Genomic DNA, 55617 nt, shown 5'->3' with positions numbered 1-55617 from the left:
ATACCGTGATCTCAATCGGCACGGAGACAAACGGATTTGCTTGTCCATTCGCGTTGGAACGGGTTTCGGAAGCGTTATCCATACAGAGACTCCTCGGTCAGGGTGTGATAGAATGCGTCGACCGACTGGGTCAGCGATGCCAGCAATTGGGCGGTGTCGATCTCACGTTCGCTGTCGCCGATCCTTATCTGGATCTGACCCGGCCCGATCTCCGCGCTTTCGCGGATCGCGAGTTGCATCGCCAGATCCTTTTGCAGGATGGGTTTGAGCGCATCACCGGCGCCCGTGGGCACCACCAGCATGACCGGCTGTTCCACTTGCTCGCGCGCCAGATCGAGACACTGCTCGACGATCCGCGCGCCGACGCTTTCCTGCATCGCTTCTGGCAGTACTTTCTGCAACAGCGTCCGGAATACCGGCTCGATCGCCCTCGTCATTTGCGACAACGCTTCCTGATAGGTGAATGCGAAATCCTCCAGATTCTGTGCGAGGGCGGCAAGCGCACGGTGCTTGTCTTCGGACTGAACGCGAATGGCGTCGTCCCACCCCGCCGTGTACCCCTGTTCGAAAGAGGCGAGGCGCATATCCTCGATGGCGTCATCGCTCATTTCGGTAATCGGATCTTCGGGGCGGTCGATCATGCTGAAATCTTCCAAGAGATGTGCGATCGCCATCATGCTTTCTCCTCGCTTTCCTCAAGCCAACTGCGCAGGATTTCGACGGTTTCTTCCTGCCGCTCGCCGATCATCGACCGCAATCGTTCAACCGGAGAGGGCTCGTTTCCGGACAATGCGGGCAGCTTGCCTTCGGAGCCGGGCTGAGTTGCGGTCAGCGCGGCGGGCTGAAACCGATCTGCCGGGCTATCTGCGATCTCCCCGGTCAAGAGAGGCCCCTGATCCTGCGTGGTGGGCGTGTCGGATGCGGCGGGCGGCAGCGCCGCAAAATCGGTATCTGTCAGGCGTCGGCTATTGCTCAGGATCGGGCGCACCACAAAGAGCCCGAGCACCAGCGCGACCAGCGCCAGCGCCGCCACCTGAATCAGTGACATGATATCCAGATCGAGTCCCTGGAGCAGTCCGCCCGTGGCTGCGGTTCCCAGCGGCGCGGCGGTCGGCAGTTCCATTGATCGCAGCGTGATCACATCCCCGCGCGATTCATCAAAGCCAACCGCCGAAGCGACCAGATCACGCAACGCGCCGAGTTCCTCTTCGGCGCGCGGTGCGAATGTCGTGTTCCCGGCGTCGTCGATCACATCGAGCCCGTTGACCAGAACCGCAACCGTCAGGCGCCTGATGTCGCCGGGGCCACGCAGGATCTCGTGTTCGGTTTCGGATACTTCATAGTTGATGCGTTCGCGGGTCTCGCTGCCCTGTGCCTTGGAGCCTTCGCCGGCGGCACCATCTCCGTCCGGCAGGTTCGATGCGACGGTGACGTCGCCACCGGCGGCGTTTGTCGAGGAATCGGTGCGCTCTTCTGTCTCGGTGCTGATGGCAACGCGGCCTTCGGGATCGAACCGGCGTTCCCGGATCGATTCGGTCTGGGTGACCGTATCCACGCTGACCTCGACCACCGCGTTGCCCGCCCCGACACGTGCCTCGACCAGCCGCAGCACCCGGTCCCGCAACAGCAAGGCACGATCATCGGCGCTGTTGGGCGATGCATTGGTGTCCGCAGTGCCGATCAGCGTTCCGTTTGCATCGATGATCGCAACGTTTTCCACGGTGAGACCGGCAACCGCAGACGCCACCAGGAACCTGAGAGCATTTGCCTGGGCGACGGTCACCGCCGCGCCCGCCGGGACAAGAGACACCGACGCAGTGGGGTCGACGCTTCGCTGAAACGGTCCGGAGCCGCTATGCGCGATGTGCACGCGGGCCTGGGCCACATGTGGGCTGGCCACGATGGTGCGGGCGAGTTCACCTTCCTTGGCGCGCCAGTAGGCGGCATCGAACATCTGGGAGGTCGTGCCGAACCCGTTCAGCGAATCAAGCAGTTCATAGCCACGGCCACCATTGGCCGGCAGGCCTTCGCTTGCGAGGGTCATCCGCAATTCGTCGCGGTTTTCGGCCGGAACATAGATGGAACCGCCCCGCACCTCGTAGAGCGTGCCGCGCTGTTCGAGCGCGCGCACCACATCCCCGGCGGAGCCGTTCTCCAGCCCGGCATACAGCAATTTCATCGAAGGCGTTGCCGCCATGCGCGACATCACCACCAGCGTCACAATCAGTGCGACAGTGGCGAGTATCACCACAATCTGCTTGCGTCTGTCGAGTTCGGTCCAAATCGTTTTGATCTGCTGCACGATGTCCTCCGTGTCGCCGACGTTCTGCCAACGTTCCCTCCTGTTTGATCCATTGGCCTTAACAATCGGTTAGTTCCTGCACGGTTATGAAGACACCGTACGAAACGATAGGAATTGCCATGTCGGATGCCGTAGCGGAGGCACCGGAAACGCCGGTCAAATCAAAGAAACTTCCATTGATACTGGGTCTTGTTCTCGCGATTGCGGGCGCGGGAGGCGGATTTTACGTCAGTTCGTCAGGCCTGTTGTTCGGCAAGGAGGAATCGCACGACACCCATCCGCCCGCCGGCGAACCGGCCGAACCCCTGCCGGAAATCGCGTTCGTCGAAATCGAGCCGATCATGATTTCCCTCTCTGGAAACACATATGTGCGCCATTTGCGTTTCCGAAGCCAGCTGGAGGTGAACAGCGCCTATCGCGAGGATGTCGAACTGGTGCTGCCCAGGATCGTCGATGTCCTGAACAGCTATCTGCGGGCGTTGGATGTCACGGAATTTGAAGCGCCGCAGGCGTTGACCAAGCTTCGCGGTCAGATGCTGCGGCGGGTGCAGGTCGTGGCCGGGCAGGGCCGCGTGCGTGACCTTCTGGTCATGGAATTTGTGCTGAATTAGGAGGCAAAGTTGGAACTGGTTGCAGATATCTTTCTGGTTGCGGGCGCATTGGGAGCAGGGCTGTACTGTTTTGTTCTCGCGCGCCGGCTGAAGCGATTCAATGATCTGGAAAAGGGGGTCGGTGGCGCCGTTGCGGTGCTGTCCGCACAGGTTGACGATCTGAGCCAGACGCTTGCGCGCGCGCGTGACGCATCCGATGGATCGAACGCGGCTCTGGACGACCTGACCGGGCGCGCGGAAGCGGTCGCGGCGCGCCTGGAACTCATGATGGCCTCGATGCACGATCTTCCAGAGACGCCGGCCCCCGAAGCCGCGGCCGGGCAGGAGCACACCGAAACCGAACGTCCTGTCGGCCCGATATTCGTGCGCCACGAACGGAGTCAGCAGGGGGTGTGACAATGAAATTCAAGGCAAATCTGCCCCGTTTGCGTGGCGGTACGCTGGCGGTGATCGCGGTTATGCTCATCGGCTCGGCGCTGTTGCGTATTGGCTTGCAGGCGGGACCCGCGGTTGCCCGTGAATCACGGCCCGAGCAGGATCAGGAAATGTCTGCGGAACCGGAGACTGCGCGTGGCGGCACGCCGACCTCGGCAGAGTTGCAAACCCTGATCGATGCTCTTCGCGATCGTGAATACGCACTCGACACCCGCGAGGCGCAGATACAGGATCGCATGAAGGCGCTTGAGATCGCCGAAAAAGCTATCGAGCGGCGGCTTGAGGCGCTGATCGGTGCAGAGGAACGTCTGTCGGCCACGCTTGCGCTCGCAGACGGGGCGACGGAAGAAGACCTCGTTCGCCTCACCGATGTATATGAAAAGATGAAGCCGAAACAGGCGGCGGCGTTGTTCGAGACGATGGCCCCCGAATTCGCCGCCGGGTTTCTCGCGCGCATGCGGCCTGATGCTGCGGCAGATGTGATGGCTGGGCTGAGCCCGATGGCGGCCTATTCGATCAGCGTGGTGCTCGCCGGTCGCAATGCCTCCGTTCCCACGGAATGAACTCATCCGGTGAACGTTTGTTAAGGCAGGCACGGCAGACTGTCCAAAGCCCACGAAACACGGAGTCGCACTATGATTGGCATAATCGGTATTGTCACGATCTTTGGGATGGTGTTCGGTGGCTATCTTCTTGCCGGCGGCAAGATGGCGATCATACTCAAGACCTTGCCGTTCGAGATGATCATGATCGGCGGCGCCGCCATAGGCGCGTTCCTGATCAGCAATGACATGTCGGCGATCAAGCATACGGCCAAGGATGTCGCAAAGGTCTTCAAGGGACCGAAATGGAAGCCGCAGGATTACCGGGACCTGCTCTGCCTGTTGTTCGAACTGATCCGCATCGCCCGTCAGAACCCGGTCGAAGTGGAACAGCATATCGAAGACCCCGCGAGTTCATCGGTCTTCTCGAAATATCCGAAGATTCAGGCCGATGGAGAAGCGGTGAACCTGATCTGCGATACCATGCGTTCCGCGTCGATGAACTATGACGATCCGCATCAGGTCGAAGAGGTGCTCGACAAGCGCATGGAGGCCAACCTGCATCACGCGTTGCATTCCAGTCATGCATTGCAGACGGTTGCCGATGGATTGCCTGCACTGGGCATCGTGGCGGCCGTTCTCGGGGTGATCAAGACGATGGGTTCGATCGACCAGCCGCCCGAAGTTCTGGGCAAGCTGATCGGCGGTGCGCTGGTCGGGACGTTCCTTGGCGTCTTTCTGGCCTATGGCCTGGTCGGCCCGTTTGCCGCACGGGTCAAGACGGTGATCGAAGAGGACAACCATTTCTATCTCCTGATACGGGAGGTGCTTATCGCGAACCTTCATAATCATGCGGCGGCCATCTGCATCGAGGTCGGCCGACAGAACACGCCGGCCCATTGCCGCCCTGATTTCACCGATCTGGAGCAGGCGCTGAAGGCAGTGAAACAGGATGCGGCATGATGCGATTTGCCCTGATTTGTTTTCTCCTGTTCTTTGGGTCGGCTTCCCTGTCGGCGCAAACGGTGGTTGTTCGCTCGGGAGAACACGCAACATTTTCTCGTCTCGTGATGAAGATCGGAGAGGGTGCCGATTGGTCGGTCAGCAATCAGGGTCGCGAGGTCAAAGTCAATGTCGATCAACCGGACATCCGGTTCGATCTTGGTGGCGTATTCCAAAAGATTCCGCGGACACGGTTGCGCGAGGTCGCGCAGCGCGAGAGGGGTGGCCCTCTGGAACTGAGCCTCAATTGCAATTGCGCGGTTGAGGGGTTTTTACAGGCTGAAACCTATCTGGTGATTGACATACGCGATTCAACCGGCACCGAGTTTTACCTGAAACCGCGTTTGCAGCCGGTCGATCTCGCGGCCTACAGGTTTCAGCTTGATACAGGCGGCGCAACAACGGATGGGGGGCCAACTGTCGAGCGCCGGAAAGCGTCGCGCGGAGATTCACCCGTCGAGGCGCGACCCGGTGCCGGAAAATCCGATAAGATCATCTCCAAGACCCTGTCCGAGCAGAGACTGCTGGCGCAGATCGAACGGGCGGCGTCACAAGGTCTGCTCACACCTGTCACCCAATTCGCTGAGGAGGAAACAGAGATCGGCCTGCCTCCTCCCGAGCCGGTCGTCGCACCGGCAAAGGCAGAGATCAATATTGCCAGCACGACCGTCATTGACCGTGACCTCTCCGCGATCGCGAGCACCCTGGATCAGCTTGCCGGCGAAGCGACCTGTTTGCCAGATTCGGTTGTGGCTGTGCCAGATTGGGCAGATGAACGACCGTTTGCAGATCAGATTGGCGCGTTGCGCGCCGGATTATTTGGTGAATTTGATCAATTGGACGCCGAGACCGCTCAAGACCTTGCAAGAACCTATATCCATTTCGGTTTCGGCGCCGAGGCAGAGACGGTGCTGAGGTTTGTGCCGGATCCGTCTCCTGAATCGAACGCCCTTCGGGCGTTGGCGCGGATTGTGGACGGAAGCGCGATCGAGGGTGCGAACCCCTTCCTCGGGCAGTCCGGATGTTCGCAGGATTTCGCCTTGTGGTCGGCGCTGGCAGACCCCGCGCAGATGGACATGGCACACTCCGACGCCTTGCTGCGCGCTTTCGCGAATCTGCCGCGTCATCTGCGTCATCAATTGGGGCCGCGACTAAGCCGAAGCCTCAGCAAACTGGAGCACAACGAGCTTGCAGCCGCCCTGTTGCGGGAGATCGATCGCAGCAGCGGATCGACCGGGCCTTCCCACGATCTGGCCGAAGCTGAGGTGGAAAGCGCCACGGGCAAGACCGAAGCCGTGGTCGAAAAAATCGAAAAGGTGGTCGCGTCGGATTCCGAGGTTTCCCCGGAAGCGCTGATCAAATTGATCGACATGCACTATTTGGAGAAAAAGGCCCTGCGACCCGACATGCCGGAACTTGCAGCAAGCTACGCCGCCGAGCACCGTCAGGGGAAATGGGGAAGCGAACTGCGCAGGGTTCACGCGATGTCTCTCGCCCTCGCCGGTCGGTTCGAAGCGGCTTTCGAGGCGCTGGATGTCAGCGCAGAATTGGACGGCCCGGCCCTTGCCGCAGCGGCCTCACACCCTGTTCTCGAACTCTTGGCGCAAAATGCGGATGATGTAACGTTCCTGACATTTGCTTTGCCGCTGGCCGAGCCTTTTGATAGCAAGCTTCCAGCGTCTTTGGCGGCAAATTTGTCGGGTCGCTTGCTGGTTCTCGGATTTCCGCAACAGGCCCAGGCCATCATCGAGAAGGCAACGCCGCGAGGCATGTCCCGGGAAGATCGTCTGTTGCGCGCCAATATCGCTTTGGCGAACGGGTTGCCGCATCGCGCCATGATTGAAGTCCTGAACCTGACTGATCCCGAAGCCTCAGCGATCCTAGCGCGTGCGATGCAGGCGAACGGTGACTATGAAATGGCTGGCCAGGTGTTGCTTGACGCCGAGCGTCCGGAGAACGCCGCGCGCAATCTCTGGCTTGGTGATGCGTGGGATGAGCTGCCGCTGGCCGATGACCCGCGCTATCTGCGTCTGGCGGAACTTTCGACAAGGCTTGCGAAAGAAACCGAAGAGAATGACGAGACAGCACCGCTGGCCGGTGCGCGGTCGCTTCTGGACGATAGCGTCAGCGCTCGTTCGGAGATTGCCGAGATATTGTCCGAACTGGACGTTTCCGAGCCGAACGAATGATGCGGCATCTGACTTCGCTGGTCGTGCGAGAAATTACTGGTGCTTTCATTCGATAACGGAATCTCAATAAGCGCTGCCTAGCGTTGAAAGCGTGAAGAAACCACGCAGGGAAGGGGCAGAATGCCTGGAAACCCAAAGACACGCCTGTTCAGCGCGACCCGATTTTTGCGATTGCATCGTTCCTGCCGGTTCGCTTTGGCTTTGCTTGTAGCCCTGAGCCCCTGCGCTGGTGCGACCAGTGAAACTTCCGGGAATATCGCGCTGTTGTGTGATCGGGCAGCACAGATTGCCGCCAGGTCGCGCGATGTGCCATTTGATGTCTTGCAGGCGATCTCACGTGCCGAGACCGGACGTACCTCTGATGGGCGATTGGAGCCCTGGCCCTGGACGGTCAACATGGAGGGGGCCGGCAAATGGTTTGCGACGGAAGATGAGGCCCGAGCCTATGTGTTTCGCCATTTCAAGCGAGGTGCCCGGAGCTTTGATGTCGGCTGCTTTCAGGTGAATTACAAATGGCACGGTGCCGCATTCCGGTCGATTGATGAAATGTTCGATCCGGTGATGAATGCGGACTACGCGGCGAGATTCCTGCGCGAGCTTTTCGTTGAATTCGGCACATGGTCTGCGGCCGCCGGTGCATATCACTCACGAACGCGCAAACATGCGAAAACCTATGCTGCGCGGTTTGACAGGATTCGCGCCGAGACCGCGGGCGATCAGTTCCCCGTTGTCGCCGAGCAGGCCCCCGTCAGGACTCCATCATCTGTCTTTGCGAGTGGAGCGCCGGCCCCGTTGATAGCGGGCGGGGCCGCCAGGCTGGGCTCTCTGGTTCCGATGTCGGGACCGGGCGGACGCTCGTTCGTGCGAATAAACTAGAGTGGCCGTCATGCCGAGACTATCTACAAAGGACATTTTCAATCCGACGGTGCTGTTGGCCCTGGCGTTGATGGCGGTGATCGTCATGATGATCCTGCCGATGCCGGCCTGGGTTCTGGATGTCGGGCTGGCGGCGTCGTTCGCTCTCGCCATCCTGATCTTTACGGTGACGCTGTTCATCGAGCGGCCGCTCGATTTTTCCGCCTTTCCGACGATATTGCTCGCTTCGCTGATGTTGCGACTGTCGCTGAACGTGTCCTCGACCAAGCTGATCATCGGTCAGGGCCATACCGGTCCGAATGCAGCGGGGGACGTGATCGAGGGCTTCGCGCAGTTCATAATGGGGGGCAGTGTGTTTCTCGGACTGGTGGTGTTCGGTGTCCTGCTGATCGTGAACTTCATGGTGATCACCAAGGGGGCCGCGCGCATGGCCGAGGTTGGTGCCAGGTTCGCGCTCGATGGCATGCCGGGCAAGCAGCTTGCGATCGACAGCGATATGTCGGCGGGGGCGATCAACCACACCGAGGCACGCGAGCGGCGCGAGCGGGAACAGCAGGAAACCACCTTCTTCGGTTCGCTGGACGGCGCTTCGAAATTCGTGAAAGGTGACGCGATTGCCGGTCTGTTGATCACCTTGCTCAATCTCGTGATGGGCCTGGTCATGGGCGTTGTCGTGCATCAAATGCCGATCGGTTCGGCATTTGAAACCTACGCGATCCTGACGGTCGGCGATGGTCTCGTGTCGCAAATCCCGGCCGTGATCATCTCGATCGCATCCGCATTGCTGCTGGCGCGCGGTGGCAACCGGGGGGCGACCGATCTTGCCATGTTCGATCAACTTGGCAAGCATCCGGCCGCCCTGGCGACGGTTGCGGTGCTGATGGCGCTGTTCGCGCTCGTGCCCGGCCTGCCTTTTCTGCCGTTCATGGTGGGGGGCAGCATCCTCGGCTTTGCGGCCTACGCGATGCACCGGCGTGCCAGGGCGCGCGACATGCAGGAAGAGCCGGATGACAGCCCGCAACCCGCGCGCAAGGCATTGGGGGATGTGCTCGATCTTGACGATGTGCATCTGGAGTTCGCACCCGACCTTGTCAGCATGGTTCTTGACCCGGGGACTGGGCTCGACACGCGGATTGCAAATATGCGCACGCATGTGGCCACGGTTTTTGGCCTGATTCTGCCTGACATTCGCCTGACCGACCAGGCGGAACTGCCCGTCGGAACCTACGTGATCCGGGTTCAGGGGGTCGAGCAGGCGCGCGGCGCGCTGCATCCGGACCTAGTTCTGGCGCTCATGCCCGAGGATCAGCAATCCCTGCCAAAGGGAACCGATGTCACCGAGCCGGTCTATGGCGCACCCGCGCGATGGATCGCGCCCAGGGATCAGGAGGCCGCGGCGCTGGTCGGCGCCACCATCGTCAGCCCTCCGGAGATCCTCGCAACTCATCTTCTGGAGGTGATCAAGCAGAATTTCGCGCGCTTGTTGACGCTCAAATCGCTGCGGCGTCTGCTGAACGAAATGACGATGCTGTCCGATCCGGGGCGGGCCGAGGCAAACCGCAAGCTGCTGGACGAGATCATTCCGGACAAGGTGCCGATCGACACGTTGCATGCTGTGCTTCGTCTGTTGCTGGAGGAACGGGTTTCGATACGCAACATGCCGCTGATCCTCGAGTCGATTGCCGAGGCGCGGCTGAGCACGGCCCAGCCCGAAGCGATCTGCGAGCATGTGCGGCAACGCATGGGGTTTCAGCTGGTATCGGAGCTGAAGCGGGAGGATGGCAGCATTCCGCTCGTGCAACTGGCCCCGGAATGGGAGGATATGTTCCTGACGTATCAGGTTGAAACCAAGCAAGGGAGCCTTGATATCGCGCTGCCGCCGGAGTTGTTCAACAAGCTGGCCGATGGCGTGTCCGAACGGTTGAACCAGACATCGAACCAGGGCTTGTTCCCGGCCGTCGTCACGTCGACCCGGCGACGGCGGTTCCTGCGCACGATCCTGAAAGCGCGCGGGATCGCCAATCCCGTGCTGTCCTTCGAAGAGATCGGCCTCGAGGCGCGTCCGGCGCTGGTCGGAATGGTCGCGGCGTGATCGCCACGCTGAACGACGTGCTGCCGTTCCTGTCGGCGACGCTCTGGCATGGGATCGTGGTATTTCTGAGACTGTCGGCGATGGTCACCGTCATGCCGGCGTTTGGAGAAACCGCGGTGCCGATGAGGGTCAAGCTCGGGATCGCTATCGCGTTTACGCTGATCGTGATGCCCGCGGTGCCAATGCAATCGGCCCCTCCCGACCCGCTGATCCTGGCGCGGTTCACCTTGACCGAGGTCGTCGCCGGATTGGCGCTTGGCGTGGGTATCCGGTTGTTCGTGCTCGCCTTGCAAACCGCCGGGTCGATCGCCGCCCAATCGACCTCATTGTCGCAAATCCTCGGCGGGGCGGCGGTCGAGCCGATCCCGGCGATGGGTTATGTTCTGGTGGTCGGGGGGCTGGCGCTCGCGGTGATGGCGGGCCTGCATGTGCGTGCGGCCGAGTTGATGATCCGGTCTTACGAGATATTCCCGGCCGGAGGTTTCCCCTCTGCGCAGGATCTCTCGGCATGGGGCGTGGGCCGCATCGCGCAGGCATTTTCGCTCGCCTTCACGCTGGCGGCGCCGTTCGTCATCACCTCGGTGATTTACAACCTCACTTTGGGAGTCATCAATCGCGCGATGCCGCAATTGATGGTCGCCTTTGTCGGCGCCCCTGTCATCACGCTCGGCGGCATTTTCGTGCTGTTTCTCTGTGCGCCCATCCTGTTGTCGGTCTGGGTCGAGGCGTTGGTGATGTTCATGGCCGATCCGCTGGATGTCACGCGATGAGCGGCGCGCAGCAGGACGAGTCGGAAAAGTCACACGAGGCAACGCCTCAAAAGCTTCAGAAAGCACGGGAAAAGGGTGAGGTCGCAAAATCCAACGACCTGCTGGTGGCCGCGTCATATGCGGGTCTGCTGCTGACGGCGATGGCGGTGGGGGCCGGATCGCTGCACACGCTTGGTACGACTCTGATGGTATTGCTGGACCAGCCGGACCGCCTCGGGACGCTGATGTTGGAGGGGCCTGCCAGCGCCCCGGCAGGTGGATTGTTGCTGACGCTGGGCAGGGCGTTGACGCCCTGGTTCCTGATCCCCGCGTTGCTTGTGCTTCTGGCGGTTCTGGCACAGCGCGCCTTCGTGGTGGCGCCGACCCGCATCAAGCCCAAGCTATCGCGCATTTCGGTCATCTCGAACGCAAAGAACAAGTTCGGCCGGTCCGGTCTCTTCGAGTTCTTCAAGAGCTTCTGCAAGCTCGTGCTGTATTCGATCTGTCTTGGCCTTTTCCTCGACTGGCGCCTGACCGATATCGTCGCGATCACCGGCACAGGTGCGATGATCGCGGTGGCGCAGCTTTTGCGGCTGTGTGTCGAATTCCTGTTCCTGGTTCTGGTCATCGCCACCGCGATCGGCGGGATCGACGCGGTGTGGCAGCACAAGGAACACCTGCGCAAGAACATGATGTCGCGCAAGGAAATCACCGATGAATCCAAAGAGGCCGAAGGCGATCCGCACATGAAGCAACAACGTCGTCAGCGCGGTCAGGAAATCGCCATGAATCGGATGATGTCGGATGTCCCGACGGCGGATGTGGTGATCGTCAACCCGACGCATTACGCGGTTGCTCTCAGGTGGAGCCGGAAGCCCGGAGCCGCGCCAGTATGTGTGGCCAAGGGCGTGGACGAGGTTGCAGCCCGAATTCGGGAAACCGCGCAGGCGTCGAGCGTTCCGATCCATTCGGATCCCCCGACAGCGCGTGCGCTGCATGCGACTGTCGACCTGGGGCAGGAAATCCCCGAGGAGCATTACATGGCCGTCGCGGCGGCCATCCGGTTTGCCGAGCAGATGCGCCTGCGCGCGCGGAGAGGGATTGGATGAAACGGGACAAGCTTGTACAGATGTCGCGGGTCACCGAAGCGATGTACCTTGCGGAGTATCGCAAGGTTCAGACGGTCTTGCAGGAAGAGGCGCGGATACGCGGCGCGCTTGCGCAACTCAGGGAACAGGCCGACACCGGACGTGCGGCGCTGGCCGGCGACATGCCGATGCAAACCATCGGTGCCGACCTGCTCTGGCAGGCCTGGCTCGAGCGCAGCCGCAAACAACTCAATATCGAATTGTCGCAGGTGCTTGCCCGCAAGTCGGTGGTGATGGATCGCGTGCGCCAGGCCTTCGGGCGGCGCAATGCCGTGCAGCAGATGCAGGGCAAGGCGGTGGCTGACCACCGCGCCGAACGGCGCAAGACGCAGCTTGAGCGGTTGCTGCAAGATCACCGTAACGGCTGAGGTCAGCGCCGACATGCCCCTTGTCCATTCGGGCGTGATGTCGGCCTCGAAGGTTCGGGCGCTGTTTGCCCACGCGGCGTCGGGCGGCGGCCTAGTTGTCCTGGCGCGCGATTTCGGTGATCAGCACGCCTGATACATCGTCGCCCAGCTCCTTGCGGGCAACGTCCGCGAGAGATTGCCGCAACACATCGAGCTTTCCGGGCCGGGTGAAAGCCCCGTCAAAACCGCCCATATTCGCATGGTCGAACAGGACGCGCAGAAACATGTCGCGCAGCTTGGGTTCGCGTTCGAACACCCGCTCGCGGGACCCGGCCCGGGTTTCAAGGCTGAGCGACATGACAACAAGCGACGCGACCCGGTCGGATTGCACGATGGGCACCACGAACTGGTTGTTCAGCTTGACGAACTCGGTCGTTTCGTGGGCCTCGTTGTCCTCTTTCGGGTGCGCGTTTTCCGCCTCGGCGTCGTCGTGCCCGGCTCTTGGTGCCATGAAATGGCCCGCGGCGATTCCGGCGCCGGCGCCAACGAGCAGGAGCAGCAGGGGAAGGAACTTGAACATCGCGTCTTTCTCTTCAGAACGGCAGGACCGTGTCCAGGATTTGTTGCCCGTAGCGCGGCTGCTGAACGTCGGTTATCTGTCCGCGACCGCCATAGGACACGCGGGCCGACGCGATCTTGTCGTAGGTGATCTCGTTCTGGCGCGAGATATCCTGCGGCCGCACATACCCGGTCACAAGCAACTCTCGCAGTTCGAAGTTCACCCTCAATTCCTGAGACCCGGAAATCGCGAGAACGCCATTGGGCAGGACATCGGTGATGGTTGCGGCCACGCGCAGCGTCAGCTTTTCCTTGCGTTTGACCGAGCCCTTGCCCTGCGTCGCGCTGGTCGAGCCCAGCCCGACCGCGTCGGCCATGGACGCACCTTCGGGCAGCTTTTCGTCCAGACGCTGGGGAAGCCCAAGAAGATTCGGCACCTTCATCGTTTCCTCGCCGCTGCGTGACCGGGCGGTGTCGTTGCTGATCTCGGCCTTTTCGTCGATCTCGATGACGACGGTCAGGATATCCCCCTTGCGCACCGCCCGCCGGTCACCGAGCAACGACTGCGGCGTGGCGCTCCAGAGTGAGGACTGGTCGACCGTTCGGTGCGGCTGGGTCTGGAGCGGCAGCCCCGGCATCAACATCGCGACGTGTTCCGTGGTTTCGGTATTCTCGGAAAACGAGGGCGGCTTGCCAAGGTGGTCGATGCGCCCGCAAGCGGATACGAGGGTCAGTCCGGAACAGGCGAGCAGCCCGGCGAGTCTGGTTCGTTTCATCAATATACCTCGATGCTGCCGTCGCTCTGAATGCGGCCGGTCACTGTTGTGCGCGATGACAGGTTCATCGCCCGGATGGTTTCTCCCACGGCGCCACGTCCAAGCGAGCGCCCTTCGGTCACGATGCGCAGCGGGCCCTGGACAAAAATAAGGGTCACGATATCGTTGCGGCTGACGATGGCGGGCGGACCGACATCGCGGGGGCGCACCGGGCGGCCGGGATAGAGCGCCACGCGTGCTTCCTGGCCGATCAACTCGTGCGGTTCGGTCAGCGCCCCGGCGACCGAGGCATCCTTGACGACAAAATCCGCCGCGCCGATGATTTCCTTGGCCCGTATGGTGCGTACGGGCACCAGGATTTCGGCCCCGAGATCGGGTGCCGATAGTATCAGAATGGCGAGGATCAGCCGTTTCATCATCGCACCTGGGTCGTCGCGCCCATCATCTGATCGGCAGCAGATATGACCTTGGCGTTCATTTCATAGCCCCGCTGCGCCTCGATCAGTTCGGTGACCTCGCGCACCGCATCGACGGAACTGGCTTCGAGATAGCCCTGCCGCAGTGTTCCGAGCCCGTCTTCGCCCGGCGTTGACACCAGCGCGGGGCCGGATGCCTCGGTTTCCAGAAAGAGGTTGCTGCCGATCGCTTCCAGCCCCTTGGCGTTCGAGAAGCCCGCGACGGACAACTGTCCCAGCAATTGTCCTTCCGCGGAATCTTCGAAATAGGCATAGACCTCGCCCGCCGCGTTGATCGACACGCTGCGGGCATCCGACGGGATGACAATTTCCGGGGCGACCGCATGGCCGTCGGAAGTCACGATCACGCCCTCGGCGGAACGCTTCAGGCTGCCGTCCCGCGTATAGGCGGAATTGCCGTTGGGCAGCGTCAGTTCGAGATAGCCCTTGCCTTCGATCGCGACGTCCAGATCATTGCCGGTCGCTTCGAGCGCGCCCTGCGCAAGATGCACGGTGACCGAGCTTGGGCGAACGCCAAGGCCAAGCTGAATGCCCGTTGGCAACACCGTCCCGTCCGACGCATTCACGGTTCCGGCACGCGACACCTGTTGATAATGCAGGTCGGAAAACTCGGCGCGGCGGGCGTTGTACCCGGTCGTGTTCATGTTGGCGAGATTGTTGGAAATCGTTTCGACACGCAGTTGCTGCGCGCTCATCCCGGTGGCTGCGATCTTCAAGGCCCGCATGAGGCTCTCCTTTGTTCAGTTCACTTGATCAGCGTCTTGACCGCGTTGCGGATGCGCTGGTCTTCGGTTTCCAGAAAGCTCTGCCCCATTTCGTAGGCGCGCTGGACTTCGATCATGCGCGATACCTGCAGGATCGGGTTCACATTCGAACCCTCGACGAATCCCTGCAGGATGGTGGCGTTCTCGGCCGGCTCGACGCCGCCCTCCGCGCGAAAGCGCACGCCGTCCTCGCGTGTCAGCCCCGTGGGGTTCGTGGGTTGCACCAGACCGATTTCGCCCAGCAGACGGCCATCGGCGCTCAGTGTGCCATCGGCGGCGACGCTGATCCCCTTGGCATCCGGCGGAATGAAGACCGGAGCCCCCCCGGCGTCGAGCACGCGGTAGCCGTCCATCGTCACCAGGTCGCCATCCGCATTCGGGGAAAAGCTGCCCGCCCGTGTCAGACGTTCGCCCGCCGGGGTCTCGATCAGAAAGAAGCCGTCGCCTTCGATCGCGAAATCAAAGTTGCCGTTGGTCTGGGTCAGCGGACCCTGTTCATGCGAGGTGTTGCGAATGCGCGCCCGGCTCATCGACAGCGAAGACTGATCCTCGCGGGCCTGAACGTATTCGGAAAAGATCAGCCCTTCCTGCCGATAGCCGCTGGTCGCGGCATTGGCGATGTTGTTGGCGATGATCCGCATCTCGTTCATCAGCCCGGATTGACGGGAAAGTGTTACGTATCCGGCGGCTTCCATCAGCTACCTCCAATAATCAGCGGAATGATCTGTCCGTCAAAAAACGACACGAGTGTCTGGGTCATGAAGCCCATCGAGAGCCAGAACACGACGACGATGGCCGCGAGTTTGGGCACAAAGGTCAGCGTCATCTCCTGGATCGACGTCAGCGCCTGAAACAGGCCGATGGCCAACCCGGTGACCAGCGCCACGGTCAGGATCGGAATTGAAATCGTGACGGCGATCCACAATCCCTGTCGCAACGTGTCGTAAAAGACGCCCTCGCTCAGCATATCAGACCGGCATCCTCAGGATTTCCTGATAGGCCTCGACCACCTTGTTGCGCACGGTGATCGCGGTTTCCACGGCCAGTTCCGTCTGCGCCAGCGCCTGTACCAGTGCATGGGGGTCGGCGTCGCCCGCCATCGATGCCATGGCGGTGGTTTCGCCCTGTTGCATCGTTGCCGCGAAATCCTGAAACGCGGATTTCAAGTGCGCCCCGGCGCCGCCATCGGGATCGGGCTGGGTCGCGGGGCGTGCCGCACCATAATTCTGTACGGCTGACAGGCTGCGAATATCCATTCTGGAACTCCTTTACTTGCGCAACAGGTCCATCAGGCCGGCGGACATCTGCCGGGTCTGATCGAACATTTTGAGGTTGGCTTCATAGCTTCGCTGCGCCTCGCGGGCGTCTGCGATCTCGAGCATCAGGTCGACATTCGAGCCTTGGTAATGGCCGGTGTCATCCGCCATCGGGTGGGCCGGATCGAATATCTGCTCCAACTCGGATTTATCCAGCTGGACGCGCCCGACGGTCAGCAGATCGGTGCCATCCGGGCCACGGGTCGTTTCAAAGGAGACCGATTTGCGGCGATAGCCCGGAGTGTCGGCGTTGGAAATGTTCTCGGACACATGGCGCAACCGGGTCGCCTGCGCCTTGAGGGCGTGGGCCGAAACCGAGAGGGCGTTGGAAAACTCGCTCATCCGTCAACCCTCGTCACGCGCGGCCAAGGCTGGTGCGCAGCACCGAGAGGGCGGATTTGTAGATGGCAAGCGCGCGGTCATGTTCGCGCTTGATTTCGACACCTTTCATCAGCTCCAGTTCGACCGATACCGAGTTGCCGTTGGGGTCGGTCGGCGACTCGCTCTCGAAACCGGGCCGCCCGCCGGCGCCGTCCGGTGCGTTCAGGTGTCCGGCACGGCTGGCCCGCATCCCGCCTGCCGCATCGCCGTCAAAGACCTGTGCAAAGCTTTGCATGTCGCGCGCCTTGTATCCGGGCGTATCGGCGTTGGCGATGTTCTGCGCCACCAGCGCCTGACGTTCTCCGGCATGTCTTGCCATGGCGTGCGCAGCTTTAAAGACGTTCAACTCTTGGAACATCGGGGCTTCTCCCTCGATCAATTTCAATCAAGGCTTAACCCTGATTCCTTTAAGAAAGCGTTGTCGGTGAACAAAAGGAGACCGCGACGTGACGATTGACCTGAAATTGCTGGGCGAAGCCTTTGGCGATGCAGACCTCTCGCGGCCCGTCGGCCGGGTTGTCGGCGTCCGTGGCGGCGCGGTGCAGATCGCGGGAATCGCGCAAGAGGCCCATATCGGCGATCATCTGGTGCTGCGCAGGGGCGCGGGGCCGCAGCTCGCCGGCGAGGTGCTCCAGATCGATCAGGGGATTGTTCACATGCTGCCGGACGGAGCGGCGGACGGGGTGGCGATCGGCGATCGCGCGCTGCTGCACCCGATGCCCGCTTTCGCGCCGGCGGATCACTGGATTGGCCGCGTTGTCGATCCCTATGGCGCGTCACTCGACGGCAAGCCGATCCTGCGCGGCGAAGACCTGCGCGATATCATGGCTGCGCCGCCACCGGCCGTCGAACGCATGCCACTGGGTGCGCGTGTTGGAACCGGGCTCTCGGTGCTGAACACCATGTTGCCGGTTGTCGAGGGGCAGCGGATCGGCCTGTTTGCCGGCTCGGGTGTGGGGAAATCGACCCTGCTGGCGCAACTTGCGCGTCACATGACCAGCGATATCGTTGTGATCGCGCTGATCGGTGAACGGGGGCGCGAGGTGAACGATTTCGTCGACCGGGTGCTTGGACCCGAGGGCATGAAACGCGCCGTTGTCGTCGCCGCAACCTCGGATCAATCGGCGCTGACCCGACGGCGGTGCGCCTGGTCGGCCATGGCGATTGCCGAGCATTTTCGCGATCAGGGCCGCAATGTCCTGTTTCTGGCCGATTCGGTGACGCGGTTTGCCGAAGCCCATCGCGAGATTGCGGTCGCCGGGGGCGAGGCACCGGCATTGCGCGGATTTCCTCCATCGGTCACGCCATTGATCACCGCGCTGTGTGAACGCGCCGGGCCGGGGCGGTTGGGGCAGGGGCATGTTACCGCCGTCTTCAGCGTGCTGGTCGCCGGGTCTGACATGGACGAGCCCATCGCGGATATCATGCGCGGCGTTCTGGATGGGCATGTCGTTCTGAGCCGCGAGATTGCCGAACGCGGACGGTTCCCCGCAATCGACGTCGGCAAGTCGGTCTCGCGCAGTCTGCCGGATGCGGCGAGCGATGCCGAGAACGAGATCATTACCGAGGTGCGCAAGCTGCTCGGCACCTATGAGCAATCCGAGGTCATGATCAAGGCGGGGCTGTACGCCGAAGGCACCGATCCGGTGCTGGATCAGGCAGTCAGGGTCTGGCCGGAACTGGACGCGTTCTTTGCCCGGCCGGAGCCGGAAGACGTGCGCAACAGTTTCGACCGGCTGACCCTGATCCTGCGCCGCGCCCAGGGTCCGGGTGGCGCCCGCCCGCGCTGAGGCGTTCGGCATCGTGCCTCACCCACCGATCGCCACATGAGATCGGGTCTCGCGCCGGATATGTCAGGCCAGACCCGAAACGTGTCAAAACCAGCTGTCGCGCATGTCATAGGCGCTGGCGTCATTGGCCATCAGGGTTTGTGCCCATCCCTGCGTTCTGACCAGTTCACGTCGATAGAAATATCGCGCGGCCTGGTGTTTGCCGCGCAGGAAATCGCGGTCGCCGTCGCGTGCGGCGACCCGCCCGGCCGCCGTGGCGATCCGAAGCCACATCCACGCCATGACCACATGGCCGAAACAATCGAGATAGAGCGTCGCATTGGCAAGACCCGGTTCCGGATCGGCGGCGACCAATCCGGCCAGATGCTGCGTTACCTTGTCAAGCCGCTGGACAGCCTGTTCGAGCGGCTCGGCAAATTCGCTATCCGCGGCGTTGCCTATATCCGCCCGGATCGCCGCCATGACGTCGCGAAAGCCGACGCCGCCATCGATCAGTACCTTGCGGCCCAACAGGTCAAGGCCCTGTATGCCATGCGTCCCCTCGTGAATGGGGTTCAGCCGATTGTCGCGATAATACCGCTCGACCGGGTAGTCGCGCGTATAGCCCGCGCCGCCGAGAACCTGAATCGCGTGCTTGTTGGCCTCAAGGCAAAACTCCGAAGCCCAGGATTTCGCGATGGGTGTCAACATGCCGAGCAGTGCGCCGACATCCGTATCGCCCCGGCGTTCACGATCAACCAGCGTGGCGCAGAACAGTGCAAGGGCAAGCGCGGGTTCGACATTCGCCTTCTGTGCCAGCAGCAACCGGCGCACATCGGCATGTTCGATGATCGCAAGCTGCGGCGTCGCAGGGTCCTTGCTGCCTGGGGCACGCCCCTGAGGGCGTTCGCGCGCATAGGTCAATGAGGCCTGATACCCGGCCTGGCCGAGCGCGGTAGCCCCCATGCCGACCCCGATGCGCGCTTCGTTCATCATCTGGAACATATAGGACAGACCCTTGTGCGGCTCGCCCAGCAACGTTCCATAACACGCGCCGTTGTCGCCAAAGTTCAGCGCGCAGTTGGTGGTCGCGCGATACCCCATCTTGTGATTGAGGCCCGCCAGCGTCACGTCGTTGCCGCTGCCGTCGATGTCATGTTTGGGCACGATGAATAACGAGATGCCCTTTACGCCCGGAGGGCCGCCGGGGATCTTGGCGAGGACAAGGTGAACGATGTTCTCGCTCAGGTCGTGATCACCGCCCGAGATCCACATCTTGCGCCCGGTGATGCGATAGCGCCCGTCTCCCACCGGTTCGGCGCGGGTGGTGATGTCCGACAGGGATGACCCGGCCTGTGGTTCGCTCAGACACATGGTGCCGAAGAACCGCCCTTCGATCATCGGGGCGAGCCATGTCCGTTTTTGTGCGTCAGTGCCGAAACTCTGGATCAGCCGACCCGCGCCGACGGTCAGCATGCCATAGCCCGACAGCGATACGTTCGATGCCGCGAGGACAAAGGCAGCGGCCTGATGCACGGTTTCCGGCAGGCCCATCCCCCCATGTTCCGGCGCAAACGCCCCGGCGATGAATCCGGCATCGACATAGGCATCCAGCGCCGGCTTGACCGCCTCGGGCAAGATCGCCCGCCCGTCGACAAAGGCGGGTTCGGTTTCGTCGATGTCGCGGCCAATGGGCAGAAAATGCTCGGTTGCGACCTGGTCCGCCGTATCCAGTATGCCGTTCACCGTTTCGCGGTCGATATCGGTGCCGGACAGCAGGTCGGACAGGCCCGCGACCTCCCAGAGTTGAAACTGCAGGTCTTCACGATCATAGGCGCGCATTCGGTTTCTCCATTGCTGACGGTTCGACCTTAGCGGAACACTCGGTCGATGGGCCAGTTGTTGCCGCGCGTGACCCTGCGGCAGTTGAGTTTGCGCCGCAAACCGCCTATCTCGGCGAGATGTGTACGCGGTGTTTCAGAGGATATCAGCTTGGCCAATCATCTCTATCAGAACGATCTGCCCGACGGGCTTGACCTCGGGCCGGTCGTCGCCATCGATTGCGAGACCATGGGGCTGAACCCGCATCGGGACCGGCTCTGCGTGATCCAGATGTCGGGCGGCGACGGAGATGCCCATATCGTACAGGTGGCCAGGGGCCAGAGCGAGGCACCCAACCTCTGCGCCATGCTGGAAGATTCCGGTGTGCTCAAGCTGTTTCACTTCGGGCGCTTCGATATTGCGGCGATGTATCATGCCTTCGGGGCGCTGGCCGCCCCGGTCTACTGCACCAAGATCGCCTCTCGGCTGGTGCGGACCTATACCGACCGGCATGGTCTGCGGAACCTGACGCAGGAACTGATCGGCGTGGATATTTCCAAGCAGCAGCAGATGAGCGATTGGGGGGCGGCGCAACTGACCGACGCACAGCTTGACTATGCGGCCTCCGATGTCCTGCATCTGCACCGGCTGCGCGAAGAACTGGACAAGCGGCTGGCGCGCGAAGGGCGCAGCGAGATCGCGCAGGCCTGTTTTGACTTTCTGCCCACGCGCGCACAGCTCGATCTGGCGGGCTGGCCCGAAACCGACATATTTGCACATTCATGAGCAGCACGTTCCAAACCACGGCGCGCCGAGTCATTCGCGTCGAAGCCGAGGCGCTGTCCCTGCTCGAGCAGAGCCTGAACGGCGATTTTGACCGCGCCGTCGAGTTGCTTCTCGGAGCGAATGGCCGGGTCATCGTCAGCGGCATGGGCAAATCCGGGCATATCGCCCGCAAGATCGCGGCGACCTTTGCCAGTACCGGCACGCCCGCGCATTTCGTGCATCCCGCAGAAGCGAGTCATGGCGATCTTGGCATGATGGCGCAGGGTGACGTCGCGCTGGTGTTGTCCAATTCGGGTGAAACGCCCGAACTCGCCGATCTGGTGGCCTATACCCGAAGGTTCGGCATTCCGTTGATCGGTGTCGCGAGCCGTGCAGACTCGACATTGTTGCGCCAATCCGATGTTGCGCTGGTCCTTCCCGCGGCGGAAGAAGCCTGCGGCACCGGCATCGTGCCGACCACCTCGACGACCATGACGCTGGCGCTTGGCGACGCGCTGGCGGTGGCGCTGATGGAGCATCGCGCCTTTACCCCCGAACATTTCCGCGAGTTTCATCCCGGCGGCAAACTGGGCGCGCGGCTCTCCAAGGTGCGCGATCTGATGCACACGGGTGCGGCTCTGCCGCTGGTCGACCTGGCGGCTCCGATGAGCGATACCCTGATCGAAATCAGCCAGAAAGGTTTCGGCGTAGCCGGGGTTTGCGGCGCGGATGGCACCCTCGCGGGGATCATCACCGACGGCGATTTGCGGCGCAAGATGGACGGCCTGCTTGCGCATCGGGCGGGCGAGGTGATGACCTCCGGCCCGACCGTGATCGGCCCGGATGCACTCGCCGAAGAGGCGGTCGCTGTGATGAACCAGCGCAAGATCACCTGCCTGTTCGTCGTTGAACCCGATGGACCGGCGGTGCCGCTGGGGCTGTTGCATATCCATGACTGCCTGCGGGTCGGTCTGGGCTGATCCGGGGGCGCCGGTGGATCCATATTCGCGCACGGTCGCAATCCTGAGGGTGATTTTGCCGCTGTCGGCATTGGCCATTCTGGCGACCCTGTTCCTGTTGTCGCGCAGCGAGGACCAGGTGGCGACGATCCCGTTCACCGATGCCGATGTCTCGGCCCGTACCAAGGGACAACAGGTGACAAAGCCGTTCTTTTCCGGAACCACGACCAAGGGCGATGAAATCTCCGTCACCGCCGAAAGCGCCCGGCCGGGCAACGACACCACGCCCGGGGATGCCGACAATCTGAATGCCCGTCTCAAGACGGCGGACGGTCAGCTGATAACCTTGCAGTCGGACTCGGGCAGTCTTGGCCCCGCGGGAGACACGGCCAGGTTCACAGGCAACGTCCGTATCGAAACATCCACCGGGCTGGTGGTGCTGACCGATGTGCTGAACGCGGCACTGGATGGCATCGCCGGCAGCACGCCCGGAGCCGTGACAGGGTCGGGGCCGATGGGGGAGCTCAGCGCGGGAAACATGGAGTTTTCCGCAAAAACCGGTGACGGGGACCTGCATATGCTTTTCAAGAATGGCGTTAAGCTGATATACGATCCGAAACAGTTAGAAAGATAATAAGTGAACCGTATTGCTGCCCTTTTCCTGTGCGTCGCACTCGCCCCGGGCGCCGCGATGGCCCAGACGCAGGGTACCAGGGTCGCATTTGGCGCGATCAAGGCGGATCCGACCCTGCCGGTCGAGGTGACGTCGGATATGCTGGACGTGAATCAGGCCGACGGCTCGGCCGAATTCAAGGGCAACGTGCTCGTCGGGCAGGGCGAGATGCGCCTGTCCGCGCAACGGGTTCTTGTCATCTATGCCGAAAGCACCGGCGGCGTCGAGCGACTGGAAGCCGTGGGCGACGTGGTTCTTGTCAACGGGCCGGATGCCGCCAGCGCGCAGCGGGCGGATTATACCATCGACAGCGGAGTCGTGGTGATGACCGGCGATGTGCTGCTGACGCAGGGGGCCAATGCGCTTACCTCCGAGAAGATGACGGTAAACCTGACCGATGGCACCGCAAACATGGTGGGCCGGGTCAAGACCATCCTGATCCCGGAAAAATCGCAATGACCGCCCCCAGCCTGACCGTGACCGAAGGTGAATCCGGTCTGCGGATCGAACGTTTGCGCAAGTCCTATCGCAAGAAACTGGTCATTCGCGATGTGACGATGGGTGTCAATCGCGGTGAGGTTGCGGCGCTGCTCGGACCCAACGGGTCCGGCAAGACCACCACGTTTTACGCCATCGCGGGGCTGGTGATTCCCGAAGCAGGCAGCGTGTCCATCGACGGGCAGGTGGTGACCGGGCTGCCGATGTACAGGCGCGCGCGGCTGGGAATCGGGTATCTGCCGCAGGAAATGTCGATCTTTCGCGGCCTCAGCGTCGAGGACAATATTTCCGCGGTACTCGACATCACCGTGCGGCATCATCACAAGCGCCGCGAACGTCTTGAAGAACTGTTGTCGGATTTCTCCATCGAGCACCTGCGCCGCGCCCCGGCACTGGCCTTGTCGGGCGGGGAGCGGCGCCGGGTCGAGATCGCGCGCTGCCTCGCGGCGAACCCGAAATACCTCTTGTTGGACGAGCCGTTCGCCGGGGTCGATCCGATCTCGGTCGGCGATATCCGCCATCTGGTCGCCGATCTCAAGAAACGCGGGATTGGCGTGCTGATCACCGATCACAACGTGCGCGAGACGCTGGAGATCGTTGACCGGGCCTATATCCTGCATGACGGGCAGGTCCTGATGACGGGGACGCCCGCCGAAGTCGTGGAAAACGAAAACGTACGGCGCGTCTATCTGGGCGAAAATTTCAGGATCTACTGACCGGTCGCCGGATTCCCGCGCCGGCGAGCGGTTTGCGACCGTATTGATGCCGCTTTGCATTGACAGCGACCCCGTGTGTCGCCTCAAATGGGGCATGGCAAAACTCCTGTCTGATGCAGTTCCCCACATGCCCTTCCTCAAGGGGGCGACGCGCATACAACAGGCGGAACGATTGCCTGACCCCCTCAGCCGGACCTGACTTCTTCGCGGCCGTCCTGTGCCGCGTTGCCGGTTGAAACAGAGAAGGAGAACATATGCGTTACCAAATCAGCGGAAAACAGATCGATATTGGCGAGGCTCTGCAAACACACGTCAAGACTGATCTGGATGCGGTGGTGGATAAATATGCCGAGCGGCCAACCGGTGCCAATGTCATCTTTTCCCGTTCGGCGAGCGAGTATGTTTGCGAAGCGACGATTCATCTGTCGACCGGTCTGAACGCCACCGCAAAGGCGCATGCGCACGAGATTTATGCGGCGTTCGAAGCCTGTTCCGAGAAAATGGAAAAGCAACTGCGACGCTATAAACGGCGGCTGAAAGATCACCATCGCGACCGCTCACAACCTGTTGAACTCTTTGGCGCCTCCTCTTATATCCTCGCGTCGGAAGAGCAGACCGAAGACGCCGAGCCTGATACGCTTCAGCCGATCATCGTTGCCGAGATGGAAACCCAGATACCGTCGCTATCTGTGGGGGAGGCGGTGATGCAGATGGAACTTGCAGGTGCACCGGTGCTGATTTTCCGCAACGAAAGCAAGGAAGGGCTGAACGTCGTGTATCGCCGCGAAGATGGCAATATCGGCTGGATAGACCCCTGAGCGGCAAGACATTACCCTGTGGCGCCTCTCGGCGCCCAACGGAGACAGTGACACATGGAGTTGACCAGCATCCTCAAGCCTGAGGCCGTCAAGGTTTTCTCGGCCGCATCGAGCAAGAAGCGGTTGTTTCAGGAAATCGGTGAAGTGGCCCATAATGCTTACGGGCTGGATGCTGCGATGACTGTGGATGCGCTGTTGGAACGTGAAAGCCTTGGCCCAACAGGTGTGGGCCATGGCGTTGCCCTGCCGCATGCGCGGATGGAGGGGCTGACACGGGTTGTCGGCGTCTTTGTCATGCTGGAAAAGCCCATCGATTTCGGCGCGGTCGATCGGCAGCCGGTCGACATTGCCTTTGCGCTCTTTGCACCCGAAGACGCAGGCGTCGAACACCTCAAGGCACTTGCGCTCGTGTCGCGGACCCTGCGTGAACCCGCGTTGTGTTCAAAGCTGCGGGCCAATCTGGATGTCACGACGCTCTATGCATTGTTGTCCGAGGCGCAGTCGGTTCAGGCGGCCTGAGGCGGGCGCCAGTCCCCGAATCCGAATAACAAATAGTCGCGCCGGTAAATCTGCGCGGCTTTTTTCTCGAGCGCCGCATCGTAGACCTCGGCGAGCGGAAACGGTTCGTCCAGTCTGCTGACCGGCAGGGGCGGGGGCGCGTCGCCATATCCGGCCAGCGCGCACAACACCGGCAACATCTGCGTCAGATCCTCTTCCCGCAGGACAAAATCCGGCACGGTGAATTCCGCAAATCCCGAAAGCGCGCCGGCCTGGCTGCAAAGCGCGGGTTGGGGGGCAAGCGCCGTCTGTCCGGCCATGTTGGCCTGCGCGAAATCCAGGAAAACCGAAAATGCATCGCGGTGTTCTTCTGCGGTTGACCACGTTCCGTTGGGCGGACGTTTCAGTTTGAACTGGCGTGCCAGGCCCTCTTGCATCTTTGGTTCGGCCGCTGGGCCGTCTGACAGGATCGCGGTGCAGAAAACCGAATGCGCGCGCGCCAGCGGATGGCGCAGAACGGTGAACCCGCGATGACCGTCGTGGCTTTGCAGCCATTGGCGCAATCGTTTCTGGTTCATCCCGGTTTGCAATTCGTTTCGCGGCACATCGTCCAGCAGTGCCAGCCACTGTTCCATCTGGTCAGTCGGTCCGCCGGGAACCGGCATGAACAACAGCGGTGCACGGGCCGCCGCGACATGGTAGGGCACCGCAGGGCCGCGGCGAGGTTCGAAGTTAGGGGTGCGCGAGAGTTGAAAATAATCGGCTCGGGCCAGCGCCTGTTCCATCTCGTCCGGGTTGTCGACACGGTCGGACAGGGCCGCCGGGTTTTGCGGCTTGAGGCTCTGATCCAACTTTGCAAGGCGGTCTCCGGAGCCCAGCCACGCCGCCAGCCCGTTGAGTATCTCGATATCGCGCAGGTCGTCATAGGACAGGTAGAATGCGGTCTGTGCGCTGACCTGCAGCCGTGTCAGGATCTTTTCCTGAAAGCCGCGTATCACATCCAGATGACGGTCAAATTCCTGTGCGTCGAAATGGGCAAGCGAGGCTCTGCGTCGTTTGACATTGGTCAGCTTCCATTGTCCGGTTTCAGCCGCGATTTTCCACGAAACATAGCTGTCCAGCGGATTGCGTGTCAGGATGATCTTCGCGCAACGCGGGTCATCGACGATCGTGTCGAACACCCGCGCGTCATGGTCGTGGAAATATCGAAAGCCGTGCAAGCCACCGGGCGCCGCGCGGATGGTCGAGATCAGCTCTTGCGGCGCGGCATCGCGTTCGGCCCGCGACACACCCAACACCTCCGTGCGCTTGGGGTATCCGATGAAGTTGGCGTTGAAGGCCTCGCCATGACACTGGATGTCTGCAAGTGCATTCAGGTTGGTTTCAAGAAAATTGGACCCGGTCCGCATCTCCGCGAACAGCACGAAATACTCGAACATGCCCGTCATGTCGCGCTATCGAACCAGATAGGGTCTGCTGACGCGCTTGGGCAATACGACCAGCGGTTCTTCCAACGGGAAATCACCGGTGAGATGCGGATGCATTCCCTGATTCTTCAGGTTTTGCAGGAATTGACCGAATCCGGCCAAATCCGCCATTCGCGGCGCTTCATTCAGGGTGCGGCTATTGGTTTGGCCAATCTCGTCCACAATGTCCTGCAGGGCCTCCATCGGTGTCTCCATGAACTCGGCAAGCGACCAGATGCGCGTCTGCGCCTTGGTCTCTTTCGATCTTAGCATGGACAATTGCCGCGTCTCGATCTTTTGCAACGCGGCCGCACGCTTGCGCAATTCGGAAAAGTCGCAACTGGAATGAAACAACGGAATCGCCCATGCTCCGGTGATGACCGATATCTGGGCATTCGGATCACGTGCGATGAACGGCGCGATGTTCTGCCTGTCTGCGGGGCCGTATTGAAAGCACTGCCGCGCGCCCCGTGTGTTCCAGATCAGGCTGGTCAGGAAGGCTTCGGGTGCATAATCCCTTTTGGCGGCACTGTCGCTCAGGCCACCGTTGTAGACGCAGCTCCGTCCGGAAAACTCGACTGTATCAGGCGCAAAAAGACGCCCGTGCACCTGATTTTCGGTGGTTCTGGCAAGCCAATCCTCGAAATTGGAAAATAGTTCCGAAAACCCCTGAAACACAGAGTAGGGATTCGAGGTCGGCGCAGTCACCGCCCCCGGATGTGGCATCCGGCTCTGCATATAGAGCCCCGGACGTCCGCGTGTCCGCTGCTCCATCGCCCTGGCGAATACACGATCAATTCGCGCGGGGTTCGGCTCTGCCAGGTTCATGGCACCCGTGTTGTTCAGGAACGCCCCATAGAGCCGGTTCGCGTGCGGCCAGATCTTGCGCGCCACGAAACAGTTCGACCGCCTGAGCAGTTGCAGATGATCGTCGTAGAACACGTGCGGCTTGCCCTGATGGTCGAACTTGGAGAGAGTCAGCGAGCGGCTTTCGATATGGGTCGAGAACCGGCGCGCCAGCGTCTGGAAATAGCTTTCATCCGGGATCCAGACCTTGCGGAAATAGTTGTCGTAAAGAGCACGGTTCGGATCGCTGAGAATGGATGAAAGTGTCTGGCGCGTGAGGCACCACCATTGGCTGCCGATATGCGGCACCAGTCCATCGGGTATTTTTCGTTTGAAACCCAGCCGGCGTTGCAGCCGAACATAGCGGTCAAATGCTGCGCGATGTCGTTTCCAGGAAAACGGGAATCTCAGCGTAAAACGCTCTTGCTGCAGCCCCCCCTTGGCCCATGGCACATCGGCGGTTGTCGCGCTTTCGATAAAGTACGTAGTCGTCTGGCAAGATAGTCGATCAGTTCAGGAACCGGGCGCAATGGCAGGCAGGACCCGGAGACAAGATAGACATGATGAAGATCATCGAACTGGTCCAGCAACAATTCGCACGCCGATTGCGACGCGGCGACGATGCCCCAACGACCCCATTCACATCTGTGTCGCTTGCAAAAGCGGATTATCGGTTGATCTGCCAGCGCGCTCACAAGCCGGTCATAGTCATCCCGTGACACGTTCAGATCCACGTGCAAAGCCACGGGACACCCGGCTGCGGCCCAGTGACGTGCCACCTGTTCGACGCGATCCAGCGCCGTGTGAACCAGCATGGCAATGCCTACTGTCATGTCCAGTTCCCCTTGGACATCAGGCCGAGGATCTCGATCTGTCGCCAGTTGATGTATTTCTCGCTCCACTCGTTCCACGGCCCTGCGCCGTCTCCGAGCTGGTCGAGATAAGCCCGATACTCGACGGAACCATAATAATGTTGCTTGCGCGTCAGTTCCTCGGTGGCCTTGTCGGCAAAATTGTCAAGAAACTTGGCGTGAAGGAGAACACCGCTGGCCTTTTCTCCTCCGTTTTGATCGTAGACAAGGTTTAAACCGCGCGGCAGCAGCATGTGGCTTGAGCTGACATAGGTGTAGCGTCGATTCCATTTGACCAGGGGGATCTTGTTCAGCGCGGGGGCTTTTTCCGGATTGTCTGCAAAGAACATGCGGCTGCGCGGCCCGCCCTGAATCCACAGGTTGCCGAGATCGGGATTGCGTTTCAGCGTGTAATTGCCGCTGTCGAACCATTCGGCGATTTCCATCGGGTTCTGACCAGGTTTATAGCGCTCCGCGTCCAGCCGCCCGCGCGGATACATGTCAAGCAGCATGGCGCCGAAGGATTTGACCGATGACGCGCACAGCCAGTCGGTCAGTGCCCGCAAGGGACGGGTATCACAGAACGGATATATAAAGAACTCGTCGGGATCGACGGTCAGCGTCCAGTGGCCGTGGCCGTATTTGCCGAGAAGATAGTTCAGCCAGTCGGTGCCGAAATTCGCTTTCTTGTAGCTGTGCCGGCTGTGCCAGACCGAGATATCCGGCGCATCAGCGAGCAACTCGGCGGTGCCATCGTCGCTGTCATTGTCAACGAACAGGAAGTGATCCACACCAAGCTTGCGGTAATATTCCAGAAAATACGGCAGCCTTGCACCTTCGTTGCGAAAGATGCTGACCAGCAGAATGTCATCCGGACGGATCGCCGCCGTGTTGTCCTGCGTCAGGGTCAACTCGCGCGATTTGCGCAGGCAACGCAACAAACGGAGCCTGCGCCGCACTCTCATGCGATAGGATGTCCACAGGCTCATGATCCGGCGCGCTCCCGAGGCAACGGCATACTGTTAGCGAGTAACGAATGCCGGTTCTGAAATACCTGTCCAATTGTCACTGTTCGGTTAGCCGTATCCAAAAGCTCTCAGAAAATTGCGGGGAACTTTATCAAAAGTGTCACCTTTTTGGAACGAACGCCAGCCCTACCAGCCTCCGGACTGCATCAATCCGCAGTCTTCGAGTTGTCGCCAGCCTTCGTACCGGGCCGAATCAGGGCACCAGAGGTCGGGGCCAGCGGCAAGTTGATCATAATAACCCGCAAAATCATCGGGCGCGTGAAAATGCTGGCGGCGTTGCTTCTCGATGCTGGCGCGCTCCACCGCCTGCGGCAGGAATTTCGTGTGCAGCAGGACGCCGCAGGGCATACGCGAGCCAGGACCGTCATAAGCGAAGTTCAACGCGCGCGGCAGGATCGAATGGCATGAATTGAAATAGGCGTATTGGCGCGACCAACGCACCAGTGGCAACTTGTTCAATGTCGGAGAGCGGCGTGGGGTGTCGGCAAAGAACACGCGCTCGCGCAGGCCGCCTTGAACCCACAGGTTGCCCAGCGGCTGCTGCCGCTGTGACCTGTAGGGTTCGGGATCGAACCAGGGCAGGGCGGCAACCGGGTCTTCTCCGGCGCGGTAGCGATGCGCTCCGAGCGGCCCTTGGGGATAGAGATCGAGCATCAGCGCGCCGAATACGTCGCGGCCCTGCGCCTTCAGCCAGCGGGTCAGCTCGTGTAGTGTGCGGGTCTCGTGATGCGCATAGACAAGCAATTCGTCCGCGTCGAGCATCAGGCTCCAGTGACCGTGCGCATAGCGCATCTGAAGCCATGTCATCCAGTCCAGTCCGAAACGCGCGTCGCGATAGCTCCGGTCGGTATGCCAGAGCGAGACATCCGGCTGTGCGGCGAGATACTCGGCCGAACCGTCGTCGCTGGCGTTGTCCACGATCAGGAAGTGATCGACGCCCAGCCTGCGATGGTGCTCAAGAAACCACGGCAGGCGGTCGATCTCGTTGCGGATCGTGCTGAAGGCCAGGATCGCGGACGGGGTAATCCGGGCGGTGCGGTCGTTGACCGGCTGCAGATGACGCCGGCTGCGAAAGGACCGCCACAACAGGCCGCGACGGCGCCACCGCAGGCGGTAAGCGGCGCGTGGGCCGATTCGGCGGTTCATGACGTCACTTGTCGTAATGGCCTGCCTCATGCCAGCGCCAGGCATCGGCGATCATGGTGCGCAGATCGGATCGGGACGGTTTCCAGCCAAGCTCCTGCTCGGCCCGCATCGATCCCGATACCAGCTTGGTCGCGTCTCCGGCACGGCGCGGACCGGTGACATATGGCACCTCGCGATTGGTGACGGTGCGGGAATGGTCGATCACCTCGCGCACCGAAAATCCGCTGCCCGTTCCAAGGTTGAACACCTTGCTTCCCTTGTCGTCCAGGAGCCATTGCAGCCCTAGCAGGTGGGCGTCCACCAGGTCGCTGACATGGACATAATCGCGGATACAAGTGCCGTCCGGCGTGTCATAATCCGTTCCGAAAACCGTCAGCGCGTCGCGCTTTCCGTCGATCGCTTCGAGCATGATCGGGATGAGATGGGTTTCTGGGCGGTGATGCTCGCCAATTTCGGCCTCGGGATCTGCGCCCGCGACGTTGAAATAGCGAAAGATCACGTGGCGGAGGCCGTGGGCGGCCTCGAAATCGCGCAGGATGTCCTCGATCGCGCGCTTGGACGCGCCATAGGCGTTGAGAGGCATCTGTGGTGTGTTTTCGTCCAGCACCACGTTGTCATGTTCGCCATAGGTGGCGCAGGTCGAGGAAAACACGAAATTCAGGCACCCCGCCGCAACGGCCGCCTCGATCAGGGTTAGAGAGCCCTCGACATTGTTGCGCCAGTAGCGACCCGGCTGGCTCATCGCTTCGCCGACCTGGCTGAGGGCGGCAAAATGCATGACGGCGATGGGCTTGTGGGCTGCAAAGACCTCATCCAGTCGCGCACGGTCCAGCAGGTCGCCCCGCTCGAAAGGGCCGAACCTGACCGCATCCTGCCAGCCGGTTTCAAGATTGTCATAGGTCACAGGGACATAGCCCGCGGCTTTCAGTGCCTTGCAGGCATGTGACCCGATATAACCGGCGCCACCAGTCACCAGAACGGTGTTCATAGCTGATCCTCGCGCGACCTATTCGGCGGCTTTGTCCAACTGGACGATATCGCGCAGATAGCGCGAGAGGTCGTCGCGCAGATCGTCGCGCGCCAGTGCAAAGGCGACGCTGGCCTGCAGGAAACCGGCCTTGGAGCCGCAATCGAACCGCTGTCCGCGGAACCGGAACCCGTAGACCGAATTGGAGGTGCCGATGTCCTGCGCAATCGCGTCGGTGAGCTGGATTTCACCGCCGGCGCCTTCCTTCATCTTGTTGAGGTTACGCAGGATCGACGGGCTGAGGATATAGCGGCCGATCACCGCGAGGTTCGACGGAGCCTCGGCGGGTTTGGGCTTTTCGACCATGCCCTTGACCTTGACGATTGATCCCCGGTCCTCTTCCAGATCCAGCACGCCATAGGCCGACGCGGCCTCGGGCGGGACTTCCATCGCCGCAACCATGTTGCCGCCGGTTTCTTCATAGGCCTCCACCATCTGTTGAAGGCACGGGGTTTCTGCGGCGATCACGTCATCGGGCAGAATGACCGCAAAGGGTTCATTGGCAATCAGCCGCCGTGCGCACCATACCGCATGTCCCAGTCCGAGGGCCCGGTGCTGGCGAATATAGGCGATGGCGCCGCTTTCCATGTTCGTGGCCTTGAGAATCTCCAGAAGCTCGGTCTTGCCCTTGCGGCGAAGCTCCTGCTCGAGCACCGGCGAGTGATCAAAGTAATCTTCCAGAGCGCCCTTGCCCTTGGAGGTGACAAAGATGAACTCCTTGATCCCGGCGGCGCGCGCTTCGTCGATGGCGTATTGCACCAATGGGCGGTCAACCAGCGTCATGATTTCCTTTGGTACCGATTTGGTGGCCGGCAGAAACCGCGTCCCCATTCCGGCGACCGGAAAAATTGCTTTTGTTACTTTCTTGCCCATGGCCTTCTCTCAGTTCAAAAATGTCTACACTTGGACTGCATGACCGGCGCTGTCATACACGATACGCTGCCCGTCGTCATACGCATTCCATCCCGGCTTCGCAAACTACACATCGAGCCTTTGCCGATATCGGCTCCAGGAGGGTAGCACTCCATTTGCGCGGATCCTCTGCGTCCGCCGACACAAACACACAGATCGGTCGGGGGTGAAAAGGGGAAATATCGTCAACGGCAGTCAACTCGCATAAATCCGCCGGCCTGGTGGCTTGCCCCGCGGGAACACCGACTCAACCTTAGGGCGTCGGCAGAGCAATCGCAATCGGGCAATGCCAGATGGGCGGGCTGCCGTCCGCAGCGACCCGGCGGCGGAAAAGCGAAATTTTGCCTTTCCGATCAATGGAAACCGCGGCGATCGGGTCTGTGTCCATGTCGTCGGACGCAGGGCCGGATGTGTAAAAATATAAATTGTGCGACGCGCTATATGACGGCGACGGGCGGGAGGCTGAATCGCCGGCTGCGATATTTCTTTACCGGTTATCCGACAGGGCCCGTTTTTCGGCGGTCTGCCTTGTTCGGGGGTGCCTCATGCGAAAGGCAAGACTGTGTCTGTACCTCTGGTCTGCGTATCACTCCAGCCCCATCTGTTTCATCATCGTCTCCAGGCGCGGCACGTCTTCGGGATTGTTCAATTCCCAGAATTGCCGACCGCGCGCTTGGACTTCGACGCACAGGATCCTGCTCCCGTTCTCCATGAAGCGCAATTGCTCGAGCCCTTCCAGCCGTTCCAGCGGCCCCATGGTCCAGTCGGGATAGGCGGCCAGCGCATCCGGTCGATAGGCATAGACCCCGACATGGTGAAAAACCGGAGTTTCGGCATCGTCGGCATAGGTGTCCGGGGTGAACGGGATCACCTCCTTGGAAAAGTACATCGCGCTCTTGTCCGCGGCAAAGACCGCCGTGGTCCCGCCGACCCGCCCGGCCTTGCGGTCCGCCAGGAATCCGTTCAGCGCCGCACCGTCACACCGCAGGACCGGCGTCGCAACCCCTGCGTCCGTGTCGGCCCGCAGTCCAGAGACGAGATCTTCGACAAACCAGTGCGGTGTCAAAGGCGCATCGCCCTGAAGATTGACCACGATCTCATAACCGTTGCCAAGCGCCCGATGCGCCTCGGCGCATCGCTCCGTGCCGTTGGCGCAGTCTGGCGATGTCATCACCACGTCTGCACCGAAGCCTTCGCAGGCGGAGCGAATTCGGTCATCATCGGTGGCAACCACCACATGATCGACACCGGCCACCGCCCGCGCCGCGCGCCAGGAGCGCTCGATCAGGGTCCGTGCCGTGCCATTCGCCCCGGTCAGCGGCACCAGCGGTTTGCCCGGATACCGTGACGATGCGTAACGTGCAGGGATGACAATCAGGACCGCCATCAGGCGCTCATCAGGGTGACGCCGGGGGCATAGGCGATGAAAAATGGATTGGCATACCCCTCCTTGCCGTAGGTCAGCGGGCTATGATCGTCAAAACGCACCACCCTGCCGCCAGCGCCCTGCAACACGGCATGGCCAGCCGCGGTGTCCCATTCCATCGTGCGCCCGACGCGCGGGTAAAGATCGGCTTCGCCCGTGGCGACAAGACAGAATTTCAGCGACGATCCCGCGCTCTTCATGTCCTTCACGTCATATTTGTTGATATAGTCATCCGTCGCCTGGTCGCGATGGGATTTGCTCGCCACGACCATCAACGCGCTGTTGTCGGGCGTCGCGACCGTGATCGGGCTGACCGGACCGATCGTGTCGGCGGCCAGCGCGCCGCTCTCCTCGACCGATTGCCCATCCGCCTGTGTATAGAACATGCGTCCCTTGGCCGGGGCATAGACCACGCCACGCGTCGGCACGCCGTTTTCGACCAGTGCAATGTTCACCGTGAAATCGCCGCGACGGTGGATGAATTCCTTGGTGCCATCCAGCGGATCGACGATCAGAAACGTATCGCCGGTCTCGCTGTGGCTTTCCGCTTGTTCTTCGGTGACCAGCATCACATCGGGAAACGCCGCGCGCAGCCCGGCCGAAATCAGCGCGTCGGCGGCTTCGTCCGCTGCCGTCACCGGGCTGTCGTCGGATTTGACCTTCACGTCGAAATCGTCCGAATTGTAAATCTCCATGATCTTGGCGCCTGCCTCGATGGACAGTCGGCGGATAACGGGGATCAGCTCTTCATGGGTCACGCGGGCTACTCCGATGCGGTTTGTTGATAAGCGATTGTCCGCCCCTTATGATGGCAGCGCAACGGTTCGGCAAGATTTCCGTGTCAAGTTGGCCAGCGTCACAGGATCACAGACCCATGTTCGTTCAACCCCGAGGCAAATCCAGGCTGGCTGGCGCCGCGCAGATCGCCGGACTGATCTATCACGCCGTGGCGCGCAACGTGCGCAAACGCCACCACAACGCGTTGGTTGCGATCCTGCTGAACATGATGCAGATCGTGCTTTTCGTCATGGTGTTCTATTTCATGTTCATCGTCCTGGGGCTGCGCGGTTCGGCGGTGCGGGGCGATTTCCTGCTCTACGTGATGTCCGGCATCTTCCTGTTCATCTGCCATACCAAGGCCGTAAGCGCCGTCGCCGGCGCCGAGGGGCCGAATTCACCGCTGATGCAGCATGGCCCGATGAACACGATCGTTTCCATTTCCGCGGCGGCGCTGGCATCGCTCTATGTCCAGACGCTGTCGATGTTCACGATCCTTCTGATCTATCATATCGCCTTCACCCCGATAGAGATCGAGCATCCCGCCGCCGCGTTCGGAATGCTGCTTCTTGCCTGGTTCACAGGATGCGGGGTCGGGCTGATCTTCATGGTGCTCAGACCGTGGTTTCCGATGGCGGTCGGTATCCTGGTCACGATCTACCAGCGTGCCAACATGATCGCTTCGGGAAAAATGTTCCTGGCCAACACGCTGCCGGCGTACATGCTCGCAATGTTCGACTGGAACCCGCTGTTTCACGCGATCGATCAGGCCCGCGGCTTCGTCTTCATCAACTACAACCCGCATTTCAGCAACTGGCACTATGCCTGGTGGCTCGGTGTGGTCTTCATCGTGATCGGTCTCATGGGCGAGTTCTATACCCGGCGCCACGTCTCGGTCAGCTGGGGGGCCCGCCGCTGATCCGGTTCCATTTCATCTTTGGCTAAATACTCCGGGGAGTGCGAGGGGCAGTGCCCCTCGCCATGTCGTCCCTGCACGCGCACAGGTCGCGATGATCCCGATCACGTCACAACCCGCAATGTCAGGTTCAGTCGTCCCCCCTTCGGCAAAAGTCGCGAGGATCGAAACCGGATACGATCGATCCCGTGATAGGTCAGCCGCGCCGCCCCGCCCATGACCACGACATCCCCCGATGTCAGCCATAGCGATTCTGTCGATCCGCCCCGCGTTGGATTGCCGATGCGAAACAGCCCGTCATCGCCCAGTGAAATGGACACGACCGGCCAGGAAAAATCGGCCTCGTCGCGATCCTGGTGCAGGCCCATCCGTGCGCCTTCGCCATACCAGTTGATCAGGCAGCAATCCGGTTGCCTTTCAAGGCCGGTGACCTCACGCCAGATCGTGAGGATGACCTCGGGAATCGCGGGCCATTCCGCGCCACCGGGATGGCGCGGCGCATAACGATAGCCGCGCTGGTCCGAGTACCAGCCAAGGCGTCCTGCCGATGTCATACGCACCGACATCGGTCGTCCATAGGGCGTTTCAGGTTGGAACAGAGGCGCCGCGCTCACCACGTCGCGCACCGCCGCGACCACCGCCTCCTGTCTGGCCGGATCCAGCATGCCCTTCCATATCCCGAAGCCGCGCAATTCAAGACAGCCCACCGACGGTTCTCCTTTCCTGACAAACCGGTTCAAAATTCTTCCAAGATTCGTGAATTCAGCCGCGCAACGACGGTTGCAGGCCGCATGACTGCTCCCTATATACGCCGGGACGCGCACTGGCGGGACCCCCGCTATCGCGCAACACAATCGGGGTCGGGATGCCATAACGGGTTCAGGCCTCGGGTCATCGCCTTGAAACAGCTAGGGATCAAAAACCAAAATGAGCAAAGTAATCGGAATCGACCTCGGCACCACGAACAGCTGTGTTGCCATCATGGACGGAAGCCAGCCCCGCGTGATCGAAAACGCCGAGGGCGCCCGGACCACCCCCTCCATCGTCGCCTTCACGGACGAAGAGCGGCTTGTCGGCCAGCCCGCAAAGCGTCAGGCCGTCACCAACCCGGACAACACCATTTTCGGCGTCAAGCGCCTGATCGGTCGTCGCAATGACGATCCGGATCTGGCCAAGGACAAGAAGAACCTGCCCTTCTCGGTGATCGATGGCGGCAATGGCGACGCATGGGTGGAAGCCAAGGGCGAGAAATATTCACCGAGCCAGATCTCGGCCTTCATCCTCGGCAAGATGAAGGAAACCGCCGAATCCTATCTTGGCGAGGAGGTCAGCCAGGCTGTCATCACGGTGCCGGCCTATTTCAACGACGCCCAGCGTCAGGCCACCAAGGATGCGGGCAAGATCGCCGGTCTGGAAGTGTTGCGTATCATCAACGAACCGACTGCGGCGGCGCTGGCCTATGGTCTTGACAAGAAAGACACGCACACCATCGCGGTCTATGACCTCGGCGGCGGTACATTCGACGTGACCATCCTTGAAATCGACGACGGCCTGTTCGAAGTGAAATCCACCAATGGCGACACGTTCCTTGGCGGTGAAGACTTTGATATGCGGATCGTCAATTACCTCGCTGACGAGTTCAAAAAGGAAAACGGCGTCGACCTGACCAAGGACAAGATGGCGTTGCAGCGGCTCAAGGAAGCTGCCGAAAAGGCCAAGATCGAACTGTCCAGCAGCTCGCAGACCGAGATCAACCAGCCGTTCATCTCGATGGATCCGAAGGGCGGCCAGCCGCTGCACATGGTCATGAAACTGACCCGCGCGAAACTGGAAAGCCTGGTCGGCGACCTGATCAAGGCTTCGCTGAAGCCGTGCCAGGCGGCGCTCAAGGATGCCGGTCTGTCGGCCTCCGACGTGGACGAGATCGTTCTGGTCGGCGGTATGACCCGCATGCCCAAGGTCGTTGAGGAAGTGACCAAGTTCTTTGGCAAGGAGCCGCACAAGGGTGTGAACCCGGACGAGGTTGTTGCCATGGGCGCGGCCATCCAGGCCGGTGTTCTGCAAGGTGACGTCAAGGATGTTGTGCTGCTCGACGTGACGCCTCTGTCGCTGGGCATCGAGACGCTGGGTGGCGTGTTCACCCGCCTGATCGACCGCAACACGACGATCCCGACGAAGAAGTCGCAGATCTTCTCGACGGCCGAGGACAACCAGAACGCCGTGACCATCCGTGTGTTCCAGGGTGAGCGTGAAATGGCCGCCGACAACAAGATCCTCGGCCAGTTCAACCTCGAAAACATCCCGCCCGCTCCGCGCGGCATGCCGCAGATCGAAGTCACCTTTGACATCGACGCCAACGGCATCGTGTCGGTCGGGGCCATGGACAAGGGCACCGGCAAGGAGCAGAAGATCACCATCCAGGCTTCGGGCGGTCTGTCGGATGAGGACATCGAAAAGATGGTCAAGGATGCCGAGGAAAACGCCGAGGCAGACAAGGCCCGTCGCGAGCTTGTCGACGCCAAGAACCAGGCGGAGAGCCTCATCCATTCGACGGAAAAGTCGATGGAAGAGCATTCCGACAAGGTGGACCCGACCACCATCGAAGCGATCGAACTGGCGATTGCGGCGCTCAAGGACGAGCTGGAAAGCGAGAATGCCGAGAAGATCAAGTCCGGCATCCAGAACGTGACCGAAGCGGCGATGAAACTTGGCGAAGCCATCTACAAGGCCAGCCAGGAGTCGGAAGAAGAACCGGCGGCAGCCGATGCGGGCCCGGGCGACGATGATATCGTCGATGCAGAGTTCGAGGATCTGGACGATAACAAGCGTGCATAAGGCGCTTGTTTGAAACTGGATGGGCCGGCCCGATCGCGGCGCCGGCCCTCTGACGTTCAGACAGGAGGACAACAGAATGTCAAAACGCGACTTCTATGACGTGCTTGGCGTGACCAAGGGCGCCTCGTCCGACGAAATCAAGAAGGCCTATCGCAGGAAGGCCAAGGAACTGCACCCCGACCGGAATGCCGGCAACCCCGACGCGGAAAGCCAGTTCAAGGAGGCCAACGAGGCCTACGAAGTTCTCAAGGATGCCGAAAAGAAAGCCGCCTATGACCGGTTCGGTCACGCCGCCTTCGAGGGCGGCATGGGAGGCGGACGCGGCGGACGGCCCGGTCAGGGGTTTGGTGGCGGCGATTTCTCTTCGGCCTTTTCCGATGTGTTCGACGATCTTTTCGGCGATTTCATGGGCGGACAGCGGGGCGGCGGCGGACGACGCCCGGCGCGCGGTGCGGACCTGCGTTACAACCTGCGCGTCACCATGGAAGATGCCTATTCCGGTTTGCAGAAAACCATCAACGTGCCTACTGCGGTGGCCTGTTCGGCCTGCGACGGAAACGGATCGGAAGGGGGATCGGAACCGACGACATGCCCGACCTGTTCGGGGATGGGCAAGGTGCGCGCGCAGCAGGGCTTCTTTACGGTTGAGCGGACCTGTCCGACCTGTTCCGGGCTGGGGCAGATCATCAAGAACCCCTGCAAGGTTTGCGGCGGACAGGGACGCGTCGAAAAGGATCGGGCACTGAACGTCAATATTCCCGCAGGTGTCGAGACAGGCACCCGCATTCGTCTTGCCGGCGAGGGCGAGGCGGGGATGCGTGGAGGCCCGCCGGGTGACCTCTATATCTTTGTCGAAGTGCAGGCGCACGATCTGTTTGAACGGGATGGCACCAATCTCTATTGCCGCGTCCCGGTCAGCATGGCCAAGGCGGCGCTTGGCGGCGCAATCGAAGTCCCCACGATCGATGGTGGCCGCGGGCGGGTCCAGATCCCGTCGGGCAGCCAGTCCGGTCGCCAGATGCGCTTGCGTGGCAAGGGCATGCCGGCGCTGCGCGGTGGCGGGACAGGTGACATGTTCATCGAACTGGCAGTGGAAACACCGGTCAATCTGACCAGCCGTCAGAAGGAACTGCTGCGCGAATTCGAGGAACTGGGCGAGGACAACAATCCGGAATCCAATTCGTTCTTTTCCTCGGTGAAATCCTTTTGGGATGGCATGAAGGGCTGAGCAGCGCCGATTGCCGCCGACAGTTGCGATGGGACGTCAGCCGGATGGTTGGCGTCCTTTTTCGTGTCTGTGGCCAGATGCGTGGGCGACCATTTCGGTTAACCGAATGTTCACCCCGGCCAATCAGGCTCAGGATATGACAAACAGTCCCGCATTTTATGAAACCCGGTCGTTGTTTGATAGCGACGATGAGGCGCGGGTTCGGCCGGTGACACAGGGCAGACTGCCGTCCTATATCGCGGATCATCGCAAACGCCTGCGCGAACGTTTCGTGCGCGGCGGAGCGGCGGCAATGCCCGATTACGAGCTTTTGGAACTGTTGCTGTTTCGCTCGATCCCGCGCCGGGACGTGAAACCGCTCGCGCACGACCTGCTCGCGCAATTCGGCGATTTCAATCGGGTTCTGGCGGCGCCGCCCGAGCGGCTGTCCGAGATCAGCGGGGTGGGTGAGGCCGTAATCACCGATCTCAAGATTGTCGAAGCAGCAGCCCACAGGATGGCGCGGTCGCGGGTGCTGCAACGGCATGTGATCTCAAGCTGGGATGCCATCCTGGATTATTGCCATACCACGATGGCCCATCGCGAGACCGAGCAGTTTCGCGTATTGTTCCTTGACCGCAAGAATGTGCTGATCGCAGATGAAGAACAGGCGGCCGGTACGGTTGATCATGTCCCGGTCTATCCGCGAGAGGTGGTCAAACGCGCGCTGGAACTGAACGCGTCGGCGCTCATCCTTGTGCATAACCATCCGTCGGGCGATCCGTCGCCGTCGCAGACGGATATCGACATGACGCGGCAAGTGCAGAAGGCTTGCGATGCGCTTGGCCTGACACTTCACGAGCACCTGATCATCGGCAAATCAAGCGAGATGAGTTTTCGCGCGCAGGGCTATCTCTGATCGCAGGGCGTCAGAGAAGCCTGCCGTGGCAATGCTTGAACTTCTTGCCGCTCCCGCAGGGGCATTTCGAATTGCGTCCGGGATTGCCCCAGGTGGTGGCGTCGTTTTCGTCGAATCCGGCCTGTGGTTCGTCGGGGTCGACAGCGGGCTGTTCCTGCGTCGCGTCGTCCGGTGCCGGTGCGGCGGCCTGGTTCAACTGCGCCTGTTGTGCGGCGATCTGGGCCATCATCTGCTGCTGCTCTTCTTGGGTCAGCGGCCGGATCTTGGCGAGGTTTTCCGTCACCGTTTCACGCAGACCGTCGAGCAGGCCCTCGAACAGCTGAAAGGCTTCGGTCTTGTATTCGTTGAGCGGATCGCGCTGCGCATAGCCACGGAACCCTACCACCGAACGCAGATGTTCGAGCGTCAGAAGATGCTCGCGCCATTTGGTATCGATGGTCTGCAGCAGAATCTGCTTTTCGATGTTGCGCATCGAGTCCGGGCCAAAGTCGATGGCCTTTTTCGCCATCAATTCGTCGGTCGCCTTGACGAGCCGTTCGCGGATCACCTCGTCATCCACGCCTTCTTCCTGGGCCCATTCCATAACGGGCACGTCGATACCGAGTTTCTCGATCACCTGTGCATAAAGCTTCTCGGTGTCCCATTGGTCGGCATATGATTTTGGTGGCATATAGGTGTCGATCAGGTCGTCGATGACCTGATATCTCATGTCGGCGGTGATTTCCGACAGATCCTTGGCCGCCATGATCTCGCGGCGTTGTCCAAAGATCACCTTGCGCTGGTCGTTCATCACGTCGTCGAACTTCAACACGTTCTTGCGCATGTCGAAGTTGCGGCCTTCGACCTTGGCCTGCGCACGTTCGAGCGACTTGTTGACCCAGGGATGAACGATGGCCTCGCCTTCCTTCATGCCCAGCGTCGAAAGAACCTTGTCCAGGCGGTCCGATCCGAAGATGCGCATCAGATCGTCTTCCAGGCTGAGATAGAACACCGTGCGGCCGGGGTCGCCCTGGCGGCCGGATCGACCGCGCAACTGGTTGTCGATGCGGCGGCTTTCGTGACGTTCGGACGCCATCACAAAGAGACCGCCGGCATCCAGCACCTTCTGCTTTTCTTCCGCGTGGCGGGCCTCTTCGGCCGCGCGAAGTTCGACAGGATCGGCGTCGGGGTTTTCTTCGAGTGCCGCCAGCACCTTGAGTTCGACATTGCCACCGAGCTGGATGTCGGTTCCCCGACCGGCCATGTTGGTCGCGATGGTCACGGCACCGAGCCGGCCCGCATCCGCAACGATCTGCGCTTCCTGCTCGTGCTGGCGCGCGTTGAGCACGTTGTGCTTGATCCCGGCCTTGGTCAGCATCTGGGACAGCATTTCCGACTTTTCAATCGACGTGGTGCCAACCAGAACCGGTTGCCCCTTGGCATTGGCCTTTTCGATTTCCTTGATTATGGCTTCGTATTTCTCGCGTGCCGTGCGATAGACCTGATCGTCCTCGTCGACGCGGGCGATCGGCTTGTTGGTCGGCACTTCAACCACGCCGAGCCCGTAGATTTCCTGAAATTCCTCGGCCTCGGTGACGGCGGTGCCGGTCATGCCGGACAGGTTGTCATATAGCCGGAAATAGTTCTGGAAGGTGACGCTGGCGAGGGTCACGTTTTCCGGCTGGATCTTGACGCCTTCCTTGGCTTCGATGGCCTGATGAAGCCCCTCGGACAGGCGGCGACCGACCATCATGCGGCCGGTGAACTCGTCGATCAGCACAACCTGGTTGTCGCGAACGATATAATCCTTATCCTTCTGGAACAGCTTGTGCGCGCGCAGGCCCTGGTTGACATGGTGCACGATCGTCGTGCTCTCGGGATCGTAGAGCGATTGTTCGGGTTCGAGCAGGCCGCGACCGTGAAGCTGCTGTTCCAGGAATTCGTTGCCCTCGTCGGTGAAGGTCACGTTGCGGGTCTTTTCGTCGATCGTGAAGTGCTCGTCGGTCAGCGATGGAATGACGGCATCGATCGAGACGTAGAGTTCGGAGCGGTCTTCCGCCGGTCCGGAAATGATCAGCGGCGTGCGGGCCTCGTCGATGAGGATACTGTCGACCTCGTCAACGATGGCGAAATTGTGCTGCTTCTGGAACACTTCGCCGAGGTCCGACTTCATGTTGTCGCGCAGATAGTCAAAGCCAAGCTCGTTGTTGGTGGCATAGGTGACGTCGGCGGCATAGGCGGCCTTTTTCTCGGCCTCGGGCTGCTGCGGATAGACGACGCCGGTGGTCAGGCCGAGGGTCGCGAAAACCTTGCCCATCCATTCGGCGTCACGCTTGGCGAGATAGTCGTTGACGGTAACGACATGCACGCCCTTGCCGGTCAGCGCGTTCAGATAGGCGGGAAAGGTCGCAACCAGGGTCTTGCCTTCGCCGGTCTTCATCTCCGCGATATTGCCCTGGTGCAGGAACACCCCACCCATCAACTGCACGTCAAAGGCACGCAGGCCAAGGGCCCGTTTTGCGGCTTCGCGACAATTGGCAAAGGCTTCGGGCAGCAGATCGTCGAGATTCTCGCCATCTCTGGCGCGCTTGGCGAGTTCCTGCGTCTTTTCCTTCAGACCGTCATCCGTCAGTTTCTCGTAATCCGCTTCCAGCGCGTTGATTTGTTCGATCAAGGGACGTGTCGCCTTGACTTTGCGGTCGTTCGGTGTGCCGAACACCTTTTTGGCGATTGTTCCGAATCCCAGCATGATCACTCCAGCCGATCTGACTTTTACTCTTTGGTGCAGTCTTGCCCGTCTTGCCTGCAACCCATAGATACACGGCAGAAAGACGGCGCTGCATAGGCCTCAAGGCGATGTAAGGGTCGGGTGAAACAGTGTCAACGCCACGCCCCGCCGTGGCCCATGAATAGGAAGATTTCATGCCCAAACATCTCACATTTCTGCCGGTTCTGGCCCTGAGCGCCGCGATATCGACCGCCGCACTGGCCGACTCGGGTCCGAATGCGGAAACCGTTGTCGCGAGCGTCAATGGTGAAGAAATCACATTGGGACATGTGATCATGGCGGGCGCGACGTTGCCGGAGCAATATCGGCAGGTTCCGGCCGATGTTCTTTACAACGCCGTTCTGGATCAGTTGATCCAGCAAACCGCGCTCGTGCAATCCCGCGATGGGGATGTGCCGGTGGCCGTGGAACTCTCGCTTGAGAACGAGCGCAGATCCCTGCTTGCGGCGGATGCGATCGAGACAGCGATGGCCGATGTCGGCAGCGAAGAAGAACTTCGTGCCGCCTATGATGCGAAATACGCCGACGGAACAGGGGGGACCGAGTTCAACGCTTCGCATATTCTGGTCGAAAGCAAAGAGGATGCCGACGCGGTCAAGGCCGAACTGGATGGCGGTGCGGATTTCGCCGAAACCGCCAAGGCAAAATCGACTGGCCCGTCGGGTCCGAACGGCGGTGAACTTGGCTGGTTCAGCGATGGCCAGATGGTGCCGGAATTCCAGGAGGCGGTGAGTGCGCTCGAGGTCGGGCAGGTGTCCGAGCCGATTCAGACCCAATTCGGCTGGCATGTGATCATCCTGAATGACAAGCGCGACAAGGAAGCGCCCGAACTCGAAGCCGTGGCCAATGAGCTTCTGGCGGAACTGCGCCAGAACGCGCTTGAGGACCGGATCGAGGAACTGACCAGCAAGGCCAATATCGAGCGCCCGGTCATCGAGGGCCTGAAACCCGAGATGATCAAGGATCTCGGGCTGATCGGTAACTGATCCCATGGCAAAGATCACCTCTCGGTCTCCGCTTGCGCCCGAGCATTTTCCGGATTTGCCGATCGTTCGCGGTGTCCGGTTCGCGACCGCCGAGGCGGGCGTGCGCTATCAGGGGCGCACGGATGTGATGTTGGCGCTCCTCGACCCCGGCACCTCCGTTGCCGGGGTGTTTACCCGGTCGGCGACACGTTCGGCCCCGGTTCTCGATTGCCAGGCCAAGCTCGGCGGGGCGCCCGAGGGACCTGCCGCGATCCTGGTGAATTCGGGCAATTCCAACGCGTTCACCGGACATTTCGGTCAGACTTCGGTACAGGAGATTGCGGACGCCGTGGCGCGCGCCAGCGGTGTGGCGACCGAACGCGTGTTTACCGCATCGACCGGCGTGATCGGTGAGCCGCTGCCACATGCGCGGATCATCGACAAGCTGGCCGAGTTGAAGGACGGGCTTGATGCCGGCGGCATCGGGGATGCGGCAAAGGCGATCATGACGACCGATACCTTTGCCAAGGGGGCCTGCGCGCAGGTCGAGATCGCGGGCGAGACAGTCACCATCGCCGGGATCGCCAAGGGCTCGGGCATGATCGCGCCGGACATGGCGACGATGCTGGTCTACATCTTTACCGACGCGGTGGTCGATCAGCCGCATCTTCAGGCCATGTTGTCGGACCTGACCGAGCAGACTTTCAACTGTATCACCGTGGACAGCGATACCTCGACCAGCGACAGCCTGATGCTCTGCGCCACCGGCGCTTCCGGTGTGAACGCAGCCGACAGCGCCGACTTCAGGGCGGCGCTTCACGGGGTGATGCTCGATCTTGCGCATCAGGTCGTCCGGGACGGAGAGGGCGCGACAAAGTTCGTCGAAATCCGTGTGACCGGTGCGGCCTCGGATGCCGATGCCAAGGTGCACGGCATGGCTATCGCCAATTCGCCCTTGGTCAAAACGGCGATTGCGGGCGAGGATCCGAACTGGGGCAGGGTGGTCATGGCCATCGGGAAATCCGGTGCCGCCGCCGACCGCGACCTGCTGAGCATCCGGTTTGGCGACACGCTCGTCGCCGAAAACGGCTGGGTCAGTCCGGATTATCGCGAAGCGGACGCCGCGGCGCATATGAAGGGTCAGTCGCTTTCGATCGCGGTCGATCTCGGCCTTGGCAAAGGAACGGCGACCGTGTGGACCTGCGACCTGACGCACGGCTATATCGAGATCAACGCGGATTACCGCTCGTGAAAACCGTTCTGGTATCTGCGGTTGCGTTGATCGATGTCGATGGCCGGGTGTTGCTGGGACAGCGTCCCGAAGGCAAGTCGATGGCCGGGTTGTGGGAATTTCCCGGCGGCAAGGTTGAGCCGGGAGAAACCCCCGAGGCGGCTTTGATCCGCGAGCTTGAGGAAGAGCTGGGGATCAACACCTGGGCCTCGTGCCTTGCGCCGCTGACTTTCGCGAGCCACAGCTATGACGATTTCCACCTTCTCATGCCGCTGTTTGCCTGCCGCAAGTGGGAAGGAATTCCGCGATCCGTCGAAGGGCAGGAACTGGCATGGGTGCGGCCGGCGAAACTTCGGGATTATCCCATGCCCCCCGCCGATATTCCGTTGATCCCGATCCTGCGCGATTGGCTGTGACGCCAGACGCACCTCTTTAAGGAATCAAGGGCCGGTCATTGCCAGGCCAGCACGAGCTGGCGCTTCATCCATCCCGGTCCGGCGTAACGGCCACACCCCAGGGCTGTTCGCCGACCTGCACCGATTTCACAGCCTTTTGCGTTTCGACGTCGATGATCGTCACGTCGTTGGAATTGCCATTGGTGGTAATCAGGTATTTCTCGTCGGGCGTAAACGCCAGTTGCCAGACCCGCTGGCCAACGATGATATAGTCCACCACCTCGTCGGTCTCGGCATTCACGACCGCGATCCGGTTGGCCGGTCCAAGCGCGACAAACAGCCATTTGCCATCGGAGGTGATCTTGGCCCCCACCGGTTGCAGCCATTCCGGCAGCACACCGGGCACGTCGAAACCGATCTTCTTGCGCAGGGTCGGCGCCCCATCGGCCGCGATGTCGATGACGCTGACCGTTCCACCGATTTCGGAAGTGACATACAGTTTGCTGCCATCCGCCGTGTATTGTGCATAACGGGGCCGCTGATCGACAAGGATGTTGTGCTTGATCTCGTAATCCGAGGTATCGATGAAATGCGCCATGTTGGTGGTTTCCGAGGTGTTCACCACAAATCGCGCATCCGGGCTAATGCCCATGCCTTCGGGTTCGACGCCGACGGGGACCTCTGCGAGAACGGTGTGGCTCTCGGTATCGACGACGGTGACGAGGTTGTCGTCCTCGTTGGCGATATAGAGCGGATTTCCAGATGGATGCAGCACGAACAGCTCGGGGTCAGGACCGGAGGGCAGGCTATAGAGCTCTTCGAACGTGGTGGTATCGAATACCCGAACCGTGTCGTCATCGGATGCACAGACATAGAGCAGCGCGCCATCCGGGCTGATGGTGATGCCGCGTGGGCGGTTTCCGGCGGGAAATTCGGTGACGACCTCCCATGTGTCACTGTCGATGACGGTGACGGTGTTGCCCTTTTCGTTGCTGACAAAGACAGTGTTGGCGGCCGCGCCGGTAGCGATCAGTGCGGCAAGGCAAGTGGTGAGAACAAGCTTCATCCCTGGGTCTCCCGTATCAGTTGAAAGCGGTGCAGGCGGTTTCGGGTGCGTCAAGTCCGAGCGTATCCAGCGGCGAAGTCTGGTGCAGATACCCTTCCTGCGGTGAAACGCTGACGGTGATGCGCCCGTCATAGAGCAGGACGGGTTGTCGCAGCTGTCCGTTCCACGGGCGGAACGTGACCTTCTGTCCCTTGAACGCTGCCAATTCGAAACTGTCGCCCAGCACATAGTCGCGCAGGCGTGCGGTGTCGGCGGTGCCGGTCCGCGTCACGGCCTCGCCGACGACCCGCAGGGCAAGCCATGTCTGGTAATCCTCTTCGCGGACATACCTGCCCGTCAGCTTTTCAAAGCGGCGCTGGAACTGGGTCGCGCCCCAGGCCTCGTGCGCTGCGTGGAACGTCACCGGGCGCAATCCCGCAGACCCCATGACGGGGCGCGGATCCCACAGATGAAATGGCAGGTAGGGCGCAAAGACGTCCGAGGCGTCGGCGGCGATCACCACGTCATGGTCGCGCGCGCCCTGCGTGAATACCGGAAGCTGACGTTGCACCAGAACGTGACCGGTATCGGTCCGCCGGGAACCGCCGGTATCTTCGAATTCCCGCTCTTCGACGATGCTGGCACCGAATTTCTCCGCCGAGCGGCGATAGGCATCGCCCAGAGACCGATCTGCCGGGTTGGAGCCCTGGATCAGGTACCAGCGCGGCCATTTCTTCCAGGTGGTAAATTGCGTCACGGCGTCTGCCATCATCGCATCCGAGGGCGCCACGTGCAGCAGATTGCCGCGGCACTGGTCATCGCGCAGGGCCGTGTCGCGTGCGAGGGCGTTTATCACGAGCCGATCCGGCCCGGCCTTGTCCGCCAGCCGCAGCAGGTCTCCGGCCTGCGCCATGATCACCAGAATATCGAAATCCCGCGCAAGCACCGCATCAAAGGCGGCATCCGCCTCCTCGGGTGGGGTGGCGATGTTTTCGAGCGTATAGCTGTGTCCGAGAAATCCGCCGGTGGTTGCGTTGTCTTCGGTGGCGAGCAGGGCTCCGGCAAAGCCGATATTGTCCGGCAACAGATCAAAGCGCGATATCGGGGCGGCCTGTGGATAATCGATGCGGAAGACGACGGTCCGGACATCGACCGCATATCCCTTGGATGCGCCGAGCAACAAGACGCACGCCAGCAGAGTTGTCAGGTAACGCAAACCGATCCCCCTTTTCGTCATCCTGCCGATTGTTGGATCATTCTGCCAGATGATTGATCCAGCCCAACCGATACTTTTGGCTCATTGCGGGAACGGGGCGGGAAATTACCATGAACCCGCAACGCCTGTCGGGCAACCGGCGCGCGATGCCGGGACAGGCGGTCACAGCGGCAAGCCCGCGCAACAGGAGGTACGAGAAACACATGCGCTATCTGAAATTCCTGGCGGTGCTGATCGGGGTTCTGATCCCGGCCATGGCGCTGGCCCATGGACCAACCCGGCAAAAGATCTCGCTGAGCACCGATGTCGCCGCCAGCCCGGCAGAGGTCTGGGATGTGATCGGCAATTTTCAGGACATGAGCTGGCATCCGGCGGTGCATTCGACCAGCGGCGAAGGCGGCAACGAGATCGATGCCACCCGCGTTCTGACGCTGGGCGAAGAGGGCGGGTCGACGATTTCGGAAGTGCTCTACAAGTACAGCGCCGAGAAGATGAGCTATTCCTACCGCATCACCGATGTGCTGGTCGAGGTCCTGCCGGTGACCAACTACTCGTCGCACCTGACGGTGATCCCGCTGGACAGCGGCGGGTCAAAGATCGAATGGCGTGGCGCGTTCTATCGCGGATACCCGAACAACGATCCGCCGCCCGAACTGAACGACGAGGCCGCGATTGCCGCCGTCACCGGTATCTATCAGGCAGGTCTCGATGCCCTGGCGGCCCGGTTTGGCAGCAGCAATTAGGCAGCTGACCCTTTGGGTTCTCCCGTCCCTCGTTGCCACGGTCGTGGCAGCGGGGGATTTTGCATATGTGACAAACCAGAACAGCGACGACGTCAGCGTGCTTGACCTGGAAACCGGCACCGAACTCCGGCGCGTGCCGGTCGCGGGCAAGCCGGCGGGTATCGTCGTCGATGGGCGTGGCGGCTATTATACGGTGTCTCCCGACAGCAAGACAGTGCGCCGCTTCGATGCGGCAACCGACAGGGTGCTTGCCGAGATCACACTCGACGGTGGCCCCATGGGCATTGCGCTGGACCGTACACGGGGGCATGTGTTCGTATCGGACTGGTACAATGCGCGTGTCCGGGTGCTGCATGGGGACACGCTTGCGCAGATCGCCTCATTGCAGACCGGAAGCGCACCTGCCGGGCTGGCCGTTTCGCCGGACGGCCGGTGGCTTGCCTGTGCCGAACGGGACGCGGACGCGGTATCGATCTTTGATCTTGAGAAGCTGACTCGCGTGCATCGGGTGCCGGTCGGATCGCGGCCCTTTGGTCTGGCCTTCGCGCCGGACGGACGATTGTTCGTGGGCAATGTCGGGTCTGATGACGTGTCCGTGGTCGACGCCGTGGCAGGTGATGTGATCGCGACGGTTCCGGTGGGGGCGCGGCCCTATGGGGTCGCCTTTGCGGCGGGGCGTGCCTTCGTCAGCAACCAGTACGCCGATACGGTGAGCGTGCTTGATCTCGCCACGCTGGCACCGGTTGCCACGATCGATGTGGGCGAATACCCTGAGGGTATCGACAACACGGGCGATGCGACCCGTATTGTCGTGGCGAACTGGTTCTCGAACTCGGTCAGCGTGATCGATGCGACCCTGCTGGAGGTGATCGGCGAGATTGGAACCGGCGACGGGCCACGCGCGTTCGGCCGGTTTGTCATGGGCGGAGAGGGACAATGAAACATGCGTTGATTGCGGCTCTGGCGTGTTTGTGCATGACCGCGCCCGCATGGTCGCTCGATGCGCCGGGCTGGCGCGATCTTGCCACCAGTATTTTCGGCGAGCGCCCGCTGCAGGACGGGTCGGAGTTCATCGCGATCGACAGCCCCTATCGCAGTTCCGACGACGCGCGTACGCTGATTTCGGCGCAGGTCGAGGCACCGCGCGGCGCGATGCTGGGCAAGGTGACACTGGTTCTGGACGAGAACCCGATGCCGGTGTCGGCGGTGTTCAGCTTTGAGCGTCCCCTGCCACGGTTCTATTTCCAGACGACGATGCGGATCAATGGGCCGACGCCGCTGCACGTGGTTGCCGAGACCACGGACGGGCGATTGTTCGTCGTCGGGCGTTACGTGAAAACCTCGGGGCAGGGCGCCTGTGCCGCCCCGCCCGGGACCAACCCCGACGAGGCGCTGGCGACGCTGGGAGAGATCAGCATCGGAATTGATCGCGTGACCGGCGCCGGGACATCGCTGGATCTTGCGTTGCGCGAACGGCAGGTGGATGTGGATATCAGCCATCCCAGCCATTCGGGCATGCAGATGGATCAGATATCGCTGCTGTTCATTCCAATGCGTTATGTGGAGACCATCGAGGTCGATCTCGACGGGGCGGGATATGTCGAGATGACCGGCAGTATCTCGTTGTCGGAAAACCCGCGGGTGAGCCTGTCGGTGCCGTCGGGGACGCAAAGCATCGATGTCACGATGACCGATACGGATGGCACGGTCAGCACCGCGCATAAATCCCTGGCGGGGTATTGAGCGACAGATCGGCGGATGAGGGGCGCTGCCCCTCAAACTCCCCGGAGTATTGCGACAAAGATGAAGGGGCCGGCTCAGGGGTGCGGCTGGATTTCTTCGGTCGGGTAATCGAAGAAGACCCAGCCATCGGTGCCGTCGGGCATCCAGTAGACGGTATCATAGCCATATTCGAGCGCCCGTTTGGCGGCGTTCCACGACATCCAGCACTCTTGCAGGCAGAAGAACAGAAGCGGGTGAGCGGTGTTTCCCCCGGTCGCCGCATCGAGTCCGGCACGGAAATAGCGATCGGTTGCCTGGGCGATGCCACCGTAGCCGACATTGGGCAGCCACATCGAACCGGGGATCGAATGGCGCGGTTTTTCCCGCCAGATGGTACCTTCGGGCAGGTTCGCGGGTTTTGGCGGGCGGGGCAGCACGTCGATGAACGCGACATCGCCCCTGCGCCACAGGGTGTGGGCGGTTTCGGTGTCGACGACCGTGGCGCCCGTCAGCGTGGACGGGACCGGGGCGCGATAGTTGTCCATACGGTAGCTGTCGGGCTCGGCAACCTGAGCCGTGGCGGCGAGCGGCGCGAGCAGCAGCATGAAGAGCGCCGCGCTTCGGATCATTTTGACGGGTCCAGCATATCGGTGCCCATGTCGTTGAGCAGCGGCACACCTGCGGTGTCGAGCAGGGCGTTGATCTCGGACTGGTTGCGGCGGATCAGTGAGTTCAGCTTTCGTTGCCACACTTTTTCACCCTGACGCACGCCCATTGTGATCCGGAAGAACAGGCGGGGCGGCAGCGTCTCTTGTGTGAGGGGGATGACCTTGAGACCCGGGTATTGCTGTTTCACCAGCGGTCCGGCGAGCGGGCCCCAGAGGATCGCGGCATCGGTGGTATCGGCAGCAAGATCGTCGAGCATGTCGATCGCCGGGGATTCGTGGCGGCGATCGACGACGAGGTTGTAGGCGCGGGCTTTGAGCATCAGCCCGTTGCGGGCCATGTGGGTTGCTGGCGGGCTGCCGGCGATAATGCCGATGACCTTGTCCCGCAGGGCGGGATCGGACAGCGTCGTGACGCCCGATAGCGGGCCATCCGCCGGCACCACCAGCGTATAGGAGGAGGTATAATAATGATTGGTGTTAAGCACCAGTTCGTGGCCCTGCGCATACCCCATGACGATGTCGCACCGGTTGGCGCGCAGGGTGTTGCGGACAAAGCCGGTTGCCATCGGGTACCAGGTGTATTGCACCGGTACCCCCAGGCGATCGGCGATCAGGTCGGCCAGCTTGTTTTCGAAGCCGGTGCCGTCCTGCGCCGACATGGGATAGTTGGCCGGATCGGCGCAGACGCGCAGCGCGGTTTTCGACACCAGATCCGAGGTCTGTGCCGTGGCCATCCCGGAGAGGGCCAGCCCCGCCATCACAACGGCGACGGCGGTGAGCCGGTCAGCCCATGCAGGCATCTTCGGCCTCGCGGATGGAGTCGGACTTGGCCTCTTTCTTGCCCGGACGCCCGCGGGGAATCGCGTCCATCCCGCGGGCCTTGAGATAGACATAGATGTCGTCGAGATAACACATCACGTTGGGGTTTGCGCCGAAATGGGGCATCACCGAATTGCCCACGGTGCGGCCATTCACCACCACGTCGTAGAAGTCGTAATATCCCATCTGGACGGCGGAATTCTTGATCTTGGGGGCGTAGGTCGACCCTTCACCGTCGGGGCCGTGACAGACATGGCATTCGGCATGGTAGCGCCGGAAGCCCGAGAATGTCAGCCAGTCGACCGTTCCGTCGTCGGCGATGTTGAAGGTCGGAATGTCGTCATCGGTGTAATAGCGGCCGCCCTCTTCGTAGGCGACGGGTACTTCCGGATGGTCGTCTGCCGGGTCCACCGGCTGGTCACTCCAGTTTGCGGCGGCCGCCGCGAGCGGGAGTGCTGTTATCAGGCCTGTAGCGATGAAACGTTTAGCGATTCTCATTTTATTCCCCATAGAAACTGGCGGCTGGCGCAATCGCCGAGGCAACTGCGCCAGCCATGTTTCATGTCGGTCGATCAGTCGGGCAGTGCGAACACGGTCAGCTGACCGCCGAGTGCGGTGTAGTCGCTGAGCGCGGCGTATCCGCCCACGGCACCGAGACCATCATTCGGGTTGGTCAGGCCCGCGGCGAGACCGATCCCGGCCCAGCCGCCGACGCCCGAGAGGATGCCGATATACTGCTTGCCCTGATGCGTGTAGGTCATCACGTTGCCGATGATCCCCGACGGGGTGCGGAAGCGGTAGAGTTCTTCGCCGGTTTCCGCATCGACCGCCTTGAGATACCCTTCAAGCGTGCCGTAGAACACGATGTCGCCGGCGGTCGCCAGGGCACCGGACCAGACCGAGAACTGCTCGGGCAGGGACCACTTGATTTCACCGGCGATATTGTCCCAGGCGATGAAATTGCCCATGCCGCCATGGCTGTCGGGGGCAGGGTACATTGCCAGGGTCGCGCCGACATAGGGCTGACCGGCCGCATAGCTGACGCGGAACGGTTCATAGTCCATGCAGACATGGTTGGTCGGCACGTACATCAGCTGGGTTTTGGGGCTGTAGGCAGCGGGTTGCTGGTCCTTGGTGCCCAGAGCCGCCGGACAGATGCCGGTCGAGTTCACGTCCTCGCCGTTCTGCTCGGTGGAATACTGCGCCACGACGGCGGGACGGCCATAGGTGTCACTGGACGGATCCATGTCGACGCCGGTTGTCCAGTTGACGACGGGGTCATACTTTTCCGCCACCAGCAATTCGCCGGAAACACGATCCATCGTATAGGCAAGGCCGTTGCGGTCGAAATGGGTCAGCAGCTTGCGGGTTTCGCCGTCAATCTCCTGTTCCGTCAGGATCATCTCGTTGATGCCGTCATAGTCCCATTCGTCATGCGGGGTCATCTGGTAGAACCATTTGGCGACGCCGGTGTCGATGTCACGCGCCATGATGGTCATCGACCAGCGGTTGTCGCCCGGGCGCTGCGCCGGGTTCCATGTCGACGGGTTGCCGGTGCCGTAATACATCAGGTTCTCTTCGAGATCCGCCGAGTACCAGCCCCAGGTGGTGCCGCCGCCGATCATCCACTGATCACCTTCCCAGGTGTTGGTGCCGGAATCCGCGCCCACCGGTTTGCCCAGATGGGTGGTCTTCTCGGGATCGACGAGGATGTCTTCGTCCGGGCCCATCGAATAGGCGCGCCAGGCCAGCGAGCCATCGGCGATATTGTAGGCGGTGACAGAACCGCGCACGCCGAATTCACCGCCGGAGATCCCGACGATCACCTTGTCCTTGACCGGCAGAACGGTGGCGGTGTTGGTTTCGCCCTTGGCCGGATCGCCGTTGACGACGGACCATTCGACTTCGCCGGTTTCGGCATTCAGTGCAACAACCGTGGTATCGGCCTGGTGCAGGAAGATCTTGCCCTCTGCATAGGCGACGCCGCGGTTCACAGTGTCACAGCACATGACCGGGATGACATCCGGGTCTTGCTTGGGTTCGTATTTCCACTTGATCCGGCCTTCATTGGCAAGGTCGAGCGCGTAGACGATGTTGGGGAACGGCGTGTGCAGGTACATCATGTCGCCGATCACCAGCGGCGAGCCTTCGTGACCGCGCAGAACGCCGGTCGAGAAGGTCCACGCGACCTGAAGGTCGCCCACGTTGTCCTTGTTGATTTCGTCCAGTGTCGAGTAGCGCTGGTTCTTGTAGTCGCCGGTCTGGATCGCCCAATGATTTGGATTGTCGATTTCGGCCACCAGCCCATCGTTTGCACTGGCCAGGGTGGCGGTGCAAAGCGCGATGGTCGATGCCAAAGCGAATAGCTTCTTCATATTCAACTCCCTTGATGATGATGTCCGCATGCTGCCGCGCGACAGTGGCGAACCCAAAAGCTGCGCGTCATGCGGAATTCTCCCGGTTCCTTGTCGTATCCACCTCCTACCGGGACGAAAACTGTCTGTGTCGGTACCTCCTCTGTTCGCTTGCGCGCCGCCGTCTGGCGGGGCGGTCCTGGATCAATGGCCTCGGATCTGCGTGGGCGCCGGCGTGACCGCCATGCCCATGCCGCATCAGCCGGGGCCGCTTGTTGCCTTGTTCAACCGGGTAGCGTGCCAATCGACATGCTCGCCCGCAAAGGTCGAAACGAAGTAATAGCTGTGGTCATATCCCGCCTGCATGCGGAACAGGCCGGATTGTCGCCGTCTGGCCATCACCTGCGCCAGCGCTTCCGGGCGGAGCAGGTCGAAAAACTGGTCATCGGCCCCCTGATCGATCAGGATATCGCCTTTCCAGCCATGTTCTTCCAGAAGGATCGAGGAATCGTGGCACGACCATGTGGATTCGTCGTCGCCAAGATATTCGCTCAGTTGCTTGCGCCCCCAGTCAGACCGGGTCGGATTGGCAATGGGGGCAAATGCGGAAACCGAGTCAAACAGCTCCGGGTTGCGCAGTGCCAGGGTCAGCGCGCCGTGACCGCCCATGGAATGCCCGGTGATGCCGTGGCGGTCGATGACGGGAAAATTGTCGGTGACGATGCCGCGCAGTTCCGACAGCACGTAATCATACATCTGGTAATTCGCGCGCCAGGGATCGCGCGTGGCATTGACGTAGAACCCCGCACCCTGACCCAGATCATAGGCCTGGTCATCGGCGACACCGGCGCCCCGCGGCGACGTATCCGGGAAAACCAGCGCGACGCCGTGTCTGGCCGCATGGGCCTGAAACCCGCCCTTGGTCATGGCGTTCTCATGGGTGCAGGTCAGACCCGACAGATACCACAGGACGGGAACCCGAGCGCTCTCGGCCTGCGGCGGCAGGTAGATCGCAAAGGTCATTTCGGTCCCGCAACTGTCAGAGCGATGCGCACAGACGGTCTGGGCACCTCCGAAACATCTGTTTTCCGAAACGACCTTCATGGTGCTTTCCTCAAAACTCGACGACGGCTCTGATTGATTTTCCCTCGTGCATGAGGTCGAAGCCCTTGTTGATGTCCTCGAGGCCCATCTTGTGGGTGATCATGGGGTCGATCTCGATCTTTCCGTCCATGTACCAGTCGACGATTTTCGG

Annotated in this window: 57 protein-coding genes and 2 pseudogenes (1 of these 59 only partly in view); 28 read left to right on the top strand and 31 right to left on the bottom strand. The window is 61.3% G+C overall.

Annotation, left to right across the window (positions count from 1 at the left end; all coding sequences use genetic code 11):
* The 3 genes in view from AB9K34_RS10150 to fliF are tightly spaced (each overlapping or abutting the next) and all read right to left on the bottom strand, a layout consistent with a single transcriptional unit that may run on beyond the window.
* Positions 1-82, bottom strand: partial view of a FliM/FliN family flagellar motor switch protein gene (locus AB9K34_RS10150; RefSeq protein ID WP_369954307.1) — the start only. It extends 215 nt beyond the left edge of the window; the window shows 82 of its 297 coding nt (coding positions 1-82); it begins with the start codon at positions 80-82; its stop codon lies beyond the left edge, outside the window.
* Positions 75-677 (bottom strand): ABC transporter ATP-binding protein, encoded by a 603-nt coding sequence (locus AB9K34_RS10145; RefSeq protein WP_369954306.1) that lies wholly within the window; start codon positions 675-677, stop codon positions 75-77. The genes AB9K34_RS10150 and AB9K34_RS10145 overlap by 8 nt, the downstream gene beginning before the upstream one ends.
* Positions 674-2302: a flagellar basal-body MS-ring/collar protein FliF gene (gene fliF / locus AB9K34_RS10140; protein WP_369954305.1), complete on the bottom strand. Its 1629-nt coding sequence runs from the start codon at positions 2300-2302 to the stop codon at positions 674-676. Before fliF ends, AB9K34_RS10145 begins: the two co-directional genes overlap by 4 nt.
* A gap of 119 nt (positions 2303-2421) precedes the next feature.
* Here fliF and fliL point away from each other — a divergent pair, with 119 nt between their 5' ends.
* The 10 genes from fliL (at position 2422) to AB9K34_RS10090 (ending at position 12314) form a co-directional block, all read left to right on the top strand.
* The gene (fliL, locus tag AB9K34_RS10135) at positions 2422-2913 is read left to right on the top strand and encodes a flagellar basal body-associated protein FliL (protein WP_369954304.1); all 492 of its coding nucleotides are present in this window, start codon (positions 2422-2424) and stop codon (positions 2911-2913) included.
* Positions 2914-2922: 9 nt separating this feature from the next.
* Positions 2923-3309, top strand: a complete 387-nt coding sequence (locus AB9K34_RS10130; protein ID WP_369954303.1) for a hypothetical protein — start codon at positions 2923-2925, stop codon at positions 3307-3309.
* A gap of 2 nt (positions 3310-3311) precedes the next feature.
* The gene (locus AB9K34_RS10125) at positions 3312-3911 is read left to right on the top strand and encodes a MotE family protein (RefSeq protein WP_369954302.1); all 600 of its coding nucleotides are present in this window, start codon (positions 3312-3314) and stop codon (positions 3909-3911) included.
* Positions 3912-3983: 72 nt separating this feature from the next.
* Positions 3984-4853, top strand: coding sequence for a flagellar motor stator protein MotA (motA, locus tag AB9K34_RS10120; protein ID WP_369954301.1), 870 nt, complete (start codon positions 3984-3986; stop codon positions 4851-4853).
* Complete coding sequence (locus tag AB9K34_RS10115) at positions 4850-7081, top strand: hypothetical protein (RefSeq protein WP_369954300.1); 2232 nt, start codon at positions 4850-4852, stop codon at positions 7079-7081. The genes motA and AB9K34_RS10115 overlap by 4 nt, the downstream gene beginning before the upstream one ends.
* A 306-nt stretch (positions 7082-7387) precedes the next feature.
* Positions 7388-7957, top strand: coding sequence for a transglycosylase SLT domain-containing protein (locus tag AB9K34_RS10110; RefSeq protein ID WP_369954299.1), 570 nt, complete (start codon positions 7388-7390; stop codon positions 7955-7957).
* A gap of 10 nt (positions 7958-7967) precedes the next feature.
* Positions 7968-10049 (top strand): flagellar biosynthesis protein FlhA, encoded by a 2082-nt coding sequence (flhA, locus tag AB9K34_RS10105; protein ID WP_369954298.1) that lies wholly within the window; start codon positions 7968-7970, stop codon positions 10047-10049.
* A complete protein-coding gene (locus tag AB9K34_RS10100) occupies positions 10046-10819 on the top strand; it encodes a flagellar biosynthetic protein FliR (RefSeq protein WP_369954297.1) in 774 nt (257 codons plus the stop codon). The genes flhA and AB9K34_RS10100 overlap by 4 nt, the downstream gene beginning before the upstream one ends.
* Positions 10816-11907 carry a flagellar biosynthesis protein FlhB gene (locus tag AB9K34_RS10095; protein WP_369954296.1) on the top strand — a complete coding sequence of 364 codons (1092 nt, stop codon included), beginning with the start codon at positions 10816-10818 and terminating at the stop codon, positions 11905-11907. The genes AB9K34_RS10100 and AB9K34_RS10095 overlap by 4 nt, the downstream gene beginning before the upstream one ends.
* Positions 11904-12314 carry a hypothetical protein gene (locus AB9K34_RS10090; protein WP_369954295.1) on the top strand — a complete coding sequence of 137 codons (411 nt, stop codon included), beginning with the start codon at positions 11904-11906 and terminating at the stop codon, positions 12312-12314. The genes AB9K34_RS10095 and AB9K34_RS10090 overlap by 4 nt, the downstream gene beginning before the upstream one ends.
* A 91-nt stretch (positions 12315-12405) precedes the next feature.
* Here the strand turns inward: AB9K34_RS10090 and AB9K34_RS10085 are convergent, their stop codons facing one another.
* From AB9K34_RS10085 to AB9K34_RS10045, 9 genes are read right to left on the bottom strand one after another with little or no spacing between them, the layout of a single operon-like run.
* Entirely contained in the window at positions 12406-12873 is a 468-nt protein-coding gene (locus AB9K34_RS10085; protein ID WP_369954294.1) for a flagellar basal body-associated FliL family protein, read from the bottom strand.
* Between the two features lie 13 nt (positions 12874-12886).
* A complete protein-coding gene (gene flgH, locus AB9K34_RS10080; protein WP_369954293.1) occupies positions 12887-13627 on the bottom strand; it encodes a flagellar basal body L-ring protein FlgH in 741 nt (246 codons plus the stop codon).
* Positions 13627-14043 carry a flagellar basal body P-ring formation chaperone FlgA gene (gene flgA, locus AB9K34_RS10075; RefSeq protein ID WP_369954292.1) on the bottom strand — a complete coding sequence of 139 codons (417 nt, stop codon included), beginning with the start codon at positions 14041-14043 and terminating at the stop codon, positions 13627-13629. Before flgA ends, flgH begins: the two co-directional genes overlap by 1 nt.
* A complete protein-coding gene (flgG, locus tag AB9K34_RS10070) occupies positions 14043-14828 on the bottom strand; it encodes a flagellar basal-body rod protein FlgG (RefSeq protein ID WP_369954291.1) in 786 nt (261 codons plus the stop codon). Before flgG ends, flgA begins: the two co-directional genes overlap by 1 nt.
* Before the next feature lie 20 nt (positions 14829-14848).
* On the bottom strand, positions 14849-15562 hold the full coding sequence (locus tag AB9K34_RS10065) for a flagellar hook-basal body complex protein (protein ID WP_369954290.1): 714 nt from the start codon (positions 15560-15562) through the stop codon (positions 14849-14851).
* Positions 15562-15834 carry a flagellar biosynthetic protein FliQ gene (locus AB9K34_RS10060; protein ID WP_369954289.1) on the bottom strand — a complete coding sequence of 91 codons (273 nt, stop codon included), beginning with the start codon at positions 15832-15834 and terminating at the stop codon, positions 15562-15564. The genes AB9K34_RS10065 and AB9K34_RS10060 overlap by 1 nt, the downstream gene beginning before the upstream one ends.
* Position 15835: 1 nt before the next feature.
* Positions 15836-16123 (bottom strand): flagellar hook-basal body complex protein FliE, encoded by a 288-nt coding sequence (gene fliE, locus AB9K34_RS10055; protein ID WP_369954288.1) that lies wholly within the window; start codon positions 16121-16123, stop codon positions 15836-15838.
* A 12-nt stretch (positions 16124-16135) separates the two neighbouring features.
* A complete protein-coding gene (gene flgC / locus AB9K34_RS10050; RefSeq protein WP_369954287.1) occupies positions 16136-16525 on the bottom strand; it encodes a flagellar basal body rod protein FlgC in 390 nt (129 codons plus the stop codon).
* A gap of 13 nt (positions 16526-16538) precedes the next feature.
* Entirely contained in the window at positions 16539-16922 is a 384-nt protein-coding gene (locus AB9K34_RS10045; RefSeq protein WP_369954286.1) for a FlgB family protein, read from the bottom strand.
* Positions 16923-17010: 88 nt separating this feature from the next.
* On the opposite strand from AB9K34_RS10045, the gene AB9K34_RS10040 reads away from it, so the two are divergent.
* Positions 17011-18354 carry a FliI/YscN family ATPase gene (locus tag AB9K34_RS10040; RefSeq protein ID WP_369954285.1) on the top strand — a complete coding sequence of 448 codons (1344 nt, stop codon included), beginning with the start codon at positions 17011-17013 and terminating at the stop codon, positions 18352-18354.
* 84 nt (positions 18355-18438) lie between these two features.
* On the opposite strand, the gene AB9K34_RS10035 is transcribed toward AB9K34_RS10040, so the two are convergent.
* The gene (locus tag AB9K34_RS10035) at positions 18439-20175 is read right to left on the bottom strand and encodes an acyl-CoA dehydrogenase (RefSeq protein ID WP_369954284.1); all 1737 of its coding nucleotides are present in this window, start codon (positions 20173-20175) and stop codon (positions 18439-18441) included.
* A gap of 150 nt (positions 20176-20325) precedes the next feature.
* On the opposite strand from AB9K34_RS10035, the gene AB9K34_RS10030 reads away from it, so the two are divergent.
* The 7 genes from AB9K34_RS10030 to AB9K34_RS10000 all read left to right on the top strand — a co-directional run bounded on the left by AB9K34_RS10030 (position 20326) and on the right by AB9K34_RS10000 (position 25102).
* Positions 20326-20940 (top strand): ribonuclease D, encoded by a 615-nt coding sequence (locus AB9K34_RS10030; RefSeq protein WP_369954283.1) that lies wholly within the window; start codon positions 20326-20328, stop codon positions 20938-20940.
* Positions 20937-21899 (top strand): SIS domain-containing protein, encoded by a 963-nt coding sequence (locus tag AB9K34_RS10025; protein WP_369954282.1) that lies wholly within the window; start codon positions 20937-20939, stop codon positions 21897-21899. The genes AB9K34_RS10030 and AB9K34_RS10025 overlap by 4 nt, the downstream gene beginning before the upstream one ends.
* A 13-nt stretch (positions 21900-21912) precedes the next feature.
* On the top strand, positions 21913-22512 hold the full coding sequence (locus AB9K34_RS10020; protein ID WP_369954281.1) for a hypothetical protein: 600 nt from the start codon (positions 21913-21915) through the stop codon (positions 22510-22512).
* A 57-nt stretch (positions 22513-22569) separates the two neighbouring features.
* The gene (locus tag AB9K34_RS10015) at positions 22570-23010 is read left to right on the top strand and encodes an LptA/OstA family protein (protein WP_369954335.1); all 441 of its coding nucleotides are present in this window, start codon (positions 22570-22572) and stop codon (positions 23008-23010) included.
* A complete protein-coding gene (lptB, locus tag AB9K34_RS10010; RefSeq protein WP_369954280.1) occupies positions 23007-23765 on the top strand; it encodes an LPS export ABC transporter ATP-binding protein in 759 nt (252 codons plus the stop codon). Before AB9K34_RS10015 ends, lptB begins: the two co-directional genes overlap by 4 nt.
* 254 nt (positions 23766-24019) lie before the next feature.
* Positions 24020-24583 carry a ribosome hibernation-promoting factor, HPF/YfiA family gene (hpf, locus tag AB9K34_RS10005; protein ID WP_369954279.1) on the top strand — a complete coding sequence of 188 codons (564 nt, stop codon included), beginning with the start codon at positions 24020-24022 and terminating at the stop codon, positions 24581-24583.
* Between the two features lie 54 nt (positions 24584-24637).
* Positions 24638-25102, top strand: a complete 465-nt coding sequence (locus tag AB9K34_RS10000) for a PTS sugar transporter subunit IIA (RefSeq protein ID WP_369954278.1) — start codon at positions 24638-24640, stop codon at positions 25100-25102.
* Here the strand turns inward: AB9K34_RS10000 and AB9K34_RS09995 are convergent.
* The 8 genes and pseudogenes from AB9K34_RS09995 to cysQ form a co-directional block, all read right to left on the bottom strand.
* Positions 25090-26529, bottom strand: coding sequence for a nodulation protein NodH (locus AB9K34_RS09995; protein WP_369954277.1), 1440 nt, complete (start codon positions 26527-26529; stop codon positions 25090-25092). The genes AB9K34_RS10000 and AB9K34_RS09995 overlap by 13 nt on opposite strands.
* Before the next feature lie 6 nt (positions 26530-26535).
* Positions 26536-28226: pseudogene (locus AB9K34_RS09990) on the bottom strand (beta-1,6-N-acetylglucosaminyltransferase).
* Positions 28223-29233: a glycosyltransferase family 2 protein gene (locus AB9K34_RS09985; protein WP_369954276.1), complete on the bottom strand. Its 1011-nt coding sequence runs from the start codon at positions 29231-29233 to the stop codon at positions 28223-28225. The pseudogene AB9K34_RS09990 and the gene AB9K34_RS09985 overlap by 4 nt, the downstream one beginning before the upstream one ends.
* A gap of 165 nt (positions 29234-29398) precedes the next feature.
* Positions 29399-30418, bottom strand: a complete 1020-nt coding sequence (locus tag AB9K34_RS09980; RefSeq protein WP_369954275.1) for a glycosyltransferase family 2 protein — start codon at positions 30416-30418, stop codon at positions 29399-29401.
* Positions 30419-30422: 4 nt separating this feature from the next.
* Positions 30423-31406, bottom strand: a complete 984-nt coding sequence (galE, locus tag AB9K34_RS09975) for a UDP-glucose 4-epimerase GalE (protein ID WP_369954274.1) — start codon at positions 31404-31406, stop codon at positions 30423-30425.
* 18 nt (positions 31407-31424) lie between these two features.
* Positions 31425-32318: a UTP--glucose-1-phosphate uridylyltransferase GalU gene (gene galU / locus AB9K34_RS09970; protein ID WP_369954273.1), complete on the bottom strand. Its 894-nt coding sequence runs from the start codon at positions 32316-32318 to the stop codon at positions 31425-31427.
* 625 nt (positions 32319-32943) lie between these two features.
* Positions 32944-33744: a 3-deoxy-manno-octulosonate cytidylyltransferase gene (locus AB9K34_RS09965; protein WP_369954272.1), complete on the bottom strand. Its 801-nt coding sequence runs from the start codon at positions 33742-33744 to the stop codon at positions 32944-32946.
* On the bottom strand, positions 33744-34541 hold the full coding sequence (cysQ, locus tag AB9K34_RS09960) for a 3'(2'),5'-bisphosphate nucleotidase CysQ (RefSeq protein WP_369954271.1): 798 nt from the start codon (positions 34539-34541) through the stop codon (positions 33744-33746). The genes AB9K34_RS09965 and cysQ overlap by 1 nt, the downstream gene beginning before the upstream one ends.
* A gap of 116 nt (positions 34542-34657) precedes the next feature.
* Between cysQ and AB9K34_RS09955 the strand changes: the two genes are divergently transcribed.
* Positions 34658-35479: an ABC transporter permease gene (locus AB9K34_RS09955; protein ID WP_369954270.1), complete on the top strand. Its 822-nt coding sequence runs from the start codon at positions 34658-34660 to the stop codon at positions 35477-35479.
* 101 nt (positions 35480-35580) lie between these two features.
* Here AB9K34_RS09955 and AB9K34_RS09950 read toward each other — a convergent pair whose 3' ends face one another.
* Entirely contained in the window at positions 35581-36141 is a 561-nt protein-coding gene (locus AB9K34_RS09950) for an alpha-ketoglutarate-dependent dioxygenase AlkB (RefSeq protein WP_369954334.1), read from the bottom strand.
* Between the two features lie 262 nt (positions 36142-36403).
* Between AB9K34_RS09950 and dnaK the strand changes: the two genes are divergently transcribed.
* From dnaK to radC, 3 genes are all read left to right on the top strand, one after another.
* Positions 36404-38311: a molecular chaperone DnaK gene (dnaK, locus tag AB9K34_RS09945; RefSeq protein WP_369954269.1), complete on the top strand. Its 1908-nt coding sequence runs from the start codon at positions 36404-36406 to the stop codon at positions 38309-38311.
* 76 nt (positions 38312-38387) lie between these two features.
* Complete coding sequence (gene dnaJ, locus AB9K34_RS09940; protein WP_369954268.1) at positions 38388-39539, top strand: molecular chaperone DnaJ; 1152 nt, start codon at positions 38388-38390, stop codon at positions 39537-39539.
* 136 nt (positions 39540-39675) lie between these two features.
* Positions 39676-40437, top strand: coding sequence for a DNA repair protein RadC (gene radC, locus AB9K34_RS09935; RefSeq protein ID WP_369954266.1), 762 nt, complete (start codon positions 39676-39678; stop codon positions 40435-40437).
* Positions 40438-40447: 10 nt separating this feature from the next.
* Here radC and secA read toward each other — a convergent pair whose 3' ends face one another.
* A complete protein-coding gene (secA, locus tag AB9K34_RS09930) occupies positions 40448-43165 on the bottom strand; it encodes a preprotein translocase subunit SecA (RefSeq protein WP_369954265.1) in 2718 nt (905 codons plus the stop codon).
* 173 nt (positions 43166-43338) lie between these two features.
* Between secA and AB9K34_RS09925 the strand changes: the two genes are divergently transcribed.
* Genes AB9K34_RS09925 through AB9K34_RS09915 form a run of 3 tightly spaced genes read left to right on the top strand, consistent with a single transcriptional unit; the run spans position 43339 to position 45816 of the window.
* On the top strand, positions 43339-44190 hold the full coding sequence (locus AB9K34_RS09925; RefSeq protein WP_369954264.1) for a peptidylprolyl isomerase: 852 nt from the start codon (positions 43339-43341) through the stop codon (positions 44188-44190).
* 4 nt (positions 44191-44194) lie between these two features.
* Positions 44195-45421 carry a bifunctional glutamate N-acetyltransferase/amino-acid acetyltransferase ArgJ gene (gene argJ, locus AB9K34_RS09920; protein WP_369954263.1) on the top strand — a complete coding sequence of 409 codons (1227 nt, stop codon included), beginning with the start codon at positions 44195-44197 and terminating at the stop codon, positions 45419-45421.
* Complete coding sequence (locus AB9K34_RS09915; protein ID WP_369954262.1) at positions 45418-45816, top strand: (deoxy)nucleoside triphosphate pyrophosphohydrolase; 399 nt, start codon at positions 45418-45420, stop codon at positions 45814-45816. The genes argJ and AB9K34_RS09915 overlap by 4 nt, the downstream gene beginning before the upstream one ends.
* A 64-nt stretch (positions 45817-45880) precedes the next feature.
* Here AB9K34_RS09915 and AB9K34_RS09910 read toward each other — a convergent pair whose 3' ends face one another.
* Both AB9K34_RS09910 and AB9K34_RS09905 read right to left on the bottom strand, forming a co-directional pair.
* Positions 45881-46861: a YVTN family beta-propeller repeat protein gene (locus AB9K34_RS09910; RefSeq protein ID WP_369954261.1), complete on the bottom strand. Its 981-nt coding sequence runs from the start codon at positions 46859-46861 to the stop codon at positions 45881-45883.
* Positions 46862-46877: 16 nt separating this feature from the next.
* Positions 46878-48056 (bottom strand): ABC transporter substrate-binding protein, encoded by a 1179-nt coding sequence (locus AB9K34_RS09905; protein ID WP_369954260.1) that lies wholly within the window; start codon positions 48054-48056, stop codon positions 46878-46880.
* 203 nt (positions 48057-48259) lie between these two features.
* Here AB9K34_RS09905 and AB9K34_RS09900 point away from each other — a divergent pair, with 203 nt between their 5' ends.
* From AB9K34_RS09900 to AB9K34_RS09890, 3 genes are all read left to right on the top strand, one after another.
* Positions 48260-48799 (top strand): SRPBCC family protein, encoded by a 540-nt coding sequence (locus AB9K34_RS09900; RefSeq protein WP_369954333.1) that lies wholly within the window; start codon positions 48260-48262, stop codon positions 48797-48799.
* Between the two features lie 67 nt (positions 48800-48866).
* Positions 48867-49739 (top strand): cytochrome D1 domain-containing protein, encoded by an 873-nt coding sequence (locus AB9K34_RS09895; RefSeq protein WP_369954259.1) that lies wholly within the window; start codon positions 48867-48869, stop codon positions 49737-49739.
* Positions 49736-50542, top strand: a complete 807-nt coding sequence (locus AB9K34_RS09890; RefSeq protein ID WP_369954258.1) for a quinoprotein dehydrogenase-associated SoxYZ-like carrier — start codon at positions 49736-49738, stop codon at positions 50540-50542. Before AB9K34_RS09895 ends, AB9K34_RS09890 begins: the two co-directional genes overlap by 4 nt.
* 74 nt (positions 50543-50616) lie before the next feature.
* Here AB9K34_RS09890 and AB9K34_RS09885 read toward each other — a convergent pair whose 3' ends face one another.
* From AB9K34_RS09885 to AB9K34_RS09860, 6 genes and pseudogenes are all read right to left on the bottom strand, one after another.
* Positions 50617-51150 (bottom strand): PQQ-dependent catabolism-associated CXXCW motif protein, encoded by a 534-nt coding sequence (locus AB9K34_RS09885; RefSeq protein ID WP_369954257.1) that lies wholly within the window; start codon positions 51148-51150, stop codon positions 50617-50619.
* Positions 51147-51947, bottom strand: a complete 801-nt coding sequence (locus AB9K34_RS09880; protein ID WP_369954256.1) for a substrate-binding domain-containing protein — start codon at positions 51945-51947, stop codon at positions 51147-51149. Before AB9K34_RS09880 ends, AB9K34_RS09885 begins: the two co-directional genes overlap by 4 nt.
* A 25-nt stretch (positions 51948-51972) precedes the next feature.
* Complete coding sequence (locus AB9K34_RS09875; RefSeq protein WP_369954255.1) at positions 51973-52506, bottom strand: c-type cytochrome, methanol metabolism-related; 534 nt, start codon at positions 52504-52506, stop codon at positions 51973-51975.
* Between the two features lie 74 nt (positions 52507-52580).
* Positions 52581-54383 carry a methanol/ethanol family PQQ-dependent dehydrogenase gene (locus AB9K34_RS09870; RefSeq protein WP_369954254.1) on the bottom strand — a complete coding sequence of 601 codons (1803 nt, stop codon included), beginning with the start codon at positions 54381-54383 and terminating at the stop codon, positions 52581-52583.
* A 237-nt stretch (positions 54384-54620) separates the two neighbouring features.
* Positions 54621-55466, bottom strand: coding sequence for an S-formylglutathione hydrolase (gene fghA, locus AB9K34_RS09865; protein WP_369954253.1), 846 nt, complete (start codon positions 55464-55466; stop codon positions 54621-54623).
* A 10-nt stretch (positions 55467-55476) separates the two neighbouring features.
* Positions 55477-55617, bottom strand: a pseudogene (locus AB9K34_RS09860) (S-(hydroxymethyl)glutathione dehydrogenase); the annotation flags it as partial.

This window comes from Sedimentitalea sp. XS_ASV28 (assembly GCF_041224545.1).
Classification (GTDB): Bacteria; Pseudomonadota; Alphaproteobacteria; order Rhodobacterales; family Rhodobacteraceae; genus Sedimentitalea.
Note: the sequence above shows the minus strand (reverse complement) of the source record. Positions and strands in the feature narration are given on the sequence as shown.

What these genes read in the sequence shown, in the direction of transcription:
- AB9K34_RS10085 (WP_369954294.1), bottom strand. Translation starts at nt 12,873, where the DNA reads ATGTTCAAGTTCCTTCCCCTGCTGCTCCTGCTCGTTGGCGCCGGCGCC.
- AB9K34_RS09950 (WP_369954334.1), bottom strand. Translation starts at nt 36,141, where the DNA reads ATGCTGGATCCGGCCAGACAGGAGGCGGTGGTCGCGGCGGTGCGCGAC.
- hpf (WP_369954279.1), top strand. Translation starts at nt 24,020, where the DNA reads ATGCGTTACCAAATCAGCGGAAAACAGATCGATATTGGCGAGGCTCTG.
- dnaK (WP_369954269.1), top strand. Translation starts at nt 36,404, where the DNA reads ATGAGCAAAGTAATCGGAATCGACCTCGGCACCACGAACAGCTGTGTT.
- fliE (WP_369954288.1), bottom strand. Translation starts at nt 16,123, where the DNA reads ATGGATATTCGCAGCCTGTCAGCCGTACAGAATTATGGTGCGGCACGC.
- flgA (WP_369954292.1), bottom strand. Translation starts at nt 14,043, where the DNA reads ATGAAACGGCTGATCCTCGCCATTCTGATACTATCGGCACCCGATCTC.
- AB9K34_RS10145 (WP_369954306.1), bottom strand. Translation starts at nt 677, where the DNA reads ATGATGGCGATCGCACATCTCTTGGAAGATTTCAGCATGATCGACCGC.
- AB9K34_RS09925 (WP_369954264.1), top strand. Translation starts at nt 43,339, where the DNA reads ATGCCCAAACATCTCACATTTCTGCCGGTTCTGGCCCTGAGCGCCGCG.
- motA (WP_369954301.1), top strand. Translation starts at nt 3,984, where the DNA reads ATGATTGGCATAATCGGTATTGTCACGATCTTTGGGATGGTGTTCGGT.
- AB9K34_RS10045 (WP_369954286.1), bottom strand. Translation starts at nt 16,922, where the DNA reads ATGTTCCAAGAGTTGAACGTCTTTAAAGCTGCGCACGCCATGGCAAGA.
- flgG (WP_369954291.1), bottom strand. Translation starts at nt 14,828, where the DNA reads ATGCGGGCCTTGAAGATCGCAGCCACCGGGATGAGCGCGCAGCAACTG.
- AB9K34_RS10065 (WP_369954290.1), bottom strand. Translation starts at nt 15,562, where the DNA reads ATGGAAGCCGCCGGATACGTAACACTTTCCCGTCAATCCGGGCTGATG.
- secA (WP_369954265.1), bottom strand. Translation starts at nt 43,165, where the DNA reads ATGCTGGGATTCGGAACAATCGCCAAAAAGGTGTTCGGCACACCGAAC.
- AB9K34_RS09875 (WP_369954255.1), bottom strand. Translation starts at nt 52,506, where the DNA reads ATGAGAATCGCTAAACGTTTCATCGCTACAGGCCTGATAACAGCACTC.
- AB9K34_RS09885 (WP_369954257.1), bottom strand. Translation starts at nt 51,150, where the DNA reads ATGATCCGAAGCGCGGCGCTCTTCATGCTGCTGCTCGCGCCGCTCGCC.
- AB9K34_RS10115 (WP_369954300.1), top strand. Translation starts at nt 4,850, where the DNA reads ATGATGCGATTTGCCCTGATTTGTTTTCTCCTGTTCTTTGGGTCGGCT.
- AB9K34_RS10060 (WP_369954289.1), bottom strand. Translation starts at nt 15,834, where the DNA reads ATGCTGAGCGAGGGCGTCTTTTACGACACGTTGCGACAGGGATTGTGG.
- galU (WP_369954273.1), bottom strand. Translation starts at nt 32,318, where the DNA reads ATGGGCAAGAAAGTAACAAAAGCAATTTTTCCGGTCGCCGGAATGGGG.
- AB9K34_RS10095 (WP_369954296.1), top strand. Translation starts at nt 10,816, where the DNA reads ATGAGCGGCGCGCAGCAGGACGAGTCGGAAAAGTCACACGAGGCAACG.
- AB9K34_RS09955 (WP_369954270.1), top strand. Translation starts at nt 34,658, where the DNA reads ATGTTCGTTCAACCCCGAGGCAAATCCAGGCTGGCTGGCGCCGCGCAG.
- fliL (WP_369954304.1), top strand. Translation starts at nt 2,422, where the DNA reads ATGTCGGATGCCGTAGCGGAGGCACCGGAAACGCCGGTCAAATCAAAG.
- dnaJ (WP_369954268.1), top strand. Translation starts at nt 38,388, where the DNA reads ATGTCAAAACGCGACTTCTATGACGTGCTTGGCGTGACCAAGGGCGCC.
- flgH (WP_369954293.1), bottom strand. Translation starts at nt 13,627, where the DNA reads ATGAAACGAACCAGACTCGCCGGGCTGCTCGCCTGTTCCGGACTGACC.
- AB9K34_RS09900 (WP_369954333.1), top strand. Translation starts at nt 48,260, where the DNA reads ATGCGCTATCTGAAATTCCTGGCGGTGCTGATCGGGGTTCTGATCCCG.
- AB9K34_RS10025 (WP_369954282.1), top strand. Translation starts at nt 20,937, where the DNA reads ATGAGCAGCACGTTCCAAACCACGGCGCGCCGAGTCATTCGCGTCGAA.
- lptB (WP_369954280.1), top strand. Translation starts at nt 23,007, where the DNA reads ATGACCGCCCCCAGCCTGACCGTGACCGAAGGTGAATCCGGTCTGCGG.
- AB9K34_RS09980 (WP_369954275.1), bottom strand. Translation starts at nt 30,418, where the DNA reads ATGAACCGCCGAATCGGCCCACGCGCCGCTTACCGCCTGCGGTGGCGC.
- AB9K34_RS09965 (WP_369954272.1), bottom strand. Translation starts at nt 33,744, where the DNA reads ATGGCGGTCCTGATTGTCATCCCTGCACGTTACGCATCGTCACGGTAT.
- argJ (WP_369954263.1), top strand. Translation starts at nt 44,195, where the DNA reads ATGGCAAAGATCACCTCTCGGTCTCCGCTTGCGCCCGAGCATTTTCCG.
- AB9K34_RS09995 (WP_369954277.1), bottom strand. Translation starts at nt 26,529, where the DNA reads ATGACGGGCATGTTCGAGTATTTCGTGCTGTTCGCGGAGATGCGGACC.
- AB9K34_RS09910 (WP_369954261.1), bottom strand. Translation starts at nt 46,861, where the DNA reads ATGAAGCTTGTTCTCACCACTTGCCTTGCCGCACTGATCGCTACCGGC.
- flgC (WP_369954287.1), bottom strand. Translation starts at nt 16,525, where the DNA reads ATGAGCGAGTTTTCCAACGCCCTCTCGGTTTCGGCCCACGCCCTCAAG.
- fghA (WP_369954253.1), bottom strand. Translation starts at nt 55,466, where the DNA reads ATGAAGGTCGTTTCGGAAAACAGATGTTTCGGAGGTGCCCAGACCGTC.
- AB9K34_RS09890 (WP_369954258.1), top strand. Translation starts at nt 49,736, where the DNA reads ATGAAACATGCGTTGATTGCGGCTCTGGCGTGTTTGTGCATGACCGCG.
- AB9K34_RS10125 (WP_369954302.1), top strand. Translation starts at nt 3,312, where the DNA reads ATGAAATTCAAGGCAAATCTGCCCCGTTTGCGTGGCGGTACGCTGGCG.
- AB9K34_RS10015 (WP_369954335.1), top strand. Translation starts at nt 22,570, where the DNA reads ATGGCCCAGACGCAGGGTACCAGGGTCGCATTTGGCGCGATCAAGGCG.
- AB9K34_RS10035 (WP_369954284.1), bottom strand. Translation starts at nt 20,175, where the DNA reads ATGCGCGCCTATGATCGTGAAGACCTGCAGTTTCAACTCTGGGAGGTC.
- flhA (WP_369954298.1), top strand. Translation starts at nt 7,968, where the DNA reads ATGCCGAGACTATCTACAAAGGACATTTTCAATCCGACGGTGCTGTTG.
- AB9K34_RS09880 (WP_369954256.1), bottom strand. Translation starts at nt 51,947, where the DNA reads ATGGCGGGGCTGGCCCTCTCCGGGATGGCCACGGCACAGACCTCGGAT.
- AB9K34_RS09870 (WP_369954254.1), bottom strand. Translation starts at nt 54,383, where the DNA reads ATGAAGAAGCTATTCGCTTTGGCATCGACCATCGCGCTTTGCACCGCC.
- AB9K34_RS10090 (WP_369954295.1), top strand. Translation starts at nt 11,904, where the DNA reads ATGAAACGGGACAAGCTTGTACAGATGTCGCGGGTCACCGAAGCGATG.
- AB9K34_RS09985 (WP_369954276.1), bottom strand. Translation starts at nt 29,233, where the DNA reads ATGAGCCTGTGGACATCCTATCGCATGAGAGTGCGGCGCAGGCTCCGT.
- radC (WP_369954266.1), top strand. Translation starts at nt 39,676, where the DNA reads ATGACAAACAGTCCCGCATTTTATGAAACCCGGTCGTTGTTTGATAGC.
- galE (WP_369954274.1), bottom strand. Translation starts at nt 31,406, where the DNA reads ATGAACACCGTTCTGGTGACTGGTGGCGCCGGTTATATCGGGTCACAT.
- AB9K34_RS10000 (WP_369954278.1), top strand. Translation starts at nt 24,638, where the DNA reads ATGGAGTTGACCAGCATCCTCAAGCCTGAGGCCGTCAAGGTTTTCTCG.